Raw genomic sequence first — 55,668 nt, forward strand, 5'->3', positions numbered from 1 at the left:
TAGGTTGAAAGCCCATGACTTTTCTAAACGATATGCGAGCAGCCGTACCGTCAGCAAGTAGTAGTACCGCGTCGCCTCACTGTGCTGGCTGAGGCGATAATTGAGGAACCAAGCCACATGCTTTCGCTTCCACCCCCAGGGTGTGTCTCGATTCCAGCGTTCTGATATTTCAGCTTGGATAGTTTTCGCCTGTCGTAGATGACGCTGCCGTGTGGCATGCGAACCGGTCAGCACGCCAGCCAAGAATGTTTCCATATCGAATGGCTTACTCATGCCATTCCCCCGATGTAGGAAGCGATCACATCGAATCGACCGTGTCCCAGCTCATAGCTGATTTGTCTCCGGGCCTCACGATCTAGGTTCCTATCTGCCTGGCAACATAGGCCGCCGTTGATGGGCGCAGGGTGTTGGGTGATTTGCTCATAGCGCTCACAAGCGTATGCCGCTCGTAGCTCATGGAAGCCTTTGAGGTTATGTGCATGCAGGATCTCCCGCGTTGGGCGGATGATTTGTTGTAGAAGATTGAGGTAGCTTTCGTGTGGCGCAATCAGATTGCGACTACCCTCGGGCGACACCTGCCGTGCAAACCCAAGCGCCTCGCGAACATGATCGTCCACCGTAATCCAACGCGGTGCCGAGGCACCGGCGCGGCCGCCCTTGGTGCCATCCTGAATGTTAATCCTGCCAAGCTCTCTAGCCTCACGACTTAGCCGTGGCAGGTCAGCCAAGATAGCCTCACGCAAGCGCATGCCGGTGGCTCGCGCCAAGAGGACGATTGCAGCGGCTCGTAACTGATGACGACTGCAAAGCGCATCAACGATCTGTTTAACCTGTTCGCGGTCTTGGCCCTGCGGCACCGATTGTCGAACTCCGGTGCGCTGCATTCCCAACGCCTTGCTCGGACTGGGCAATTTCATGCACTGATCACCGCGAAGCGCCGCCATGGTTCTGTTAACGCTGGATAGGCGGTTTTGTGCGGTGCTGATGGCGAGGTCACCGCACTCAACCGCATAGCGCAGATACGCCGCATAGTCCGCCAATACCTTCCGATCAATCTGCCGCGCATCATTGATACCTGGCCCTTGTTCGGAGCGGCACCACTTCACGAATGCCTGCCACCGATCACAGTGTGCCTTCACCGTGCCGTAGTGGCCGCCGCCGAACATGTCTTTCAGCGCCTGCGGCCCTGCGTAGCTCAATTGCCTGCCGTAACCGAAATTGCGGCCATCGCGTTTACCCACCAATGCCATGTCGGCCACCTCATTTTCCGATCTCCGATCCTCGCCCAACGTCATCCCGCCAAGGATGTTGAGTGTTATCAGGGATCAAGGCCCCTGCGACCTGTGGGGAATGTCCTCTACGCGGGACTGGCGGCTCCTTACGTCCGGGAGCAAGGGCGTCTCATGATCTGTCCTCCTAAACACCGTTACCGGTGGGCGGGTGGAGGCAGCACTGGCTGACGAGACCAGCGCCTGAAGATCCTGAGCCGGGTGAACGCAGCAATGCCATGACCGGGGCATGCCTGACTGTCAGTCAGGTGCAGTCCATTCCCTGGTCTGCGGTACCATCATCTGCATGGCTGTTGCTGGTGACATCGGCGATTGTCGCGCCGATTGTCATGAGGGGGACTGGCCGCAAAGCCATATACGATCGGGGCTGCAGAAGTGTGAGCGCCCGTCTCTTCCCGAAGAAAAGAGACGGGTACAAGCAAGTGGCTAAGCGGTTGGTTTGCTATCAACGCTTGCAGCCCGGTTTGGATGGGCCGCGTGAACAATCGGATCATTCAGATTGAAGGCATAGGCTTTACTAAGTTGCGCCAGCCCTAGGCGCCCAATGCAACCAGCACATCATCAACCACAGCCTTGCTCATCTCTTGCAAGTAATGCGAAGCCCAGGCATGCCGGCCTGTATCGCGCTCTTGCGTGGCATCCTCGGCCAGTCGCTTGGCCAGGTGCAACAGATCGGAAACGTGGGCCAACGCCTCGCTGATCGGTACACCGGCATTAACCCGAAATAACGCCTGCTCGCCCTGGCCGGCAAAGGTCGTAAGGCCGGGAGTAGTGAGGGTATGAAGGTCAGGCATGGGCACCTCCGGGGGAGGTGTGGGATGCAGTCTGCATTGTCTAGCTCCTTGACTGATGGGAGCCGCAACCGTCCTTCCTACGGGATTGGGTGGCGGCTGTACGCGGGGTAGGAATACCGGGAGTCAAGGCACCCGGCACACCCGAAGGTGTCCCGCGCACAGCCACCATTGAACGCTAGCGCAGACACAAAAAAAGCGCCTGCACTGGTTGGTTGGCGCTGTCGCACCTTGACTGATTCGGGTTCCTACGCCCGGTCGCTGATTTGGCAGCGACGGGGGAAGGTTAGCCGGGAGGGCGAGCAAGGACAACCGCTGGTGAGTCAAAGCTGTAAAGGGATGTTATTGGATGGACGCTTTGTTACGTATACGTAGCAGGAAAAAACAACCACCCCAAAACAACAAAGCCCTCGCATTTCTGCGAGGGCTTCGTCTTATATGGTGCCGGCACCAGGAGTCGAACCCGGGACCTACTGATTACAAGTCAGTTGCTCTACCAACTGAGCTATACCGGCATAGGGGCGCTATTATAGCGATCGGTTTGGTTCTGTAAACCACTTCCGCTCAATCTTGCGCAAGGCCACGGTTCACGTGGCCTGCAGCCCTTCTACTACCACCCGCGATGCAGGCTTTCGGCCGTCGGTTCGGCCTTGGCGGGGTCGAACAGCATCGGCTTCTGTTCATGGCAGCCACGCTTGCCGCATTTCACGTAGCGATGCGGCTGCGCCGGCAGGCCATTGTCGCCCAGCACCTGCATCTGCGGCATGTCCCAGCCCGCAAGGCTGTCGCCGCGGCTGGCGTGCCCGCCGGCGCAGCCACCCAGCAGCAGGGCAAAGGCCACCAGGGCGATGGTGTTGAAGGTGTTCATGGTCATTTGTGTTTTCCCGATTGCATCATGCGGCCCGCAAGCCGTCAGTCCTTGTTCAATATCCGGTGAATCGTGCCGCCACAACCCTGGTAGCACTGGTCGTACTCGCGCCCGCAATCACTCGACAGGCCCGCGCTGTAGGGGTAGCTCGGGTAATAGCAACTGCGCCGCGCATCCTTCTTGCTCTTGCCCTGCTGGCAGTACTGGTAACTGCGCATCTCGGACTGGTACAGGGCCTGGTTGGCGTTGTCCTGCATGCGTGCCATTTGCCCGCAGTAGTTGCGCTGCTGCGAGCACGCGCTGATGCACTGCATGCCGTGCTGGCTCGGCGGTGGCGAATAGCGATAGGTGTAGCTCGGCCCACAGCCGCCCAGCAGGCCGGCGGCCAGCAGCAGCGCTGCGCGCCAGTGAAAGGTGATGCTCACGAGAGGGTGTTCCTTGTTCAGTCCTCGCTGAATTCCAGCAGGTCTCCCGGCTGGCACTTCAGCGCGCGACACAGCTTCTCCAGGGTCTCGATCTTGAAACCCTTGATCTTGCCGTTCTTCAGCAACGATAAGTTAGCTTCGGTAATGCCAATAATCTCGGCCAGGTCCTTGGAACGGATCTTGTTCCGGGCCATCACGACGTCGAGCCTGATGATTATCGGCATGGGGCTAGGCTAGACATAACAGTTGTGTTCATCGCTGATGGTCTTGGCGTCACGCATGAGGAGGGAGAAGGCACACAGCAATATGCCCTTCATGATCTCGTAAACCGCCGCGGATGATACACCGATCCCCACGCTGAAGCTCCTTTCGCCTGGCGGCAGGTCGATGCAGAAGGCCAGGCCCTGCAAGGTGGCGATCACCGGCCACAGCAACGGCAGGCCGATGCACAGCAGGCCCACCCACCACAGCAGCTTGATGTTGGAGGCCGTCCACGTCTGCCCGCGTGACAGGCGGATGAAGAACAGGCCGGTGAGGTACAGGGCCAGTACCGACAGGCTGGCCGGGATCATGTCCAGGGTGATGACCAGTGCCTGGGCCAGGGCACTGGGCTGGAAGCCCGGCGCCACCAGCAGGGGCATCTGGTCGGCGAAGCTTTGCAGGTAGGCGGCCAGCACGTCGTGCCGGTCGAAAAGCCAGAACCAGGCATTGCAGCCAAATTCGGCCAGCGCCGTACCCCACGCCAGCAACGCCGCAAAGGCACCGATTGCACGCAGACGCGAGCGTGCGTAGGCCACTGTTTTGCTGTTCATGGTTTTTCCTTGGTCTGGTTTGAACGGGGCGGATTATTGAGCAAAAATTATTGCAGTACAATAATTAATTGATGTGAGATGAGGTGGTGTGGCGATTTGACTCGCAGGGGGGGCGGGGTCAGCGTTGCGGCCTTCGCGGGTCAGGCCCGCTCCCACAGGGGTCGCCGCCAACCTTGTGGGAGCGGGCTTGACCCGCGATTGGGCCTTACAGGCTACGCCGGATTTGGTAATTATAATTTACGCGCCTTGCAGCCACCTTTCAGGGGCTTTCACCAAATAACGAATGATCCGCAGCAAAATTCATTAGGCATTCTCTATCGATTTGACTTACACAATGCGCTCAGCTAATTTGTTGTGCATTATGTTGAACACTCAAGCGTTGCCGCTCCTCACCTCCCGCCTGGTTTCCCGTGAACGTCACTGGACCGGCGACCTCTAGCGCCACCCTCCCAAACCCCGGCTTTTTCGCTGACGCCCCCGTCAGCCCCTCGCGTTTTTCGTAATGCCCATGGGAGGGCACCATGCGTTCCTGGATCTATCTGTTCATCGCCATCGTGGCCGAAGTGATCGGTACCACGTCGATGAAATTCGCCGCCGATCATTCGCCGATTCTCGGTCACGCCCTCATGTACGCCATGATCGGCCTGTCCTACGGCTTCCTCGCGCTCGCCGTGAAGCGCGTGCCGCTGGGTGTGGCCTACGCCCTGTGGGAAGGCATCGGCATCGTGCTGATCACCGTGGTCAGCGTCACCTGGCTGGGTGAAAGCATCGGCCTGCTCAAGGCCCTGGGCCTGGGCGTGATGATCGCGGGTATCCTGCTGATCAAGTCCGGTACCCGCAGCGCCCGCCGTGAAACCACCGGGGAGGCCCTGCCATGCTGAGCCTGCAAGTGATCCCCTTTGCCTGGCTGGCACTGGCAATCGTGCTCGAAGTGCTCGCCAACCTGCTGCTCAAGTACTCCGACGGCCTGCGCAAGCGCTGGGTCGCGGCGGCGTCGATCGTCTGCGTGCTGGCTGCCTTCACGGCGCTGGCCCAGGCGGTCAAGGACATCCCCCTGTCGATGGCCTACGCCATCTGGGGCGGCTTCGGCATTCTTGCCACCGTGGCCATGGGCTGGGCCCTGTTCGGCCAGCGCCTGGCCGGCCGCGGCTGGCTTGGCCTGCTGCTTCTGCTGGGCGGCATGGGCCTGCTGAAACTGGCCTGATCGCAGCCCTTAGAGCCATTCGCGAAAATGCTTATGCACAAGCTGCATGCCAACTCGGCGCGTAGTGCATCGCCAGTGGCCAGCCCGTTCGTCTTTGCGCAAATGGCTGTTTTTGCTCAGGTTTAGAAGATGAACAAAAAATGACCAGCTGTCGCCAGCCCTTGTCGGGCGGCTTTTTCAGCGATTCATCAAAATGTTGCGCACAGACTTATCCACAGGTTTGCACGTCAACCGCGCTCTGCCAAAAGCATCAGATTCCGAGGCGTGAGAGGGTAGGGGCAGAAGCTGCCCAGGCGCACCTCGAAGCCCTGTTCGCCCAGGTACAGTGCGCGATCCAACACCAGCCACAGCTCCAATGGGCGGCGGAACAGGTTGCGCACCTGTTCAAGGTTGCGCACCCGGGCCAGTCGCGCCCAGCCAGCCTGTTCCAGTGCCGCCCAGTCGGGCGCACCCGTCACCTGCAGCCCCTTGAGTTCGGCCAGGTCCTGGCAGTACTGCGCGAAGGGCTTGTGCAGCCAGTGGCTGGGCAGCGAAGGGGTGGGCAGGTAGCTGTCGCAGCCGCGAACCTCGCGCTGCAGCAGATCGAAGCCCAGGCGCCGCGCCATCGACGCGTCACGCTGGCGGCGCACGCGGTTGCCGGCGGTGACGGTTTCGCTCAGCGGCAGGCCCAGGTCGTCGACCGACAGGCTCAACGTCGAAGCTTGAGCGGCTGTGGATAACGCTTGGTAGTGCGCTGCGCTGATACGGTTGTAGCAGCACGGCGCAATCGCCAGCTGACGGCAGCCGCCAGCGCTGGCCAGTTGCATCAGGCGCACGTGCAGGTCGCCGCAGGCATGCAGCGCAACGGCGGTGTGCTGGCTGCCCAGCTGGGTGGCAGCATCGGCGGCCATCACGTCCTGCAGGCGATGCTCCGCAGGCAGGTGATGGTGCTGGCTGAGCTGTTCGCCGGCCAACACCAGCGCGGGGTCGTATTCCAGGCAGGTCAGTTGCTGCGCCGGGCCCAGCAGGCGCCGGCCCAGGTGCCCCTTGCCCGCACACCAGTCCAGCCAGTGCGTGGGCTGGCGGGCAAAATCAAGGCGCCCGGCAAAGGCCTCGATCTGCTGCCATTTGCGCCCTGGCACGTCCACGTTCAGGCGCGGGTTGGCAGTGGCCAGCTCGATTGTGGATAACTCGCCCACCGCCGACAGCGCCTGGCACTGCGCGGCCAGCTGTGGATAAGGTGCGGGGGCATGTTCAGGCGGGGTGTCGGCCTCGCTCAGCGGCCGCTGGCGCAGCCAGTGGCTCAGGGCGGGGTGCTCGCGCTCCCACGGCAGGTGCAGCTGGGTAAACGGCCGCGGCCGCCACAGGCCCTGGTGCTCCAGCAAAAAGCTGTTAAGGGCCTGGAAGCGGCTATGCAGTGGCTCGCCCTGCAGTAACTCAGCGGCCCTGGCAGGCATCGACCCGCAACCAGCGCTCGAGCACCTTGAAGCCCTGCACCAGCAGGAACGAGATCAGCAGGTAGAACAGGCCGGCGGCAAAGAAGATCTCCACCGGCAGGTAGGTGCGCGCGATGATCGTGCGTGCCATGCCGGTCAGTTCCAGCAGGGTCACGGTACTGGCCAGGGCGCTGGCCTTGAGCATCAGGATCACTTCGTTGCTGTAGGCCGGCAGGCCGATGCGCGCCGCGCGCGGCAGCATGATGTAGAACAGCGCCTTGGCCCGGGACATGCCCAGCGCCCGCGCCGCCTCGATCTCCCCGCGCGGGATGGCCTGCAGCGCGCCCCGCAGGATCTCGGCGATGTAGGCGGCGGTGTGCAGGGTCATGGTCAGCACGGTGCACCAGAACGGATCGCGCAGGTACGGCCACAGGGCGCTGTTGCGCACGATCTCGAACTGCGCCATGCCGTAGTACACCAGAAACAGCTGCACCAGCAGCGGCGTGCCACGGAAGAAGAAGATGTAGCCATACGGCAGCGCGCGCACATACCAGTGGCGCGAGGAGCGGGCGATGCCCAGCGGGATGGCCAGGATCAGCCCGGCGATGACCGCGATGGCCACCAGCTCCAGGGTCAGGGTCGCGCCCTGGGCCAGGCGTGGCAGCCACTTGATGATCACTTCCCAGTTCATTGGTTGGCCCTCGCGAAGCCGCGTGCGGCGCGTTTTTCCAGGAAGTGCATGCCGATCATCGCAAGGATGGTCAGGCCCAGGTAGATGATTGCCGCCACCATGTAGAAGGTGAACGGCTGCTTGGTGACGGTCACGGCCACCTGTGAGTGGCGCATGATCTCTTCAAGGCCGATCACCGACACCAGCGCGGTGTCCTTCATCAGGATCATGAACAGGTTGCCCAGGCCGGGCAGGGCGATGCGCCACATCTGCGGCAGGATCAGCCGCGAGAAGATCCGCGCCTTGGATAGCCCCAGGGCCAGGCCCGCTTCGCGGTGGCCCTTGGGGATGGCCAGGATCGCGCCACGGAACACTTCGGTGGCATAGGCACCGAAGCACAGGCCCAGAGCGATCACGCCGGCAGAAAAGGCGCTCAGCTCAAGGCCGGGAATATTCAGGAGGTCGCCCAGCTTGCTCATCAGGCTGACGGTGCCGAAGTAGATCAGCAACACCCACAGCAGCTCGGGCACGCCGCGCACCAGGGTCGAGTAGAAACCGCCAAGCCACTGCAGCGGCTTGTACGGCGAGGTCTTGGCCAGGGCGCCGAGCAACCCCAGCACCAGCCCCAGGCACAGGGCCGACAGCGCCAGTTGCACGGTCATCAGGGTGCCAGCCGCCAGGGCCGGACCGAATCCGTAGAGATCAATATTCATGGGCAGGCTTGTTCAGGGACGGGCACCGCCGCAGGGGCGGTGCCGGTCGGGCGAATCAATAGATGCTGAAAGGGAAGTACTTGTCGTTGATCTTCTTGTAGGTGCCGTCGGCAACGATTTCCTTGAGGGCGGCGTTCAGCCTGTCGCGCAGCTGGGTGTCACCCTTGCGCACGGCAATGCCGACCTTGTCGCTCTCGTTGACCGGGTCGCCCTTGAACTCGTAGTTCTTGCCGGCATCGGACTTGAGCCAGTCGTAGTTGGCGTACTTGTCGGCCAGGATGGCGTCCAGGCGGCCGGAGGTCAGGTCCAGGTAGGCGTTTTCCTGGCCGTCGTACAGGTTGACCTTGAAGTCGCCGTCCATGCCGCCGTTGTCGTCCAGCCAGGTTGCGGCCTGGGTGGCGCGCTGGGTGCCGATGGTCTTGCCCTTGAGCGAGGCGCGGTCGGTCTTGAAGTCGACGTTTTTCGGGGCGATGAACTGCTGCTTGTTGGAGTAGTACGGGTCGGTGAAGTCAACGGCCTGCTTGCGCTCGTCGGTGATCGACAGCGACGAGATCAGGAAGTCGAACTTCTTGGCGTTCAGGGCCGGGATGATGCCGTCCCAGTCGGAGGTGACCACTTCGCATTCGACCTTCATCTTGGCGCACAGGGCGTCGCCGATGTCCTTGTCGAAGCCTACGACCTGGCCGCTGGCATCCTTGTTGTTGAAGGGCGGGTAGGCCGCTTCGATGCCCATTTTCAGCTTTTCGGCGGCCATGGCGTTGGCCGAGAACACCAGGGTGGCGGCAGCGGCCAGGAGGAATTTCTTGTAGTTCTGCATGCGTGTTGCTCCGTTAGCGGTTGCTGGACATGAATTGTTTACAACGCGCCGAGTTCGGGTTTTCGAAAACCTGCTGCGGCGATCCTTGCTCTTCCACCAGGCCCTGGTGCAGGAAGATGACTTCACTGGACACCTGCCGGGCGAAGCTCATTTCATGGGTAACCAGTAGCATGGTACGGCCTTCTTCGGCCAGCGCGCGGATCACGTTGAGCACTTCCTGGACCATTTCCGGGTCCAGCGCCGAGGTGGGCTCGTCGAACAGAATGACCTTGGGCTTCATCGCCAGGGTGCGCGCAATGGCGGCACGCTGCTGCTGGCCGCCGGAGAGTTCGGCCGGGTAGCTGTGGCGCTTGTTGTGGATGCCGACCTTGTCCAGCAGCGCCTCGGCGTGCTCGATGGCCTCGGCCTTGCTCTGGCCGAGCACGCGGCGCGGCGCCTCGATGATGTTGTCGAGCACGCTCATGTGCGGCCACAGGTTGAAGTTCTGGAACACGAAGCCGATCTCGCTGCGCAGGCGGTTGATCTGCCTGTTGTCGGCGGCGACCAGTTCGCCGTTCTTGCCGGCCTTGAGCCTGAGCTCTTCACCGGCGACCAGGATCTGGCCTTCGTGGGGGTTTTCCAGCAGGTTGATGCAGCGCAGCAAGGTGGACTTGCCGGAACCGGACGATCCCAGGATCGAAATCACGTCGCCGTCGCGGGCGGTCAGCGAAATGCCCTTGAGAATCTCCTGCGCGCCGTAGCGCTTGTGCAGGTTGCGGATTTCCAGCGCGGGCGTGGCCTGGGCCATGTGCGGTCCTCTTGAGTTCTGGTGCGTGCCTGCTGTTGTCGGCCTTCCTGGCGAGGCGCAACGCTAGCATAGCGCTCGAACGACAGCCAACAACGGCGGGCGGGGCGAAGGGCCTGTGGGCAGGTGGGTGTCGCATCGATGCAGCGGACTGTCGCGCGGATGACCGCGCGCCCCATTTCCACGGGCCGTAGCCGTGATGAAAAAAGGCGCGATGGTGCCAGTTTTGGCCGATGCTGGAAAGCCGTTTTTGACCGGTTGCACAGCATCCGGGGGTTTTGCCGGCCCTGGGCTGCGGCGCAGCCCGGGTCGTTGCTCAACCGAATTTCTTCTGCTTGGAGACGATCTCCGAGGCCTGCACATAGGCGTCCTGGAACTCGTCGCTCTCCAGCCACTGCATCGCTTGGGCCTCTTCGGTGCCGTCCAGCCAGTGGCGGTAGGCGCAGAACACCTTGCAGATGTAATCGGTGGAGTGTTCTTCCTTGTGCCCCTTGAGCACCAGGGCCAGCAGCGGGTCGACCAGGAACACGGCAATCATCGAGGCCAGGCCGGTGTCCTGGGCCTGTTTCATCTTCTCGAACAGCGCGGTGTAGCTGCCCGATTCCATGGCCTTGGTGAACACCTGCTCGACGCTGGCGCTGGCGCTCTCGCCGCTGCTCTTGACCGCCTGGCCGCTGCGTACCATGCGGTTCTCGCGGGCCTTGCTGGCGGCGCGCTTGGCGCGTTTTTGCTGTTTGCTGCTGGAAGCCATTGCGGGTAATCCTTGAAAGAAGGTGATGCGTGGCGCTATTGAACCTCACTCCCTCGGCAAACCCAAGCCTGTGTCGCCGCGTGCAGCAGGGGCGTGCCGCTAGGGCAGCCGCCCGCACAGCGCATTGCCTTCATAGCCGTGCATGATCGGCGCCAGGAACATGAACGGGCCGCAGGCATTGAGGTAGGGGTTCTTGTCGACGCTGTGGGTGGTGTACATCAGCACGCGCTCGTCGCCGAACCTGTCGTGGCCGAACGCGGCTTCGGTGTAGGTCGAGCACACCGGCAGCTTCAGCGGCACGGGCAGCACCACCAGCCACAGGCTGATGCCGCACCATTCCCGGGTGGCTTCGGAACGTTCGGTGCGGGTGATGTGCGGGGTGATATCACGGCCGAGCAACTGGCGGTAGGTGTCAGTCTTTTCGACGCGGGTCTGGGGCGAGGCGGACTTGAAACCGACGCAACCGTTCAGGCACACCAGCGCAAGCGCCGTCATCACAAGCCTTTTCATCCATGAACCCTGGTAGGCGCCGGCCTGGCCGGCGAAGGTGACGACCTGGCGAGCACCAAATCGCAGGCAATAAAAAACCCCAAGGAATCACTTCGCTTGGGGCTTTTCGGTATTAGTGGTGCCCAGAGACGGAATCGAACCGCCGACACGGGGATTTTCAATCCCCTGCTCTACCGACTGAGCTATCTGGGCAACGGGGCGCATTAAAAGCGTTTTTCGGATTTGCGTCAACGACTTTTTGAAAATTTATTAAATTAATTCCGTCGCTTACGAATTTCCGGGGTTATTCGGCAGGCGGCACGTAGCCTTCGGCCTTCTCGTATTCTTCGCCGGAGAAGAACTTGTCCATCTCGCCCTGGAGGTACTTGCGGTCCTCGGCGTTCATCATGTTCAGGCGCTTCTCGTTGATCAGCATGGTCTGTTCCTTCTGCCAGTCGGCCCAGGCCTTCTGCGAGATATGCTCGAAAATGTCCTGGCCCTTGGCGCCGGGATACGGCGGGCGCTCCAGGCCAGGCAGCTCTTCTTTGTATTTGCGGCACATTACGGTGCGGGTCATGACGACTCTCCTGCATTCAATACGTGGGCCGCGCGTTTGAGCAGTTTCTTGACCGGGGCAGCAAGGCCCAGGCGCGGCGGGGTGGCGAGGTTATACCAGAGCCAGTCGGCCTCGGCCACGTGGTCACCCTGGGGGGCCACCGGCACCAGCCAGGGTTGGATCGCCAGCTGGAAGTGGCTGAAGGTGTGGGTCAGGCTGTCCAGCGCCACGGGCTCGCCCAGGTTCACCCCGTGCTGCTCGGCCAGGTGTTGCAGGTCGTCGAGGCTGTCCAGCTCCGGCAGGCTCCACAAACCGCCCCACAGGCCGCTGGACGGGCGCCGGTACAGCAGGATGGCGCCCTCGTTGTTGGCCAGCAGCGGCATCAGTGTGCTGCGCTGGGGCAGGGTCTTGCGCGGCTTGGGGATCGGGTAGCGGATCTCCTGGCCGAGCATGTGCGCCTCGCAGCCGCGCTCCAGCGGGCACAGCAGGCAACTGGGCTTGCTGCGCGTGCACAGGGTGGCGCCCAGGTCCATCATCGCCTGGGTGTAGTGGTTGACCCGGCTGTGGGGGGTAAAGCGCTCGGCGTTGGCCCACAGCGCCTTGGCCACCTTGGGCTCGCCCGGGTAGCCTTCCTGCGCGGTGTAGCGGGCCAGCACGCGCTTGACGTTGCCGTCCAGGATCGGCGCACGCAGGCCCATGCTGATGCTGGCGATTGCCCCGGCAGTGGACAGGCCGATGCCGGGCAGCTCGGTGAGCTTCTCGACATCGCGCGGGAATTGGCCGGCGTACTGCTCCACCACGATCTTCGCGGTCTTCTGCAGGTTGCGCGCGCGGGTGTAGTAGCCCAGCCCGGTCCATAGGTGCAGCACCTCGTCCTCCGGCGCCGCGGCCAGGGCCTCGACGCTGGGCAGGGCTTGCATGAAGCGCCCGAAGTAGTTGAGCACGGTGCTCACCTGGGTCTGTTGCAGCATGATCTCCGACACCCACACCCGGTACGGGGTGATGCCCTGTTGCCAGGGCAGGTCGTGGCGGCCGTTACGGTCGTACCATTCCAGCACGGCGCTGGAAAACTGCTCGGGATTCATCGTTTGAACAGGCCCTTGAGTGCGTCTTTGAGTTCGGGACTGACCTTGTCACCCAGCTTTTCGTTGAGCTTTTCCTGCAGCTTGTTGCCCAGCGCCTTGCCGGCCAGCTTGCCCAGGCCATCCTTGTCCACGCGGCAGGCCTTGGCACCCAGCTCCAGCGGGCCACGGCAGCGCAGCGGGAACTCCAGCCCTACGTAGCGCTCGTTGACCTGGCAGGCCGGGTCGGGCATGTCGCGCTTGTCGCCCTCGACAATCACGCCCACGCGGTAGTCCATGCCCAGCACGCGCAGGTCGAGGTCGCCGTGGCCGTTGACGGTCAGGCCCGGGATGCGCACCTTCAGGTCCGGGTTGCTGGCCACGCCGTTGCGCAGCACCAGGCTGCCCTTGAGTTCCTGGAACGGGGTGTCCTTGCCGCGTGGTTCGCCGCTCAGGGCCTTGCGGTTGAGGGTGGCGATGCCCTGGCACAGCTGCTGCTCGAGGTTGGCATTGACCAGCACACCGTTGTTGATGACGAAGCTGGCGTTGCCATTGAGGGTGTCGATCAGCGCCTTCTGGCTGTTGCCGCTGCCGGTCAGGTTGCTGCTCAGGGTCAGCAGGCCCTTGACCGGCGGGGTGTCGGTCTGGCTCTTGATGAAGTGCTCCACCGGTACGCGGTTGACCTGGGTACTCAGGCCGATCTGCGGTACCGCAGGGCGCACGTCGAGGGTGCCCTTGGTAGCGAAGTCGCCGTTGTAGAGGCCGCCCTGCAGGGTGTCCAGGGTGATCAGGCCGCCCTGGCCACGGGCCTTGAGCACGGCGTTCTGGATAGGCAGCTGTTCAAGGGTGAGCACGCCGAAGCTCAGGTCTGCCTGCAGGTCGAGTACGCGCAGGCGGTCCACCGGCAGCAGCTTGTCGGTGCTCCAGGCGGTCTTGGTGGGTGCGTCCGGCAGCGGTGTGGTGCCGGCTCCTGCCAGCGCGCCGGCTTCGTTCTGCTGCACCTCGGCCTGGCGCGCGGCCTTGGCGCCGGTGGCGGCCTCGCTCTTGGCCGGCAGGTAGCGGTCGGCATTGAACGTGTCGGCTTTTAGCTGCACGCGCAGGGCCTGCTTGGCGAAGTCATCCACCGCCAGGCGGCCGGTGAAGGTGCTGTCGTCGAGCTTCACTGCCAGGTCTTCCAGGGCCAGGCGGGTGGGGCTGCCTTCCAGGCGGCTGACCAGCTCGAACTTGCCCAGGGTGGCGGCATCGGCCATCGGTGGCACTGCCACGCCGACGCTGTCGAGGAACGTGCGCAGGTCGAGCTGGGCGATGGACAGGCCGCCGGTGAGCTTGGGCGTGCTGTTCAGGTCACGCACGTTCAGCTCGCCCAGGGCGCGCAGCTGGTTGGCCGACAGCTTCAGGCCGTTCCATTCGGCGACGTTCGCGGCCATGTCCACCAGCAACTGGCCCTGGGCGGCGAAGGTCATGGTCTTGCCCTGCAGCGGCTCGCCGGAGGCTTCGCCACTGAGCTTCATGTCTTCGAACTGATAGCGCTTGAGCGCACGGTCGAAGCGCAGCTCGCCCTTGAGCTCGGTGCGGGCGCGCAGGGCCGGCTGGCCAGCGCTGAAGAAGGCGGTCATGGTCAGCGGAATGTTGACCCCTTCGTGAACCGCGCCGGTGCTCAGCTGGATGCTCTCGGCGCTGAAACTCTGGCCGCTTTGCGCATCGCTGTACTGCACCTTGGCGTTGTTCACGGTGAGGCTGTCGATGTCCAGCTTGACCGGGCGCTCGGCGGCGGCCGGCTTGGCCGGGGCCTCGCCTGGGGCGGGTGTGCCGGCGCTGCCTTCGGCCGGTGCAGCCGGGGTGGCGGCCGGCAGCGGCTTGCCGATGTCTTCCCAGTTGCCGTGGCCGTGCTCGTCGCGGGCCAGGGTCAGGTTAAGGCCCTCGACGCGCACGTCGCTCATCTGCACTTCACGGCGCAGCAGCGGCAGTACACGCACTGACAGGCCGAGCATCTGCAGGTCGGCGAATGGCACCTTGGGATTGTTGAGCGTGGCGATGCTCGCCTCGTGCAGTTCCAGCCCCAGCCACGGGAACAGGCTCCAGCCGATGTCGCCGTTGAGCGTCAGCTCGACGTGGGCCTTGTCGCGTGCCAGCTGGCGGATCTCGTCTTTGTAGTCGTTGGGATCGAAGAGGTGGGTCAGGGCAAAGCCCAGCGCCACAATGATCAGCAACAACCCGAGTATCACCAGCCCCAGGATTTTGCCGAACGCTTTCATGGGCGAGTCCTTGTAGTCCGATTGTAAAATTCAGCCGCAGAGTATAGCCCCGTGCAGGGCGCGCGGGCGCGGCGCGACCCGGGTTTGGACAGCAACCGGCGGGGCAGTTCCTGACACGGGGGTATCAGTTTTCGCAAAAACCACAGTATCAGCCTAATTTCAGCGAGTGCGGCGAATGGTACTCTCTCGCGCCTCCACGGTCCCGTTGCGGCCGATTGTCGCGTCAAAGGGCCGGTTGCCAGATAAACGACGTGCTGCCCCTGGCAGCCAAAGTCGCAGGCAGCAGGCCTGGTCGGTGGAGCATCCATATCACGAGGGGAACAACAATGAGCAGCACTACGGTGGGCGGCATCGCCAGTACGCCCGGCTTCCTGTCCAAGGAACGCATTGTCGCCAGGGCCGGTTTCAACCGCTGGCTGGTGCCACCGGCGGCCCTGGCCATTCACCTATGCATCGGCATGGCCTATGGCTTTTCGGTGTTCTGGCTGCCGCTGTCGCAGGCCATCGGTATCAGTGCGCCGGTGGCGTGTGCGCCGGAGATGAGCTTCGTGGCGCGCCTGTTCACCGCCGAGTGCGACTGGCCGATCTCGATGCTGAGCTGGATCTACACGCTGTTCTTCGTGTTCCTCGGTTGTTCGGCGGCCATCTGGGGCGGCTGGCTGGAGCATGCCGGGCCGCGCAAGGCCGGGGTGGTCTCGACCCTGTGCTGGTGCGGTGGCCTGCTGATGTCGGCGCTGGGGGTGTACACCCACCAGCTGTGGCTGATGTGGCTGGGCAGTGGTGTGATCGGCGGTATCGGCCTGGGGCTGGGCTACATTTCGCCGGTATCGACGCTGATCAAGTGGTTCCCGGACAAGCGCGGCATGGCCACCGGCATGGCGATCATGGGCTTTGGCGGTGGCGCCATGGTCGGTGCGCCACTGGCGGCGGCGCTGATGAGCCACTTCGCCGGCCCTGACGGGGTGGGCGTGTGGCAGAGCTTCGTGGTGATGGCGCTGATCTACTTCGTGTTCATGCTCGGCGGCGCCCTGGCCTACCGCGTGCCGCCCACCGGCTGGAAGCCCGAAGGCTGGAGCGCGCCGCAGAAAAAGGCCGGCAACGCGATGATCACCCACCGCCACGTGCACGTCAGCGTGGCGTGGAAGACGCCGCAGTTCGCGCTGATCTGGCTGGTGCTGTGCCTTAACGTGTCGGCCGGCATCGGCATTCTGGGCATGGCCTCGCCGCTGCTGCAGGAAGTGTTCGCCGGCAAGCTACTGGGCAACGACCTGAGCTTCAGCCAGCTGGATGCCACGCAACTGGCGCAGATTGCCGCCATTGCCGCGGGCTTCACCGGGTTGCTGAGCCTGTTCAACATCGGCGGGCGTTTCTTCTGGGCCTCGTTCTCCGACTACATCGGGCGCAAGAACACCTATTTTGCCTTCTTCGCCCTGGGCGTGGCGCTGTATGCGCTGATCCCGAACATGGGCCACCTGGGCAACATCGCGCTGTTCGTGGCGGCGTTCTGCATCATCCTGTCGATGTACGGTGGCGGCTTCGCCACGGTGCCGGCGTACCTGGCCGATCTGTTCGGCACGCAGATGGTGGGCGCCATTCACGGTCGCCTGCTGACCGCCTGGGCGGCAGCCGGGGTGCTGGGCCCGGTGCTGATCACCTACCTGCGCGAGTATCAGCTGGAGATGGGCGTGGAGCGGGCGGCGGCGTATGACATGACCCTGTACATCCTGGCCGGGCTGCTGGCGCTGGGCTTTTTGTGCAACGCGCTGGTGCGGCCGGTGGCCGACAAGTACTTCATGACCGATGCGCAACTGGCGGCCGAACAGGCGCTGGGGCACGACAAGGGCGCCAATGGCAGCACCGTGCTGGAGTGGAAGGCCGCGCCGGGCAGCCGGCCGCTGGTGATTGCCGCGTGGCTGGTGGTGGGCATTCCGCTGGCGTGGGGGGTGTGGGTGACCCTGCAGAAGACTGCGGTGCTGTTCCATTAAAGGCATCGCGGGTCAAGCCCGCTCCTACAAGGATCTCTGCTGACCGTGTGGGAGCGGGCTTGACCCGCGATGAGGCCGGTACTGCTGACGCAAATTCCCCGCCAACTGTCTTCTTCGTTCCAAGCCACGCGTATCTAGGCCTATAATGGACACCTTTTTCGCCCAATGATTTTGCGGAGCTGGTGATGGTCGAACGTACGGCTAGCGTCGAGCGCAATACTCTGGAAACCCAGATCAAGGCCTCGATTAACCTGGATGGCAGCGGCAAGGCCCGATTCGATATCGGTGTGCCTTTCCTCGAACACATGCTCGACCAGATCGCCCGACATGGGCTGATCGATCTGGACATCGAGTGCAAGGGCGACCTGCACATCGACGATCACCATACCGTCGAAGACGTCGGTATCACCCTGGGCCAGGCATTCAACCAGGCCATCGGCGACAAGAAGGGCATCCGTCGCTACGGCCATGCCTACGTGCCGCTGGACGAGGCGCTGTCGCGCGTGGTCATCGACTTCTCCGGCCGCCCGGGCCTGGAGATGCACGTGCCCTTCACCCGCGCCACCGTGGGCGGTTTCGACGTCGACCTGTTCCAGGAATTCTTCCAGGGCTTCGTCAACCACGCCAACGTCTCGCTGCACATCGACAACCTGCGCGGGCACAACACCCACCACCAGATCGAGACCGTGTTCAAGGCCTTCGGCCGCGCACTGCGCATGGCCATCGAGCTGGACGAACGCATGGCCGGCCAGATGCCGTCGACCAAGGGCTGCCTGTAATGCAGACGGTAGCCGTTATCGACTACGGCATGGGCAACCTGCACTCGGTGGCCAAGGCCCTGGAGCACGTGGGCGCCGGCAAGGTGCTGATCACCAGCGATGCTGCGGTGATCCGCGAGGCCGACCGCGTGGTGTTCCCGGGTGTGGGCGCGATCCGCGACTGCATGGCCGAGATTCGCCGCCTGGGCTTCGACAGCCTGGTGCGTGAAGTCAGCCAGGACCGCCCCTTCCTCGGCATCTGCGTGGGCATGCAGGCCCTGCTCGACCACAGCGAAGAGAACGACGGCGTCGATTGCATCGGCCTGTTCCCGGGCAATGTGCGCTTCTTCGGCAAGGGCCTGCACGAGGACGGCGAGCACCTTAAGGTGCCGCACATGGGCTGGAACGAAGTGTCCCAGGCCATCGACCACCCGCTGTGGCACGACATCCCCGACCGTGCGCGCTTCTACTTCGTGCACAGCTACTACATCACCGCCGCCAACGCGGCGCAGGTGGCGGGCAGTGGTCACTATGGCGTCGACTTTGCCGCCGCGCTGGCCGACGGCTCGCGCTTTGCCGTGCAGTTCCACCCGGAGAAGAGCCATACCCATGGCCTGCAGCTGCTGCAGAACTTCGCCGGCTGGAATGGTCGCCGGTAATGGGCAAGTCCCGCGCCAAGCGGCCGATCCTCACCCTCGCGCCTGAAGAAGAGCGCGAGGCGCTGGCCAAGCTCAAGCGTTTTCTCGAAGACCGCTTCGAGCTTGAGCTGGGTTCGTTCGAGGTGGCTGAAGTGCTGGAGCTGTTCAGCCAGGAGATTGCACCGCATTACTACAACAGGGCGATTTTCGATGTGCAGGCGCACCTCAAAGAGAGGTTCGAAAGCATTGAAAGCGACTTGTGGTCGCTCGAGAAGAACTGACTTCCCGAGCTCACTGTTTACCGAATAGACAGGTTCCCCAGATGCTGATTATTCCCGCTATCGATCTCAAGGACGGTGCTTGCGTACGTTTGCGCCAAGGCCGCATGGAAGATTCCACGGTATTTTCCGATGACCCGGTGAGCATGGCCGCCAAATGGGTCGACGGTGGCTGCCGCCGCCTGCACCTGGTCGACCTGAACGGTGCCTTCGAAGGCCAGCCGGTCAACGGCGAGGTGGTGACTGCCATTGCCAAGCGCTACCCGAACCTGCCGATCCAGATCGGCGGCGGCATCCGCTCGCTGGAAACCATCGAGCACTACGTCAAGGCCGGCGTCAGCTACGTGATCATCGGCACCAAGGCGGTCAAGCAACCCGAGTTCGTGGCCGAAGCCTGCCGTGCGTTCCCCGGCAAGGTGATCGTGGGCCTGGACGCCAAGGACGGCTTCGTGGCCACCGACGGCTGGGCCGAGGTCAGCTCGGTGCAGGTCATCGACCTGGCCAAGCGTTTCGAGGCCGATGGCGTCTCGGCGATCGTCTACACCGACATCGCCAAGGACGGCATGATGCAAGGCTGCAACGTGCCGTTCACCGCCGCTTTGGCTGCCGCCACCAAGATCCCGGTGATCGCCTCCGGTGGCATCCACAACCTGGGTGACATCAAGGCCCTGCTCGACGCCAGGGCACCGGGGATCATCGGCGCCATCACCGGCCGTGCGATCTACGAAGGCACGCTGGATGTGGCCGAGGCGCAAGCCTTCTGCGACAGCTACAAAGGCTGAGGAGAACGGCATGGCGCTGGCCAAACGCATCATCCCTTGCCTGGACGTCGACAACGGTCGAGTGGTCAAGGGCGTCAAGTTCGAGAACATCCGTGATGCCGGCGACCCGGTGGAAATCGCCCGTCGCTACGATGAGCAGGGTGCCGACGAGATCACCTTCCTCGACATCACTGCCAGCGTCGATGGCCGCGACACCACGTTGCATACCGTCGAGCGCATGGCCAGCCAGGTGTTCATTCCGCTGACCGTGGGCGGTGGCGTGCGCACTGTGCAGGATATCCGCAACCTGCTCAACGCCGGTGCCGACAAGGTCTCGATCAACACCGCAGCGGTGTTCAACCCCGAGTTCGTGGGCGAGGCCGCGCAGCATTTCGGCTCGCAGTGCATCGTGGTTGCCATCGATGCCAAGAAGGTCTCCGGCCCGGGCGAAACCCCGCGCTGGGAGATCTTCACCCACGGTGGGCGCAAGCCTACCGGGCTGGATGCGGTGGAGTGGGCGAAGAAGATGGAAGGCCTGGGCGCGGGCGAGATCCTGCTCACCAGCATGGACCAGGACGGCATGAAGAGCGGCTTCGACCTGGGCGTGACCCGCGCCATCAGCGACGCGCTGGGCATTCCGGTGATCGCCTCCGGTGGTGTGGGCAACCTGCAGCACCTGGCCGACGGCATCCTGGAAGGGCATGCCAGCGCAGTGCTGGCGGCCAGCATCTTCCACTTCGGCGAGTACACAGTGCCTGAAGCCAAGGCCTACATGGCGCAGCGCGGCATCTGCGTGCGCTGAGCGGCCGCATTCGCCGGCAAGGCCGGCTCCTACACTGCAGCGAACCTGTAGGAGCCGGCCTTGCCGGCGAAGCATTTGCTGTTAAGGTAATGCAGGCACATCGCCAGGGAATCGGGTCCATCCTATGTTCACACGCTTGCTCGTCGTGCTCGTCAGCCTCTTCTCCCTCGCTGCCACCGTCCGCGCCGCGGACCCGATGGTGCTGCTCACCGAAAACTTCCCGCCCTACAACATGGCCAGCGACGGCAAGAACTTCGCCCGCGAAGACAAGATCCAGGGCATCGCCGCCGACCTGGTTCGCGAGATGTTCAAACGCGCCGCCATCCCCTACAGCATGACCCTGCGCTTCCCGTGGGAACGCGTGTACCAGCAGGCCCTGAACAGCCCCAATCACGGTGTGTTCGTGATGGCCCGCCAACCCGACCGCGAAAAGCTCTTCAAGTGGGTCGGGCCGCTGGGCCCCGACGACTGGATTCTGCTGGCCCGCCCCGACAGCCCCATCACCCTCGAACACCTCGGCGACGCGCGCGGCTACCGGATCGGTGCCTATAAAGGCGATGCCATCGCCCAGCACCTGAGCAGCAAGGGGCTCAAGCCGATCACCGTGCTGCGCGACCAGGACAACGCGCGCAAGCTGCTCGAAGGCCAGATCGACCTGTGGGCCACCGGCGACCCCGCCGGGCGCTACCTGGCCCGCCAGATCGGCATCACCCAGCTCAAGACCGTGCTGCGCTTCAACGGCGCCCAGCTGTACCTGGCACTCAACCGCCAGGTACCCGATGCGGTGGTGGAAAAGCTCCAGCACAGCCTGGACCAGTTGCGCGACGAAGGCTTCGTCGACGCCACCTTCGCCCGCTACCTGTAAGCGCCTAACTATGTAGTGCCGCGGCCATGCACCGGGCTGCTGTGATGGATCGTCGCTGTGAATTGCACAGCCCGATCACTCATGGAAGGTGTTAGATGCCACTGCATATCCTGCAAGACCTGCCCACCCCCGAACCCGACAATGCCCTCGCCGCCATGGTGGCCGAGCAGTTCGCCAGCCGCCCGACCCTGCGCAGCACCAGCGCCACGCTGCTGGAGCGCTTGCTGCGCGAGTACTTCCCCGGGCTGTCCGCCAATGTGGAGGCGCTGCGTTTGTACGTGCCCGACAGCAGCGCGCAGTTCTATCAGGTACGCCCGCTGGTGGACGCTGCACTGGACAACCTGTGCACCTGGGAGCCGTTGCAGATGCATGCGGGGGGCTTGTCCGGTTTTCTGGGCCAGGCCGACGCGGTGAAACTCAAGCTGCAGGGCCATGCACTTGATGCGGACACCCTGCGCGAAATGATCAAGGTGTTTGCCGACGGCATCGTGGCCGAGTTCCAGCGGGCCCTGATGAACTACTGGCAGGCCAGGGGCAGTGAAGGCGTTCCGCGCCTGAGCTGGCTGGCCAGAACCCTGGCCCAGGCCCTGGTGCCACACGCCGGCGGCAAACAGGCCTGGGCCGGGATGCTGGGCCAGGTGCTGCAATGGCCACGCTGGTCGCTGCGTCAGGCCCAGGGCGAGCAGGCCGTGCGGGTGTACCTGGTGCAACTGCAGCTCGACGCCAGCCTGACCAGCACGCAGATGCTGCTCAGCGATCTGGTGTTGGTCCGCGGCGAGCAGGTGCTGCGTTGTACGCCCGCAGGTCAGGTCAGCGCCCACGCCTCGCTGAAGGCGTTCGGCGAGGCGTTGACCGACGAACTCGAAGGCGCCTATCGGCTGGTCGGGCTGCAGTGGCAGTTGCTGGAGGTCGAAGGCAATCCGTTCAGGGTCCAGGCCGAGGCGTTGCTCGATCAGCAACTGCGCGACGTGCAGGCGCTGCGCCTGGGCGGGCAGTCGGTGACTGAGCTCGAGGGGTTGTTTGCCACGGTGTCCGATGTGGCTGCGCGCCTGGCCGGCAACCGGGCATTCGTGCCGACGCCTGCCGACACCCAGGTGCTTGGCCAGCTGCCGGCATGGCTCAAGCAGGCTTCGGGGGCCGATTACCTGGACTACCGCATGCAATGGCTGAGCATGGCGCTGGCGCACCAGCACAATGCCGGCAAGGCCTATGACCACGGTATCCCGACCCTGCGCGACTATGCCGCCAAGGCGCTAGGCGAGCGCATGGCGGCAGATCAACCGGGCGGGCCGACCTACGACCCCTACAAGCTGGTGCTGACCTTCCAGGTGCCCTATGGCCAGGGTGGCTTCGGCTTCGTCGAGACGGTCAGGCTGCTGCTGGTGGATGCCGCGCTGGAAAACCTGTCCGGCCTGCCCAAGGGCCCGATGAGCATTGCCCATGCCGATGGCGACGAGATCGCCGCATGGCTGAGCGCCGAGTATGTGATGACACTCATCACCGCCGTGGATGTCGGGGCCAACTACCTGGCAGTGATCGAACAGGCCATGCGCACCGATGCACGCCAGGCCGACGAGCGTCGGCAGCTGTTCGCCGACACGCTGCGCGCACAACTGCCATTGCTGGCGCTGGAATACCGGATCAGGGGCGAGCAGGGCTTCACCCGCCAGGGCCTGCGCTGCGTGGACTACGCCATGAGCACCGACCAGACCGACCGGGTCGAGGTGCGCCCGCTGACCTTCCTCAGTGGCGAAGGGGCCAGCCCTGACGAGGTCGACAACATGTTCGTGTTCGCCCTGCCCGGCAGGCCCGAGCGGGTGCTGTACCGACCGCTGTTCGAGCCCCTGCTGCGCGAATTTGCCAGCGAGGCTGCATTGTTCAAGGCCCTCGAGGAGCCCGAGCTGCAAGCCAGCGTGCTGAGCTGGATGGGACGGGACGCCCGGCGCATCTATGCCAATGGCGGCTTTGCCAACCCTCACCTGGGTATCACGGTGGATGAACCGGTGGCTGTGCCGGGGGCGAACGTGCCGCGTCTTGGCGGCGCTGCGCTGACCGGTGACCTGCTGGCGCATTTCTACACCAGTACGGTGGATGCGCTGATCACCCTGGGTGACCGGCAATCGGTATCCAACGCCGAAGATCGCTGGCTGCGCTTCAAGGAGGCGGGCTGGCTGCTGTTCAATATCGCGCTGCCTTACCTGCGTGGGCCGACAGCTGTCGCCGGATGGCTGGTGCAACTGGTCAGCAGCCTGGACAGCGACTTCAAGGCGCTGCGCGAGGGGGATGACACCACGCGCGCCCAGGCCGTGGTCGACCTGCTGTTCAACCTGAGCACGGTGTTCATGCACGGGGCCGGGGAGGTCGGCATGGCGCGCGCGACGCCGATCAAGGTGCAGCCCTCGATGCTGCAGCAAACGTTGCCGGTGCGCGGCGAGCTGCCAATGACCGGCGTGCTGGTACCGGTGCAGCAACCCCTGGGTCCGCAACTGCGCAGTGCCGGTGCGTTGCCGACAGCCATGGACTTCTCCTGGAGCGGCATGCGCAACGAAGCGGCGCCCGAGCTGCGTGCGTTCCTGCGCCCGATGCAGGTCATGCCCGGCCAGGAGCCGACCGGCCTGATCGAGACGGGGGAGCGCCGCGGCCTGGCGCTGATCGACGGGCAAGCGCATGTAAAACTCGATGACCGCTGGTACCGCGTGCTGGAGGTGGAGGGGCGCTTCTGCATCGTCGACCCCCTCGACAGCAGCCGCCGTGGCCCGTGGCTGCGGCGCAGCAGCGAAGGCAGCTGGCAACTGGACCTGCGCCTGGGGCTGCGCGGGGGCGGGCCGAAAAAGCGCATGAGCCTGCAGGAGAAGAAGGCGCAGAACAGGCTGCAGCTTCAGCAGCTCAACGCCACGCTGGAGTCGGCGCAGCAGGATTGCCTCAGGCGCATTGTGGCCATGACCCCCAAGGTCAACGAGCTCAACGCCTTGCTCGACCCGATGTTCAAGGCCCAGCGCGAGTACCAGCTCGATCGCACGGCGACCCGGCTGGTAGCGATGAAGCAGGCACGCACGCGTGCGCAAGTGGCCGAGCAGGCACTCAAGGTCGAGCAGGACGCCTTCATCGAGGTGGCCAAGGACCTGCTGCGCACCACCCTCGAAGCCCGCGAAACCCTGAAACTGGCGGATTTCTACGGCCATATCACTGCGGCCGACTACAGCAAGGCGCTGAACCTGAACTTCAGGATGAACTTCCAGGCGCGCCTGCAGTTGCAGGCCCAGTACCACAGCAAGCAGTTCAAGATCTCGTTGCACGATGCCTGGATCGAGAATGCGTTCCAGGTCACCCTGGGTGATACCGCACAGCCGTTTTCCGCGTTGCTGGAGGCCAACACGCAGAACGAGACGTTCCACCTGCTGGCCCTGGAGCAGGCCGAGGCCTGCAGCGCCCTGGTCGAGGAGGTTCGCCGCGAGCCGGCGGTCAAGGCCACGGCCGACGAGATCATCCGCTATGGCGAGGCCAAGCGTGAAGAGCTCAAGGTGTTCAGCGCCCAGCGCATCCGCACGGCCTACCTGGAAATCCTCGGCTACATGAGCCTGGACACGCGTATCGCGGACGCCACCCAGCGCCCGTTCTACAAGGACTTGCTGCTGGACCCGGACATCGTCGCCGGGGTGCTTTCGCATGAGCAGCTGGGCATCGATGCCCAGGAGTTCACGCCCCAGGAGCGCATCCAGGTGCTGCGCGAGGCCTCGCACTGCTACTCGCGGGCCAAGGCGGTTGCCCAGTATGTGGGCGACCTGTTCGCGCCGGTGCCCGGCAAGGACTATCTGGCGGCGTTCGTGCAGACCCTCGACGAGCTCGATGCCAGCGCCAGGGCAGAACTGGACAGCCTGGTCACGGTGCCGGCCACCAGCACGACGCCCCGGCCGACGCGCAAGCGCAAGGTGATCGTCACGCGTACCCGCCGGGTGGTGGTGGGGCGGGTACGGGCGCCATCGCCCGGCGAGCCGGTGCCGATCGTGGATATCGAGGATGCCAACCACCGCATCGTGGCGTCCTACCGCGAGCACGGCGGCGATGACTGGAACCCGATCAAGACCGTACTGCCCGCCACGCCGGTCGGCCTCAAGCCGCGCAAGGCCCTGCGCAGCGAGGCGCGCCAGGTGCTCGATCAGGTCGCCCCGCTCAAGGCCAAGCAGCAGGGGTTGTCCGGCAGCGGGCATCAACCGGGGGATATCGTGTTCCCGCTGACCATCCTGGCCGATCGGCTGATCCGCGTGGCGGATGACTTCGAGCGCCACAGCGGCCTGCCCGATACCGAGCAGGCCACCGTTGCCCAGCTGCGCCAGGAGGCCCAGGGGCTCAGGGACGCAGCCGATGCCCTGCGCCTGAGCATGTGCAAGGCGCAGAAGCCCACCGCGCGCAACCTGCTGTATCTGTGGGAGCGCAAGCAACTGCACATCGAATTCAAGGCGCCGCGCAAGGCCCTGGCGGCCGGCGACTTCATCGACGAGTACGAAGTGCGTGTGGCGGGCGGCGACAAATGGTACGTGCACCTGCACTATCCTGCCCTGGACACGCCCACGGCAGCGTTCAGCAAGGGCCACATCAAACTGGAGGCGCAACGCACCAAAGGCTATGCCGACCTGCTCGAAGAGGCGAAAACCACCGGCAAGATGGGCGTGATCTGGCGCGCCGACCTCACCCCGGCCTTCATCAAGGGCTGGTTTCCGCTACGCCCCCTGGCGTAGGCGCCTCACTGGCCGCCGGCGCTGGCGCGATAGCGCCCGCCGGCACCGTGGGCCGCCATCGCCTGGTTACTGCGCAGGGCAATCATCTGGTGGATCTCGACCCACTCGATGCCCTGCGCCTTCAGGCGAGGCAGCTCGCGTTCGAGCACCTCCAGGGTTTGCGGGTAGGGGTGGCCGATCAGCACGGCCGAGCCCTGCCGGCGCGCCAGCTCCACGGCGATGCGCAGTTGCCCGGCAATCGCCTCGGGGGTGCGCACGTCATCCAGGAACACATCCCGCGACAGGCTTGCCAGCCCCTGTTCCTGTGCCTTGGCCGCAGCGACCGTGGCGGCGCTGGTGCGGCTGTCGACAAAGAACAGATGGCGGCGCTGCAACTCGCCCATCAGCCAGGCCATGGGCAGCGGCTGTGCAGTCATGCGGCTGCCCATGTGGTTGTTGATGCCGCTGGCATAGGGCACCTTGGCCAGGGCTGCGCCCAGGCGTTGTTCCAGCTCCGGCAGCGGGGTATCCGGGTGCCAGGCGTAGGGGCCGGTGGCCGGGTCCATGGGCATGTGCAGGATCACCGTCTTGCCGGCCTTGTGCGCCTGGCGGGCGAACGCGGTGGCGTGCGGGGTATCGGGCATGATCGCGAGGGTGACCGGGCCGGGCAGGGCCAGGGTGCGCGCATCTCGCGCAGGGCTCTGCCCCAGGTCGTCGATGATCAGCGTGAGGTAGGCCTTGGCCGGTGCCGCGTGTGCGGTACCGGCCAGGCAGAGCAGGGCGAACAGCAGATAGCGCATCACTTGCCGCTGGTGATGCTCAGGCCCTTGAGCAGGTTCAGCGCCTGGCTGAGCTGGAAGTCGTCGTCCTGCGGACGGTCCTTCTTGCTCGCGGCCTTGCCCGAAGGCCGGTCGGCGCCGCCGTTGCCGTTGCCCAGGTGACCTTGCAGGTCGGCTTCCTTGAAGTTGTCGTTGTCCTGCTCGCTGGTGATCTTGGCGCGGCGCACCTCGATGTCCGGCACGATGCCCTGGGCCTGGATCGAGCGGCCGTTGGGGGTGTAGTACAGCGCGGTGGTAATCTTCAGGGCGCGGTCGTTGTTCAGCGGCAGCACGGTCTGCACCGAGCCCTTGCCGAAACTGTCGGTGCCCATCAGCACGCCGCGCTTCTGGTCCTGCAGGGCGCCGGCGACAATCTCGGAGGCCGAGGCGCTGCCGCCGTTGATCAGCACCACCAGCGGCACGCCTTCGCTGGCATCGGCCGGGTCGGCCGAGAAGCGCAGTTCGGAGTTGGCGATGCGGCCCTTGGTGTACACGATCAGGCCCTTGGTCAGGAAGTGGTCGGCCACTTCGACGGCGGCCTGCAGCACACCACCGGGGTTATTGCGCAGGTCCAGCACCAGGCCGCGCAGTTTCTTGCCGTTGTCCTTGCGCAGCTTGGCCAGGGCCTTGCCGACCTCTTCGCCGGTCTTGACCTGGAACTGGGTGATGCGGATATAGCCGTAGCCGTCCTCGAGCAGCTGCGACTTGACGCTCTTGACCTGGATGACCGCGCGGGCCAGGGTCACGTCGAACGGCGTGCCGCCGTCGCGCACCAGGGTCAGGGTGATCTTCTGGCCGATCTTGCCGCGCATCTTGTCGACCGCCTCGGTCATGGTCTGGCCGCGGGTCGGCTGGCCGTCGATCTTGACGATCAGGTCGCCCGCCTCGATGCCGGCACGCGAGGCCGGGGTGTCGTCGATGGGCGATACCACCTTGACGAAGCCGTCCTCCATGCCCACTTCGATGCCCAGGCCGCCGAACTCGCCGCTGGTGCTCTCCTGCAGCTCCTGGAAGTCTTCCGGGCCCAGGTAGGCGGAATGCGGGTCGAGGTTGCTGAGCATGCCCTTGATGGCGTTTTCGAGCAGGGTCTTGTCGTCCACCGGCTCGACATAGGCGGCCTTGATGCGGTCCATCACCTCGGCGAAGGTGCGCAGCTCTTCCAGCGGCAGCGGCGCCTGGGCAGTGACCGTGGTCGGTGCCACCGTGGCTGGCTTGGCAGGCTCGGCCGCGTGGGCCAGTGGCGCGCCGATGACCAGGGCAATGGTCAGGGCCAGCGAGGTAAGGCGAGGCGTATGCAGCATGTCGAACGAACTCCTGATCCTGGTTTTGCCCCCGGGGGAGCGTCGCTGGCACCGGTTGGCGGGGCTAGCGTGAAATGAACGATGTGCCCCTATCCCTGGGCACGGCACCATTGTGTCGGGTCGCTCGGGCGGCCTTGCTGGCGAATCGCGAAGTACAGGGCGGCGGTGTCCTGGCCGCCGCTGTTGCCGACGGTGGAGATCGCCTCGCCCGACTTGACCACGTCGCCGGCATTCTTGAGCAGGCTCTGGTTGTGCCCGTACAGGCTCAGGTAGCCGTTGCCATGGTCGAGAATGACCAGAAGTCCGGCGCCGCGCAACCAGTCGGCGAACACCACGCGCCCGCCATGCACCGCATGTACCTGGCTGCCGGCGGAGGCGCTGATCATCACCCCGTCCCACTTGGCTCGCGAGTCGTCGCCGCGGGTTTCACCAAAACGTGCCAGCAATCGACCATTGACCGGCCATGGAAGTTTGCCCCGTGCTGCAGAAAAAGCGCCGCCGAAGGTGGCGCCGTCGCTGGAAACCAGCGGCCCGGGCACTGCCCTGGGCTTTTTCGGGGTGGCGTCCTGGTTGGCGGCCAGGGCTTCGCGCTGACGCTGCTTCTCGGCTTCCTGGGCGGCCAGCAGGGCGCGCTGACGCGCCTCTTCGGCTTCGCGCGCCTGGCGTGCCAGGGTCTGCTCGATGGTCTTGAGCACCTGGGCGAGGTCGGCCTGGTCCTGTTCGCGGGCGGCCAGCTTCTGGTCGCGTGCCTTGACGTCGCTGTTGAGCTTGGCCAGCACCTGCTGGCGCTCGGCGCGGACCTTTTCCAGGTCCTGGCGCTGGGTTTCGAGGGTGCCTTGCTGGGCCAGCAACTGGGCCTGCTGCAGGGCGATGTCCTTTTCCACATTGGCCAGCTGGCGCAGGGTCTCGTTGAAGCTGCGCAGCTGCTCCAGGCGGGCCTGGCTCAGGTAGTCGTAATAGGTGAGGGTGCGCGCGAACTTCTCGGGGTTCTGCTGGTTGAGCAGCAGCTTGAGGTATTCCTCACGACCGTTCTGGTAGGCCGAACGGGCCTGGATGGCGATCAGGCGTTGCTGTTCAACGCGGGCGCTCTGGAGTTTTTTTTTCTCTTTGTCGAGGCGCTCCAGCTCGCCTTCAGTCTTTTTTAGTTCCTGCTGCAGGGCCTCCACCTGCTTTTGCAGCTTGCCGATTTCGGTTTCGGTGCCGCGCAGGTCTTTCTGCACGCCGGACTTTTCCTGCTGCAACTGGCCAAGCAGCTTTTTCAGCTCGGCAATGTCCTGGCGCGTGGCGTCCAGTTGCTGCTGGGTTTGCGCGCGCTCGTCGGCGAATGCCGGGCCGAACAGGCAGGTCAGGGCTATGAGGATAAGTGCGCGAAGCATGGAGTAGGCGGAACCCAGGATGGAGACTGGCCTAGTATGCCCGCCATGGCGATCAAAAAAAACGACCTTCAAGCGGGATGCGATTCAGCTGCCTGTTTCAAGCTGCACGCCGCAAGAGGCGCAGCGCACGTGGCGCTGGCTCCTGCAGCTTGAACCGTGCAGCGTGGGGCGTGCCGTTCAGACGTCTACGAGAATCGAAGTACCGGTCATTTCGGCCGGTTTTTCCAGGCCCAGCAGCTTGAGCATGGTCGGCGCCACGTCCGCCAGCACGCCGCCTTCACGCACCTTGAGGTTGCGCTTGCCGACATAGATGAACGGCACCGGCTCGGTGGTGTGGGCGGTGTGGGCCTGGCCGGTGCACGCGTCTTCCATCTGCTCGACGTTGCCGTGGTCGGCGGTGATCAGCGCTTCGCCACCCACCTTGTCGAGGGCCTCGACGATGCGGCCCACGCACAGGTCCAGGGCCTCCACGGCCTTGACCGCAGCGTCGAACACGCCGCTGTGGCCGACCATGTCGCCGTTGGCGTAGTTGACCACGATTACGTCATAGCGCTGCTGTTCGATGGCCTCGACGATGCGGTCGGTGACCTCCGGCGCGCTCATTTCCGGCTGCAGGTCGTAGGTGGCGACCTTCGGCGACGGGATCAGGATGCGCTCTTCGCCTTCGAACGGTTCTTCGCGCCCGCCGGAGAAGAAGAAGGTGACGTGGGCGTACTTTTCGGTTTCGGCGATGCGCAGCTGGGTCTTGCCCTTCTTGGCCAGGTACTCGCCCAGTACGTTGTTCAGGCTGCCTGGGGCGAACGCCGCCGGGGCGGCGATCTTGGCCGAGTACTGGGTCAGGCCGATGTAGGCGGCCAGTTTGGGCAGGCGTGCGCGCGGGAACTCGTTGAAGTCCGGCTCGACGAATACCCGCGACAGCTCGCGGGCGCGGTCGGCGCGAAAGTTCATGAAGATCACCGCGTCGCCGTCCTCGACCCTGACGGCCTCGCCCACGCGGGTGGCCTTGACGAACTCGTCGCTCTCGCCGCGTGCATAGGCGGCTTCAAGGCCGGCGGTGGCGGTGCTGGCGCTGAATTCGGCGGTGCTGTCGACGATCAGGTTGTAGGCGGCGCTGACGCGGTCCCAGCGGTTGTCGCGGTCCATCGCGAAGTAACGGCCGATGAGGCTGGCGATGCGGCCCTTGCCCAGGCGGGCGAAGGTGGCGTCGAGCAGTTCGATGGAAGACTGTGCGCTCTTGGGCGGGGTGTCGCGGCCGTCGAGGAAGGCGTGCAGGTAGATCTTCTCGGCGCCACGTTGCGCGGCCAGTTCGGCCATGGCCACCAGGTGGTCCTGGTGGCTGTGCACGCCACCATCGGACAGCAGGCCGAGGATGTGCACGGCCTTGCCGGCACCGGCAGCCTTGTCCACGGCGTCGCACAGCACCGGGTTCTGGAAGAACTCGCCATCCTTGATGGCCTTGGTCACGCGGGTGAAATCCTGGTACACCACGCGCCCGGCACCCAGGTTCATGTGGCCGACTTCGGAGTTGCCCATCTGCCCGTCGGGCAGGCCCACGTCCATGCCCGAGCCCGAGATCAGGCCGTGCGGCTGGGTGGCGCGCAGGCGGTCGTAAACCGGCGTGGTGGCCGAATAGATGGCGTTGTATTCGTGGCTTTCGCTGTGACCGAAACCATCCAGGATGATCAGGACCAAGGGTTTTGGCGTGCTAGTCATCTATCCCACTCGCGCTTTTGTCAGGTGATAAAGACACGCATTTTAGGGCAAATTGGTCAGCAGTGACGAATTAACCTTGCGCGCCCGCCATTGCCGCCCGACGGGTAGCAGCCCGGCAATGAGAATTACTGTCGACAACCAGTGCCGGTGGGCTTTGGCCGGCCTTGGGTGCTGTGTATACTGCCCATCATTTTTAACGGCCCGGAACCCTCTGATGGTTGCTCACCTGATCGAATTCGCGACATCTCACTATCTGCTGGTTGGTATCTTCGTCGTTCTGCTGGTCCTGCTGATCGTCACCGAAGCGCGCAAGGGCGGCCGCAGCCTGAGCAACGGCGAACTGACCGCGCTGGTCAACGCCGACAAGGGCCTGGTCATCGATATCCGTGCCAGCAAGGAGTTCTCCGCCGGGCACATCGTCGGCGCGCTGAACATCCCGCAGGACAAGTTCGCCGCGCGTATCGGCGAGCTGGAAAAGCACAAGGCGACCAAGACCCTGATCGTGGTCGACAACCTGGGCCAGCATGCCGGCGCCGTATGCCGCGACCTGCTCAAGGCCGGCTTCAACGCCGCCAAGCTGTCGGGCGGCGTGTCGAGCTGGAAGGCCGACAACCTGCCGCTGGTGAAGTGACATGAGCAACGTCATCGTCTACTCCAGCGACTACTGCCCTTACTGCTCGCGTGCCAAGCAGCTGCTGTCCAGCAAAGGTGTGGCCTTCGAAGAGATCAAGGTCGATGGCAAGCCCCAGCTGCGCGCAGAGATGAGCCAGAAGGCCGGCCGCACCTCGGTGCCGCAGATCTGGATCGGCAGCACCCACGTCGGCGGTTGCGACGACCTGTTTGCCCTTGAGCGCGCCGGCAAGCTCGACGCGCTGCTCAAGGCCTGAATTCCCTACAAGACCCTGCAAAGAAGGATCTGTCATGACTGAAGAACAGAACAACGGCGCTGCGGCAGCCGACGAAAGCTCCCCGCAATTCTCCCTGCAGCGCATCTATGTGCGTGACCTGTCGTTCGAAGCGCCGAAAAGCCCGGCGATCTTCCGCCAGCAGTGGGAACCGAGCGTCGCGCTGGACCTGAACACCAAGCAGAAAGGCCTGGAAGGCGACTTCCACGAGGTCGTGCTGACCCTGTCGGTCACGGTCAAGAACGGTGAGGAGGTTGCCTTCATCGCCGAAGTTCAGCAGGCGGGTATCTTCCTGATCAAGAACCTCGACCCGGCTTCGATGAGCCACACCCTGGGCGCGTTCTGCCCGAACATCCTATTCCCGTATGCGCGTGAAGCGCTGGACAACCTGGTGACCCGTGGTTCGTTCCCGGCCCTGATGCTGTCGCCGGTGAACTTCGATGCCCTGTACGCGCAAGAGATGCAGCGCATGCAGGAAGCAGGCGAAGCGCCTTCGCTGCAGTAAGCTGACTGCGGTACGTTGAAAGCGCCCTTCGGGGCGCTTTTTTCATGCCTCAGGCAAAACCTTGCTGGCGCCAGGCTTCGTACACCGCCACGGCCACGGTGTTGGACAGGTTCAGGCTGCGGCAGCCTTCACGCATGGGCAGGCGCAGGCGCTGGTCGCTGCCCAGCGGGTCGAGCACCTCGGGCGGCAGGCCACGGCTTTCGGGGCCGAACAGAAAGGCGTCGCCGGGAGCGAAGGCCACGTCGTGAAACGGCCGCGAGCCCTTGGTGGTGAAGGCGAACAGGCGCGGGTTGCCCAGGCTCTCGAGGCAGCTGGGCAGGTCGCTGTGGCGCTTGAGGGTGGCGTACTCGTGGTAATCCAGGCCCGCACGGCGCAGGCGCTTGTCGTCCAGTTCGAAGCCGATCGGGTCGATCAGGTGCAGCTGGCAGCCGCTGTTGGCGCACAGCCGTATAATGTTGCCGGTATTCGGTGGAATTTCCGGTTGAAAAAGGATGACGTGAAACATGCACGGCTCCGAGCATAAAGATGACGAGCATTCTACCCCCGAACCGGACCCGCGTTCGAAACTGTGGCCGCGGGTGCTGTTCTCCATGGCCCTGTTCGGCATGCTGGTGGGCCTGATGATCGGCCGCCTCACCGCGCCTGAACCACGGGTACTGGAGCGGGTGGAGGTGGTGGTCGATGGCCTGAACCTGTGGTTCAACGAAGAGCCGCAACTGCATGGCGAGGAGGTCGAGGGCACGCTGGCGTTGGTGTTCCAGGCCAGTGGGCGGAGCCAGAAGGGTCAGTTGCAGTTGGCGGGCAAGCCCGTGAGCTGGCGCCTGCAGAACAGCGACCAGGGCCTGTTGCTGAGCCTGGTGGCGGCCCGGCCGCTGCGCGGCGACTGGGCCGGCGAGCCGGTGCAGGGCCGCTGGAGGGTGCAGGTGAAACTGCACGAATAAAAGAGGGGATTCCCCGGCCTGCCTGTACCAAGGTCCCCAAAACTGGGTGGTGCTTAGGTATATGCAGGGGGTGTGCCAAGTTGGCCTGGGGCAATGGAACCTGGGGTTTTGCTGGGTTTGATGCGGTTGTGAGGGGTGTTTTTGCCTTCAGGCGGTGCAGCGGGGGCAGGCATGGTGCAGCAATGGGGCAAGCCGTTCGCCGGCAAGGCCGGCTCCTACAGGTACGGCGGCGTTTGTAGGAACCGGCCTTGCCGGCGAAGAGGCCCCTGAGTCAGGCCTCGTCGTCGCCCTCGTCGTCCCCGCCGTCGACCTTCATGCCCAGTTCCTTGATCTTGCGCGTCAGGGTGTTGCGCCCCCAGCCCAGCAGCACCGCTGCATCGCGCCGCCGCCCGGCGGTGTGCTTGAGCGCCGTCTCGATCATGATCCGCTCGAAACTCGGCACTGCGCTGTCCAGCAGGTTCGACTGGCCACGGCTCAGCGCCTGGTCGGCCCACTGGCGCAGCGCCTGCTCCCAGTTGGTCACCGGCGCTGCGTCCTGCGGCAGGTTCAGCAGCTCCGGCGGCAAGTCGCCGATATGCACCTCGCGCCCCGAGGCCATCACCGTGATCCAGCGGCAGGTGTTCTCCAGCTGGCGCACGTTGCCCGGCCACGGCAGGTTGCGCATGAACTCCTCGGTCTCCGGCTTGAGCAGCTTGGGCTCCACCGACAGCTCCTGCGCCGCACGCCCCAGAAAGTGCCGGGCCAGGGTCGGGATGTCTTCGCGGCGGTCGGCCAGGCGCGGGATGTGGATGCGGATCACGTTCAGGCGGTGGAACAGGTCTTCACGGAACTTGCCGGCCTGCACCAGGGTTTCCAGGTTCTGGTGGGTGGCGGCAATGATGCGCACGTCCACCTTCACCGGCACATGCCCGCCCACCCGGTAGAACTCGCCATCGGCCAGCACGCGCAGCAGGCGGGTCTGGGTGTCGGCCGGCATGTCGCCGATCTCGTCGAGAAACAGCGTGCCGCCGTCGGCCTGCTCGAAACGCCCGCGGCGCAGGTTGGCCGCGCCGGTGAACGCGCCCTTTTCATGACCGAACAGCTCGGACTCCATCAGGTCCTTGGGGATCGCCGCCATGTTCAGCGCGATGAACGACGAGGCGGCGCGCGGGCTGTGACGGTGCAGGGCGTGGGCCACCAACTCCTTGCCGGTGCCCGATTCGCCGTTGATCAGCACGGTGATGTTGGAATGGCTGAGCCGGCCGATGGCGCGAAACACCTCCTGCATGGCCGGCGCTTCGCCGATGATTTCCGGGGTGCGGGTCAGCGCCTGGGGCTCGGCCATGCCCTGCTGTTCCTGGGCGTGCTGGTTGGCGCGCTTGACCAGCGACACTGCCTCGTCCACGTCGAATGGCTTGGGCAGGTACTCGAACGCGCCGCCCTGGTACGAGGCCACGGCGCTGTCCAGGTCCGAGTGCGCGGTCATGATGATCACCGGCAGACGCGGGTGCTGCTCGCGGATCTGCGCCAGCAGGTCCAGGCCGCTGGCACCGGGCATGCGAATGTCGGAGATGATCACGTCCGGCTGCTGGCGGGCCAGGCGGCTCATGACCCCATCGGCACTGTCGAAGCTCTGGGTGGTCATGCCTTCCTGTTGCAGGGCTTTTTCCAGGACCCAACGGATGGAGCGGTCGTCGTCGACGATCCAGACGGTTTCGCTTCGGCTCATGAAGAAGTGGCTCCTTGTTCCAGCGGCAGGAAGATCGAGAAGGTGGTGTGGCCAGGGTGGCTGTCACATTCGATCAGGCCCTGGTGCTGGCTGATGATGTTCTGGGTGATGGCCAGGCCCAGCCCGGTACCGTCCGGGCGACCGCTGACCATGGGATAGAAGAGGGTGTCCTGCAGTTCCGCGGGTATACCCGGGCCGTTGTCGATGATTTCGATGCGCGCCACCAGGCGGTGGCGGGTGTGGCCGATGGTGAACTGGCGCATGGCGCGGCTGCGCAGGGTGATGCGGCCCAGGCGCAGTTCGTTCTGCCCGCTGATGGCCTGCATGGCGTTGCGCACGATGTTGAGCACGGCCTGGATCATCTGCTCGCGGTCCACCAGCACGTCGGGCAGGCTCGGGTCGTAGTCGCGCACCAGGGTGATGCCGCCCTGGCTTTCGGCCTCCACCAGGCTGCACACGCGCTCGAGCACTTCGTGGATGTTGGTCATGGCCAGCGACGGCAGTTTGTTGGAGCCGAGCATGCGGTCGACCAGGTTACGCAGGCGGTCGGCCTCTTCGATGATGACGTTGGTGTAGTCCTTGAGGCCGTTGTCGGGCAGTTCGCGGGCCAGCAGCTGCGCGGCGCCACGGATGCCGCCCAGCGGGTTCTTGATTTCGTGGGCCATGCCGCGCACCAGCATCTTGGTGGTTTCCTGCTTGGACAGCTGCGCCTCTTCCTTGGTGATGCGCAGCAGGCGGTCGCGCGGGTGCACTTCGAGCAGCAGCAGGGTGCGGCCGTGGTTGAGGATCGGGGTGACGGCGTAGTCGACGGTCAGGGTCTGGCCGGTGAGGGCGGTGAGCATGGCTTCGCGCTTGGTGAACGGGTGCGCGTGCTCCACGGCCTGGCGCAGCGAGTTGAGCGCTTCGGTCGATTCGGTGAACAGCTCGCTGATGAACTGCCCGTGGCTGCGCTGGCCGCTGATGGCCAGGAGCATTTCCGCTGCCGGGTTCATGTACTCCAGGCGCAATTCGGCATTGAGCAGAATGGTGGCAGTGGTCAGGTTGTCCAGTAGCAGTCGGTGCAGTGCATCGCTGATGGTCATGGGGCGTCGTTGACCTCTTTTGGCACAGTACCGCCCTGATCGGGGCCAGGGTGGCGCGCGCTGGTAATCGGCTGATGCCAGGAAAATGCAAGAACCAAACCAAGGCTCCGAAAAGAAGCGCAATTCCCTGAAACCGAGCCTTGGCTGCGCAAAAAATGACTGGGTTAACAGGTTGCAGGCTGTTTTTGAACCAAAATGGGCTGTTGGTGCAGGGGTAGCGCTGCCTTGTGCACCATTGTAGAGCACTGCTGACTTCATCGCGGGTCAAGCCCGCTCCCACTGGTTTGTGGCAGCGGGCTTGACCCGCGATGAAGTCAGCGCAAAAAAAAGGCCTCCCGAATGGGAGGCCTCTCTCGTTACGCCGCGTGAGCGAGCGTCACTGGCTTAGCAGCTGTAGTACAGCTCGTATTCCAGTGGGTGTACGAAGGTGCGCACCTTGATTTCTTCTTCGCTTTTCAGGGCGATGTAGGCATCGATGAACTCGTCGGAGAACACGCCGCCCTTGGTCAGGAACGCACGGCCCTTGTCCAGCTCTTCCAGGGCTTCCTTCAGGCTGCCACAGACCTGCGGGATCTCTTTGGCCTCTTCAGGCGGCAGGTCGTACAGGTTCTTGTCGGCGGCATCGCCTGGGTGGATCTTGTTCTGGATGCCGTCCAGGCCGGCCATCAGCAGCGCAGCGAAGGCCAGGTACGGGTTGGCCGCCGGGTCCGGGAAGCGCGCTTCGATACGGCGGGCCTTGGGGCTCGACACGTAAGGAATGCGGATCGAGGCAGAACGGTTGCGTGCCGAGTAGGCCAGCATGACCGGGGCTTCGAAGCCCGGGACCAGACGCTTGTAGGAGTTGGTCGACGGGTTGGTGAAGCCGTTCAGGGCCTTGCCGTGCTTGATGATGCCGCCGATGAAGTACAGGGCGGTATCGGACAGGCCGGCATAGCCTTCGCCGGCGAAGGTGTTCTTGCCGTCTTTCCAGATCGACATGTGCACGTGCATGCCCGAGCCGTTGTCGCCGTACAGCGGTTTTGGCATGAAGGTAGCGGTGCGGCCATAGGCGTCGGCAACGTTGTGCACGACGTATTTCAGGGTCTGAACTTCGTCAGCTTTTTTCACCAGGGTGTTGAACTTGACGCCGATTTCGTTCTGACCGGCAGTCGCCACTTCGTGGTGGTGCACTTCGACGACCTGGCCCATTTCTTCCAGTGCGTTGCACATGGCAGTACGGATCTCGTGGTCGTGGTCGAACGGCGGAACCGGGAAGTAGCCGCCCTTGACGCCTGGACGGTGGCCCTTGTTGCCACCTTCCACGTCCTGGTCGGACATCCACGAGCCCTGCTCGGAGTAGATCTTGAACATCGAGCCCGAAATGTCGGACTTGAACTTCACTTCGTCGAAGATGAAGAACTCAGGCTCAGGGCCTGCGAATACGGTGTCGCCGATGCCGGTGGAGCGCAGGAACTCTTCGGCCTGCTTGGCGATGGCGCGCGGGTCGCGGTCGTAGCCTTGCATGGTCGACGGTTCGATGATGTCGCAGACCAGGATCAGGGTCGGCTCTTCGGTGAACGGGTCGAGCACGGCGGTGGAGTCGTCCGGCATCAGGATCATGTCGGAGGCTTCGATGCCTTTCCAGCCAGCGATGGAGGAACCGTCGAACATCTTGCCGGCTTCGAAGAAGTCGTCTTCCAGCGCGTCACGGGCTGGCATGGTGACGTGGTGCTGGGTGCCCTTGGTGTCAGTGAAGCGCAGATCAATCCATTTAACGTCATGATCTTTGATGAGTTGAACCGACTTCGACATGGTGTCCTCCGGGTGGGGTAGAGCGTGCCTGTGCAGCCCTTGTAATTTGGGTGATGCCGGGCGCGAATAGTCGGCCAAGGCAACCTGCCTCACAAGGGAGCAAATTGCATGCCAGTGCCCCGAGTTGGGTTTTTCGCCCCATTCTCACGCGTTTACGGGTGCCAACGGCGCTTCAGGGGTTTTTCCTGCACTCTTAGGAGGCGTTTTTTCGTTTGAGTGACCCAAAATGGTGCGCGTGAAACCTTCTGTACAAAAGTTGCTCAAAGCTTGAGCGAATTCCGCTATAATCCGCGCCCCTTCTTTTTCGGCTGGCCACGCGCGCGCTGTTTTCATGAAACTAATCGTCAAAGTCTTTCCAGAGATCACCATCAAGAGCCGCCCGGTTCGAAAGCGCTTCATCCGTCAACTGGGCCGCAACATCCGCACCGTGCTCAAGGACCTGGATCCTGCGCTCGCGGTCGATGGTGTCTGGGACAATCTGGAGGTGGTCACCCGCCTGGACGACGAGAAGGTGCTGCGCGAAATGACCGAGCGCCTGAGCTGCATGCCGGGCATCGCGCATTTCCTCCAGGTCGATGAGTACCCGCTGGGCGACTTCGACGATATCGTCGCCAAGTGCAAGACGCATTTCGGCCACCTGCTGGCCGGCAAGCACTTTGCCGTGCGCTGCAAGCGCGGCGGCCACCATGATTTCAGCTCGATGGACGTTGACCGCTATGTCGGCAGCCAGCTGCGCCAGCAGTGCGGCGCCGCCGGCATCGACCTGCGCAACCCCGAAGTGGAAGTGCGCATCGAGATCCGCGACAAGCGCCTGTACGTGATCCACAACCAGCACAAGGGCATCGGCGGCTACCCGCTGGGCGCGCTGGAGCAGACCCTGGTGCTGATGTCCGGCGGCTTCGACTCCACCGTGGCGGCCTACCAGATGATGCGCCGCGGCCTGATGACCCACTTCTGCTTCTTCAACCTGGGCGGCCGTGCCCACGAGCTGGGCGTGATGGAAGTCGCGCACTACCTGTGGAAGAAGTACGGCAGCAGCCAGCGCGTGCTGTTCGTCAGCGTGCCGTTCGAAGAGGTGGTGGGCGAGATCCTCGGCAAGGTCGACAACAGCTACATGGGCGTGACCCTCAAGCGCATGATGCTGCGCGCCGCCACCAACATCGCCGACCGCCTGCAGATCGACGCGCTGGTCACCGGCGAGGCGATTTCCCAGGTGTCCAGCCAGACATTGCCCAACCTGGCGGTGATCGACTCGGCCACCGAGAAGCTGGTGCTGCGCCCGCTGCTGGCCAGCCACAAGCAGGACATCATCGACCAGGCCAATGAAATCGGCACCGCCGAGTTCGCCAAGCACATGCCAGAGTACTGCGGCGTGATCTCGGTGAACCCGACCACCTGTGCCAAGCGTCACCGCGTCGACCATGAAGAGAAGCAGTTCGACATGGCCGTGCTCGAGCGCGCCCTGGAACGCGCCCGCCTGGTGTCCATCGACCACGTGATCGATGAACTGGGCCAGGATATCCAGATCGAAGAAGTCAGCCAGGCGCTGGCCGGGCAGGTGGTGATCGACATTCGTCACCCCGACGCCCAGGAAGACCAGCCTCTGGAACTGGACGGCATCGAGGTCAAGGCCTTGCCGTTCTACGCCCTCAACAGTCGCTTCAAGGAGCTGGACCCCACGCGCCAGTACTTGCTGTATTGCGACAAGGGAGTGATGAGTCGCCTGCATGCCCACCATCTACTGAGTGAGGGGCATGCCAATGTGCGCGTTTATCGTCCGACATAAGATGCCGGGGTTGTATGGCGGCAGTATCCGCCATCGCCCTCCCGACCGACGAGCCCGTTGAGCGCCGTTCATTCACATTCGCCGCCTAGACTGGGCGGCAACCCGAATCCTCTGATCGAGATACACAAGTGATCGAAAATCTACGCAACATCGCCATCATCGCCCACGTTGACCATGGCAAGACCACCCTGGTAGACAAACTGCTGCGTCAGTCCGGCACCCTGGAGCGCAACGAGCTCAACGACGAGCGCGTGATGGACTCCAACGACCAGGAAAAAGAGCGCGGCATTACCATTCTGGCGAAAAACACCGCCATCAACTGGAACGGCTACCACATCAACATCGTGGATACCCCGGGCCACGCCGACTTCGGTGGTGAAGTAGAGCGCGTGATGTCGATGGTCGACTCCGTGCTGCTGCTGGTAGACGCCCAGGACGGCCCTATGCCGCAAACCCGTTTCGTGACCAAGAAGGCTTTCGAAGCCGGCCTGCGTCCGATCGTGGTGATCAACAAGGTCGACCGTCCGGGCGCGCGTCCTGACTGGGTTCTGGACCAGATCTTCGACCTGTTCGACAACCTGGGTGCCACCGACGAACAGCTGGACTTCAAGGTCGTCTACGCCTCGGCCCTGAACGGCATTGCCGGTCTGGACCACACCGAAATGGCCGAAGACATGACCCCGCTGTACCAGTCGATCGTCGACAACGTGCCAGCGCCAAGCGTCGACCGCGACGGTCCGTTCCAGATGCAGATCTCGGCACTGGACTACAACAGCTTCCTGGGCGTGATCGGTGTTGGCCGCATCGCCCGTGGTCGCGTCAAGCCGAACACCCCGGTTGTGGCCATCGACGTTGACGGCAAGCGCCGCAACGGTCGTATCCTCAAGCTGATGGGTCACCACGGCCTGCACCGCGTCGACGTCGAAGAAGCCCAGGCTGGCGACATCGTCTGCATCAGCGGTTTCGACGAGCTGTTCATCTCCGACACCCTGTGCTCCCCGGACGCAGTCGAGGCGATGAAGCCGCTGACCGTCGACGAGCCGACCGTTTCGATGACCTTCCAGGTCAACGACTCGCCGTTCTGCGGTAAGGAAGGCAAGTTCGTCACCAGCCGCAACATCAAGGAGCGTCTGGACAAGGAGCTGCTGTACAACGTTGCACTGCGCGTTGAAGAAGGCGACTCGGCCGACAAGTTCAAGGTATCGGGCCGTGGTGAGCTGCACCTGTCGGTACTGATCGAAACCATGCGTCGCGAAGGCTTCGAAATGGGTGTTGGTCGTCCGGAAGTGATCATCCGCGAAATCGACGGTGCCAAGCACGAGCCGTTCGAGAACGTCACCATCGACATCCCTGAAGATTCGCAGGGCAAGGTCATGGAAGAAATGGGCCTGCGTAAAGGCGACCTGACCAACATGGTGCCGGATGGCAAGGGCCGTGTACGTCTGGAATACAACATTCCAGCCCGTGGTCTGATCGGTTTCCGCAACCAGTTCCTGACCCTGACCAACGGTGCAGGCATCCTGACCTCGATCTTCGATCGCTACGCGCCAATGAAGTCCGGCCACATGTCCGGCCGTCAGAACGGCGTACTGGTATCGGTAGAGACCGGCAAGGCGCTGACCTACTCGCTGGAAACCCTGCAGGCGCGCGGCAAGCTGTTCGTCGAGCACGGCCAGGAGATCTACAACGGTCAGATCGTCGGTCTGAACAGCCGTGACAACGACCTGGGCGTCAACCCTACCAAGGGCAAGAAGCTCGACAACATGCGTGCTTCGGGCAAAGACGAAACCATCGCTCTGGTGCCACCTGTTCGCTTCACCCTGGAACAGGCCCTGGAATTCATCCAGGACGACGAGCTGTGCGAAGTCACGCCCAAGTCGATCCGTCTGCGCAAGAAGATCCTGGACGAAGGCGAGCGTACCCGCGCTGCCAAGAAAGCCAAGAACTGAGTTAGCTCAGGCTGAATGAAAACGCCCCCGGTCGAAAGGCCGGGGGCGTTTTTGTTTGTGCAAGGCCTGAAACTTGCGCTGGCCGAATCGCGGGTCAAGCCCGCTCCCACAGGTAAATGCACAACCTTGTGGGAGCGGGCTTGACCCGCGATGCTTTTCAGCGGGCCACGGGCTTTGGCTTGTACGCGCAGTACCCCGGCCGCGGGCCGATCCTTGGGTGGTTGCGGCAGGTGTCGGGGCGCTTGTCGTAAATGGTGCAGAACCGCGTCTTGCGGTCCAGGTACAGGCAATCGTCGTTGCTCATGCGCTGCAAGGTGAAGATCCCGGACTTCTGGTTGAAGCGCTCGACGATCCCATCCTTCTGCAGGCGCTTGGCGATGTTCTTGGGCGGCTCGCCCCGTTCGAATTCGTCCACCACGCCAATGCGGATCAGATCCGTGAGCTTGACCTCCACCGGCAAGGTGCAGCAACTGGACATGCAGCCCCCGCACATGTGGCTGGAATACCTCTGCCAGGTATCCAGGCGGTCGAGTTCGGCGGCGGCAATCAGGGTCGGTTTCATCAGGTTCGGTTTTTCAGATGGTCGGGTGGGCGCGCGATCATACCGGAGTTGGTCAAAATGTGAACAACCATTTGCCGGGTTCGTGCCAACCCGGTACCGCTTTTGCACAGAAACAAACGAACCCGCGCTACCGCGCCCGGTCGAACCGTCTAGGCTGAGAAATCCCCATCCGCATTCGTCAACTTGCCCGAGGACGTCGTATGTCTCAGGAACCACTCGCACGTGACGCACAGGTGGCTGCCTTTCGCACCGCTGTACTGGAAAAACTGACCTATGCCGTCGGCAAGGACCCCGAGCACGCCTTCGACCACGACTGGTTCGAGGCCATTGCCCTGGCCGCCCGCGACCACATGGTCGACCACTGGATGGACCACACGCGGCAGATCTACCGCAAGAGCCAGAAGCGCGTCTATTACCTCTCCCTCGAATTTCTCATCGGCCGCCTGCTGTACGACAGCCTGAGCAACCTCGGCCTGCTGGACATCGCCCGTGAAGCAATGACCGGGCTGGACGTGGACCTGGAGCGCATCCGCCTGCTCGAACCCGATGCGGCACTGGGCAACGGCGGCCTCGGGCGCCTGGCGGCGTGCTTCATGGAGAGCATGTCGACCCTGGGCATCGCCGCCCACGGCTACGGTATCCGCTATGAGCACGGGCTGTTTCGCCAGGCCGTGGTCGACGGCTGGCAGCAGGAGCAGACCGAAAACTGGCTGGATTTCGGCAACCCCTGGGAGTTCGAGCGTGCCGAGGTGATCTACCCGATCAGTTTCGGCGGCAGCGTCGAGACCCGGCACGACGAATCCGGCCAGCCGCGCCAGGTGTGGTGGCCGGCCGAAACGGTGCGCGCGGTGGCCTACGACACGCCCGTGGTGGGCTGGCGTGGTGCCAGCGTCAATACCCTGCGCCTGTGGCGCGCACGGGCCCTGGAAGAGCTGCACCTGGAGCGTTTCAATGCCGGCGACCACCTGGGCGCGGTAGCCGAAGTGGCCCGTGCCGAGAGCATCTCGCGGGTACTGTACCCGGCCGACAGCACCGAGGCCGGCCAGGAGCTGCGCCTGCGCCAGGAGTACTTCTTCGTCTCGGCCTCGCTGCAGGACCTGCTGCGCCGCCACCTGAACATGAACCCCACGCTGCTCAACCTGCACGAAAAGGCCGCCATCCAGCTCAACGACACCCACCCCTCGATTGCCGTGGCCGAGCTGATGCGCCTGCTGGTGGACCAGCACGAACTGCCGTGGGACACCGCCTGGCAGCTCACCGTCGACACCCTGGCCTACACCAACCACACCCTGCTGCCCGAGGCGCTGGAGACCTGGTCGGTGGGGCTGATGGAGCGCATGCTGCCGCGCCACATGCAGATCATCTACCTGATCAACGCCTTTCATATCGACGCGCTGCGGGCCAAGGGCATCCATGACTTCGACGTGCTGCGCGCGGTGTCGCTGATCGAGGAGGACAACGGCCGGCGGGTGCGCATGGGCAACCTGGCGTTCCTCGGGTCGCACAGCGTCAACGGCGTGTCGGGGCTGCACACCAAGCTGATGCGCAGCACCGTGTTCGCCGAACTGCACAAGCTCTACCCCGAGCGGATCAACAACAAGACCAACGGCATCACCTTCCGCCGCTGGCTGTACCAGGCCAACCCGCCGCTCACCCGCATGCTGGTGGAGGCGCTGGGGCCCCAGGTGCTGGACGAACCCGAGAAGCACCTGCGGCGCCTCGAACCGTTCGCCGACAAGCCGGCGTTTCGCAAGGCCTTCGCCCAGCAGCGCCTGCACAGCAAGAAGGCCCTGGCCAACCTGATCCAGGAGCGCCTGGGCATCACGGTCGACCCCGAGGCGATGTTCGATGTGCAGGTCAAGCGCATCCACGAATACAAGCGCCAGTTGCTCAACCTGCTGCATACCGTGGCGCTGTACCAGGCGATCCGCGCCGAGCCGGGCACGCACTGGGCGCCGCGGGTGAAGATCTTCGCCGGCAAGGCCGCCGCCAGCTATCACCAGGCCAAGCTGATCATCAAGCTGGCCAACGACATCGCCAGGGTGGTCAACAACGACCCGACCGTGCGCGGGCTGCTCAAGGTGGTGTTCCTGCCCAACTACAACGTGAGCCTGGCCGAGAGCATCATCCCGGCGGCGGACCTGTCCGAGCAGATCTCCACCGCCGGCTACGAGGCCTCGGGCACCAGCAACATGAAGTTCGGCCTCAATGGCGCGCTGACCATCGGCACCCTGGACGGCGCCAACGTCGAGATGTGCGAGCAGGTGGGGGCCGAGCACATGTTCATCTTCGGCCTGACCTCCCAGCAGGTGGAGGCGCGCAAGCGCAGCGGCGATTTCGGTGCCAGCTCCGCCATCGGCGCCTCGTACCGGCTCAACGACGTGCTCCAGGCGATCCGCGGCGGGGTGTTCTCGCCGGACGACCCGGCGCGCTACGTGGGGCTGATCGATTCACTGGTGCCGTATGACCGCTTCCTGGTGTGCGCCGACTTCGATGCCTACTGGGAGGCCCAGCGCCGCGTCGAGGAGCTGTGGCACGACCCCCAGCAGTGGTGGCGCTCGGCCGTGCTCAATACCGCGCGCATGGGCTGGTTCTCGTCGGACCGCACCATTCGCGAATACGCCGGGGAGATCTGGAACGCGCTGGAGTAGGCGCCTGGCATCGGGCCCGGGGGCGTGAACCTTCGGCCCGATGTGTCGTCTGATCGGGCGAGCATGTCCTATTGCTCGCTAGCGCTTCACTCTCCCTGTAAACTGCGTGGGTTTTTTCTACCCCATCCTCCGGAGCCTTACATGTCCCGCGTTACCCTGAGTCGCTATCTGATTGAGCAGACCCGCAGCAACAGCACCCCTGCCGATCTGCGCTTCCTTATCGAAGTGGTGGCGCGTGCGTGCAAGGAAATCAGCCACAACGTGTCCAAGGGCGCCCTGGGCGGCGTGCTGGGCAGCATGGGCACTGAAAACGTGCAGGGCGAAGTCCAGAAGAAACTGGACGTGATTTCCAACGACATCCTGCTCGAAGCCAACGAGTGGGGCGGCCACCTGGCCGGCATGGCGTCCGAAGAGATGGACAATGCCTACCAGATCCCGGGCAAGTACCCGAAGGGTGCCTACCTGCTGGTATTCGACCCGCTGGACGGTTCGTCGAACATCGACGTCAACGTCTCGGTCGGCACCATCTTCTCGGTACTGCGCTGCCCCAACGAGTACCTGAGCCAGAACGAAAGCCTCAACGAACAGGCCTTCCTGCAGCCGGGCACCAAGCAGGTGGCCGCCGGTTACGCGATCTACGGCCCGCAGACCATGCTGATCCTGACCCTGGGCAACGGCGTCAAGGGCTTCACCCTGGACCGCGAGCTGGGCAGTTTCGTGCTGACCCACGAGAACATCCAGGTGCCGGAAACCACCGCCGAGTTCGCCATCAACATGTCCAACCAGCGCCACTGGGAAGCCCCGGTGACCCGCTATGTGGGCGAACTGCTGGCTGGCGAGACCGGCCCGCTGAAAAAGAACTACAACATGCGCTGGATCGCCTCGATGGTTGCCGACGTGCACCGCATCCTGACCCGTGGCGGCCTGTTCATGTACCCGCGCGATGCGCGCGAGCCATCCAAGCCGGGCAAGCTGCGCCTGATGTACGAAGCCAACCCGATGTCGTTCATCATCGAACAGGCCGGCGGTGCTTCCACCGACGGTCGCCAGCGCATCCTCGACATCCAGCCCGAGAGCCTGCACCAGCGTGTGGCGGTGTTCCTGGGTTCGAAGCAGGAAGTCGAGCGCGTCACCGGTTATCACCAGGAGTAAATCATGCTCGCACCTTGGCAGCCGTTGCTGGAGTGGTGGTTCGGCTGGGGCACCAGCCCCCAGGCCGTGGCTGACGAGAAGAGTACGCTGTGGTTCGGCAAGCACCACGACGACGAGGCGCGCGAGCGCTTCGGCGAGCTGGCCGCGCAGGCGCTGGCCGGCGAGCTGGACGAATGGCTGGCAAGCCCCCAGGGCTGGCTGGGCCTGGTGCTGCTGCTGGACCAGCTGCCCCGCATGATCCACCGCGACACGCAGCACGCCTTCGATGGCGACCGGCGTGCGCAGGTGCTGGTGATGCAGGGCCTGGACAAGGCCTGGGACTACCAGCTGCTGCCGATCCAGCGGGTGTTCATCCTGCTGGTGCTGGAGCATGCCGAGGTGCTGGATTGGCAGAACATCAGCATCGAGCGCTATCAGTTGCTGCTGGATGCGCAGCCGGACAGTGACCGGCGCCTGTTCGAAGGTTTCCTGGACTATGCCGAGCAGCACCAGCGGGTGATTGCGCGGTTCGGCCGCTTCCCGCACCGCAACCTGGTGCTGGGGCGCCCGAGCACCGATGAAGAGATGGACTTTCTGCTGGAGCCGGGCTCGCGGTTCTGAGCTGAACCCAATCGCGGGTCAAGCCCGCTCCCACTAGGACTATCGCTGTCCTTGTGGGAGCGGGCTTGACCCGCGATTGTTTCACCCTAGATCCTGAAGCTGCCCACCAGCTGCTTCAACCTGTCCACCTGGCTCTGCAGGTCATTGCAGGCCCGCAGCGTCGCCTGCAAATTCTCCACCCCTTCCTGATTCAGCGTATTGATCTCGGTGATGTCGACATTGATCGATTCCACCACGGCCGTCTGCTCTTCGGTGGCGGTGGCCACCGACTGGTTCATCCCGTCGATTTCGCCAATGCGCACGGTCACGCTGCCCAGGCGCTCGCCGGCCTGGTTGGCAATGCCCACGCTGTGCTCGCTCTGGCGCTGACTCTCGGTCATGGTGCCCACTGCCACCTGTGCGCCGGCCTGCAACTGCTCGATGATCTTCTGCACCTGTTGCGCCGAGTCCTGGGTACGGTGGGCCAGGTTGCGCACCTCGTCGGCCACCACCGCAAACCCGCGACCGGCCTCGCCGGCACGTGCCGCCTCGATGGCCGCGTTCAGTGCCAGCAGGTTGGTCTGCTGGGAAATGCCGCTGATCACCTCGAGAATCTGGCCGATGTTCACCGTATTGGCGTTGAGCGTCTCGATATGGGTGCTGGCGTCGCTGATCTTGCTCGACAGCTGGTTCATCACCGCAATGGTCTGGTCGACCACCTGCTGGCCGTCCTCGGCCAGGTTGCGTGCTTCGCTGGAGTGCTGTGAGGCAAGGGCGGCGTTGTGGGCGATCTCATGGGCGGCGGCGCCCAGCTGGTTGATCGCCGCCGCCACGCTGCTGGTGCGGCCCGACTGCTGGTCGGCATTGTGGATCGACGCGTTCGAGGCGCTGACCACGCGCAGGGCCACTTCATTGACCCGACCGGTGGCCGAGGACACTTCGCTGATCGAGTTGTGGATACGTTCCACGAAGCGGTTGAACGAGGAGCCCAGCGCGCCGAACTCGTCATGGGCATGAATGCGCAGGCGCCGGGTCAGGTCGCCTTCGCCTTCGGCGATATCGTGCATGGCGCGGCCCATCACATGCAGCGGCTCCATCAGGACGCGGATCAGCACGCCGAGCAAGGCGATGATGATCAGCACGGCGATGGCCGTGGCCACGATGGCCGAGGTCCGAAACTCGCCGAGCATGGCAAAGGCGTAGTCCTGGTCGACCACCATCGCCACGTACCAGTCGGCCGAAGGCACGCCGTTGACGCGGGTGAAGCTGATGAACTGCCGGCGCCCGTCCTGCTCGACTTCCTTGAGGCCGCTACCCGGCTGCGGCGTGCCCTGCGGGTAGGCATCGGCCAGGCGCTTGAGGGTCAGCGAGCTGTCCGGGTGGATCAGGATCTTGCCCTCGGCATTGACGATGAACGCCAGGCCGTGGCCGTCGAAGTTCAGCGAGTTGATGATGCTGCTGATGGTGTCCAGGTCGGTGTCGGCACCGCTGACACCGATCAGGCGGCCAGCCTGCTGCACCGGGGTGGCAATGGTGATCACCAGCTTGCCCGAGGAGGCCGAGACGTAGGGTTCGGTAACGATGCTGCGCCCGGCCTCGCTGGCGCCCTTGTACCAGCCGCGTACCCGCGGGTCGTAGTCGGCGGCGCGGTTGCCCGTGGGCACCGATTGCATGCTGCCGTCCTGGCCGCCGAAGTAGGTCAGGGTGAAGTTGCTGGCATACACCGGCAACGCCATCAGCCGGTCCAGGCTCGGCTTGCCGGGGCCATCCACGGCCACCTGCTGGGCAAACGAATGCTGCAGCTGGATGCGGCTCTGCAGCCAGGTCTGGATGTTGCTGGTGGTAAGGCTGCCGAGCTCCTGCATCGTGGCCTCGGTGTTGCTGCGCAGCGACTGGCGCTGGCGGTAATCGTTGAACAGGATGAAACAGGTAAACGCCACCGCGACCACAAGGGCGGCGGCCAGCAGGATCTTGTGGCTGAACTTCAGGTTTTTGGTCATTGCGAGGTCTGTCTGCACAAGGCGGTCAACGGGGAGGGCGCGGCGAAACGTCGCAGCGCCCTCCTGTGTCGTCCGCGCCGGGCAAAAAATGAGGCGGATGTGCGACTAGTCGACAAATGGCAACGATAACCGTGCAGGTAAATGGGGTTGCCGGGAACCGGATAGGGGTTTTTGCTTCTAAGCTCGAGTCAGGCCCCGTGCTTGCACCCTCATGTTCAGGAGTGACCCCATGTCGTTGCGTTCCCTCGCCCTGTTGTCGTTGTGCGTGTTGCTGGCCGCATGCAGCAAGATCAACCAGGAAAACTATTCCAAGCTCCAGGCCGGCATGCCCAAGGCCGAGGTCGAGCGACTGCTGGGCAGCCCCACCGAGTGTTCCGGCGCGCTGGGCATGACCAGTTGTACCTGGGGCGACCAGAAAGCCTTCATCAGCGTGCAGTACGCCGCCGACAAGGTGCTGATGTACTCGGGGCAGGGTCTCAAATGAAACGCCTGCCCCTGCTGTTGAGCCTGTGCGCCGGCCTGCTGCTGACCGGTTGTGCGCATTCGCGCGACGACGGGCCGTTGCCGCCCAAGACCGTCGACAGCGTCGACCTCAAGCGTTACCAGGGCAAGTGGTTCGAACTGGCGCGGCTGCCGATGTTCTTCCAGCGCAATTGCGCGCAGAGCGAAGCGCATTACAACCTCAAGCCGGACGGCACGGTGGGCGTGCTCAACCGCTGCATCACGCTCGAGGGCGAGTGGGAGGAGGCCAGTGGTACGGCGACGCCACAGGTGCAGGGCAAGACCGACAAGCTGTGGGTGGAGTTCGACAACTGGTTCTCGCGGTTGCTGCCGGGGGTGACGAAGGGCGATTACTGGGTGCTGTACGTGGACAAGGACTACCAGACGGCACTGGTGGGCAACCCGGACCGCAAGTACCTGTGGATACTGTCGCGCACGCCGACGATTCCGGCGCTGGAGCGCGAGAGCCTGCTGGCGCGGGCGCGTCAGCAGGGGTATGACACCACGCGGCTGATCTGGCGGGTTTCGGACAGGGACATCGCGCACAGTCAGTGAGGGCCTCTTCGCGGGCCAAGCCCGCTCCCACAGGATCAGCATAAACCCTGTGGGAGCGGGCTTGACCCGCGATAATCACGGCGTGGTTCTGGCTCAGCCCAGCAAGTTGCGCAGCACCCCGGCAAACGCCCGCGCACTCTGTTCTTCACCTGCATGCCGACCCTGCTTGACCACCCAATTGCCATTGACCATCACATCGCGCACCTGCCGGTCGCCGCCGGCAAACAGCCAGCGATTGAGAACACCGTCCCCGCTCGCCGTAGCGATGTACGGATCGGCCCCATCCAGCACGATCCAGTCGGCCCGCCTGCCCACCGCCAGTTCGCCAACCGGCTGCCCCAGCGCCTGCGCACCACCGGCCAGGGCCGCATCGAACAGGGTGCGCCCCACCATCGGCTGATCGGCCCCATGCAACCGGTTGCGCCGCTGGTCGCGCAGGCGTTGGCCATATTCGAGCCAGCGCAATTCCTCCACCACGCTCAGCGACACATGGCTGTCCGAGCCGATGCCCATGCGCCCGCCCTGGGCCAGGTAGTCGACGGCAGGGAAGATGCCGTCGCCCAGGTTGGCCTCGGTGGTCAGGCACAGGCCGGCCACCGCCTTGCTGCGCGCCATGGCGCTGACTTCGCCGGGCTCGGCGTGGGTGGCGTGCACCAGGCACCAGCGCTGGTCGACATCGACGTTTTCATACAGCCACTGCAACGGCCGGCGGCCACTCCAGGCCAGGCAGTCGTCGACTTCCTTCTGCTGTTCGGCAATGTGGATATGCACCGGGCAGGCCTTGTCACCGGCAGCCATGACCTGGGCGATCTGCTGCGGGGTGACCGCGCGCAGGGAGTGAAAGCACAGCCCCAGGCGCTGCGCTGGTTGCTGGGCGAGCAGCGGCGCCAGTTGCGTGTGCAGGTGCAGGTACTGCTCGGTGCCGTTGATGAAGCGACGTTGCCCGTCATTGGGCGCCTGCCCGCCGAAACCCGAGTGGCTGTACAGCACCGGCAGCAAGGTCAGGCCGATGCCGGTGTCGGCGGCGGCCTGGCTGATGCGCAGCGACAGTTCGGCCGGGTCGGCATAGGCCTTGCCCTGGGCGTCATGGTGCACGTAATGGAATTCGGCCACCGAGGTGTAGCCGGCCTTGAGCATCTCGATGTACAGCTGGCGCGCGATGATGCCCAGGTGCTCGGGGCTGATCCGGCCCACCAGCCGGTACATCAGCTCGCGCCAGGTCCAGAAGCTGTCGTTGGGGTTGCCGGCCACTTCCGCCAGGCCGGCCATGGCGCGCTGGAAGGCGTGCGAGTGCAGGTTCGGCATGCCCGGCAGCAACGGCCCGGCCAGGCGCTCGGCGCCATCGGCCGAGGCGCCTGGCTGTACGCTATTCAACAGGCCGTCGGGGCCTGCCTCGATTCGCACGTTTTCTGCCCAGCCTGTAGGCAACAAAGCACGTTCGGCAAAGAACACGGACATCGGTACGCCACCCTTTTCTGGTTATTTGTATATACATATACAGACGTTTGCCTGCCCGGTAAACTGCGGCACTCTACCGGTCATACTCATCACCAAGGATTTTTGCCGTGTCGACACCTCCTGTCTCCGCGTTGGTTGCCCACATGGGCGAGGGCCCGGCGCCGCTGTATGCGCGGGTCAAGCAGATGATCGCCCAGCAGATCCAGAACGGCAGCTGGCCGCCGCATCACCGCGTACCGTCCGAGAGCGAACTGGTCACCGAGCTGGGCTTCAGCCGCATGACCATCAACCGCGCCTTGCGCGAGCTGACCGCCGAAGGCCTGCTGGTGCGCATGCAGGGCGTCGGCACCTTCGTCGCCGAGCCCAAGAGCCGCTCGGCGCTGTTCGAGGTCAACAACATCGCCGACGAGATCGCCGCGCGCGGCCACCAGCACAGCTGCAAGGTGATCACCCTGACCGAAGAGGCGGCAGGCTCTGAGCGGGCGCTGGCGCTGGACATGCGCGAAGGGCAGCGGGTGTTCCATTCGCTGATCGTGCACTACGAAAACGGCATCCCGGTGCAGATCGAGGACCGCTTCGTCAACGCCCAGGTCGCCCCGGACTACCTCAAGCAGGACTTCACCCGCCAGACCCCCTACGCCTACCTGTCCCAGGTGGCGCCGCTGACCGAAGGCGAGCACGTGGTCGAGGCGATCCTGGCCGAACCCGAGGAATGCCGCCTGCTGCAGATCGAGCCGGGCGAGCCGTGCCTGCTGATCCGCCGGCGCACCTGGTCGGGTCGCCAGCCGGTCACGGCGGCGCGCCTGATTCACCCCGGTTCCCGTCACCGCCTGGAAGGACGCTTCAGCAAATGAGTTCGTTGACCCTGTTACGTGCCGCCGACTACCCGCGCATGCCGTGGAAGAACGGCGGCGGCAGTACCGAAGAGATCACCCGCGATGGCGGGGCCGGCCTGGAGGGCTTTGGCTGGCGCCTGTCGATTGCCGACATCGCCGAGTCGGGCGGGTTCTCCAGCTTTGCCGGGTATCAGCGCGTGATCAGCGTGCTGCAGGGCGATGGCATGCGCCTGATGGTGGATGGCCAGGCCAGCCGCGAGCTGCTGGCATTCGATGCCTTCGCCTTCAGCGGCGAAAGTGCAGTGAGCTGCAACCTGCTGGGCGGGCCGATTCGCGACTTCAACCTGATCTATGCGCCGCAGCGGTTTGCCGCGCGGTTGCAGTGGCTGTTGGGTGACAGCCGGGTGTACAGCTCGGCCCAGACGCTGCTGGTGTTCGCGGCGCACGAGCGGGTGCGGGTCAAGGTCGCAGGGCATGCCGAGCAGTCGCTGGGTCGCTATGACTGCCTGCGGCTGGACGGCAATCACGGGTTGCTGGAATTCGAGGTCAGTGGGCAGATCTGCCTGATCGAGCTGACCGAACGTTAAGGGCTTCGCCAGCAAGGCTGGCTCCTGCAGGTTCCATTCTTTTTTTGCGTGTGGGAGCCGGCCTTGCCGGCGAAGCGGACGACACTGTTTTTTGGTTGCCTGTACTTGTACATACAAGTAAATATATGTTTGTATTGCATCCATGGCAGTGCCATCCCGAATTCGCCTTTCGCTCGAGGAGCCCTTACGTGACGAACAAGCACAATAAATTCCGTGACGTCGAAATTCGCGCCCCGCGCGGCACCCAGCTCACCGCCAAGAGCTGGCTGACCGAAGCGCCGCTGCGCATGCTGATGAACAACCTCGACCCGCAAGTTGCCGAGAACCCCAAGGAGCTGGTGGTGTACGGCGGCATCGGCCGCGCCGCGCGCAACTGGGAGTGCTACGACAAGATCGTCGAGAGCCTCACCCACCTGAATGACGACGAGACCCTGCTGGTGCAATCCGGCAAGCCGGTCGGCGTGTTCAAGACCCACAGCAACGCCCCGCGCGTACTGATCGCCAACTCCAACCTGGTGCCGCACTGGGCCAACTGGGAACATTTCAACGAACTCGATGCCAAGGGCCTGGCCATGTACGGCCAGATGACCGCCGGCAGCTGGATCTACATCGGCAGCCAGGGCATCGTGCAGGGCACCTACGAAACCTTCGTCGAAGCCGGCCGCCAGCACTACAACGGCAGCCTCAAGGGCAAGTGGGTGCTCACCGCGGGCCTGGGCGGCATGGGCGGCGCGCAGCCACTGGCCGCGACCCTGGCCGGCGCCTGCTCGCTGAACATCGAATGCCAGCAGAGCCGCATCGACTTCCGCCTGAGCAGCCGCTACGTGGATGAACAGGCCACCGACCTGGACGACGCCCTGGCGCGCATCGCCAGATACACGGGCGAAGGCAAGGCCATCTCCATCGCCCTGCTGGGCAATGCCGCCGAAATCCTGCCCGAGCTGGTCAAGCGCGGCGTGCGCCCCGACATGGTCACCGACCAGACCAGCGCCCACGACCCGCTCAATGGCTACCTGCCGGCCGGCTGGACCTGGGAGCAGTACCGCGACCGCGCGCAGACCGAACCGGCGGCGGTGGTCAAGGCTGCCAGGCAGTCGATGGCCGTGCACGTGCAGGCCATGCTCGACTTCCAGAAGCAGGGCATCCCGACCTTCGACTACGGCAACAACATTCGTCAGATGGCCAAGGAAGAGGGCGTGACCAACGCCTTCGACTTCCCCGGCTTCGTACCTGCCTATATCCGCCCGCTGTTCTGCCGCGGCGTGGGCCCGTTCCGCTGGGCCGCGCTGTCGGGCGACGCCCAGGACATCTACAAGACCGACGCCAAGGTCAAGGAGCTGATCCCCGACGACGCGCACCTGCACAACTGGCTGGACATGGCCCGCGAGCGCATCAGCTTCCAGGGCCTGCCGGCACGTATCTGCTGGGTCGGCCTGGGCCTGCGCGCCAAGCTGGGCCTGGCGTTCAACGAAATGGTGCGCAGCGGCGAGCTGTCGGCACCGATCGTGATCGGCCGCGACCACCTGGACTCCGGCTCCGTCTCCAGCCCCAACCGTGAAACCGAAGCCATGCAGGACGGCTCCGACGCCGTGTCCGACTGGCCTCTGCTCAATGCCCTGCTCAACACCGCCAGCGGCGCGACCTGGGTCTCGCTGCACCACGGCGGCGGGGTGGGCATGGGCTTCTCGCAGCACTCGGGCATGGTCATCGTGTGCGACGGCACCGACGAAGCCGCCGAGCGTATTGCCCGCGTCCTGCACAACGACCCGGCCACCGGCGTGATGCGCCATGCCGATGCCGGTTATCAGATCGCCATCGACTGTGCGAAAGAGCAGGGCCTGAACCTGCCGATGATCACGCGCTGAGCGGCGCCCTGGTCGATACTGAATTCATGACGGGCGTGAACGCCTTTCGAGACGGAGCAATAACGTGACCCAACTGACCCTGAAGCCTGGCACCCTGACCTTGGCTCAGCTGCGTGCGATCTACCAGCAACCGCTGACCCTGCAACTGGACGCCAGCGCCGACCAGCAGATCGTAGACAGCGTGGCCTGCGTCGAGCAGATCCTTGCCGAGGACCGCACCGCCTACGGCATCAACACCGGTTTCGGCCTGCTGGCCTCGACCCGCATCGCCAGCCACGACCTGGAGAACCTGCAGCGCTCGCTGGTGCTGTCCCACGCCGCCGGCGTCGGCGCGCCGCTGGACGACGCCCTGGTGCGCCTGATCATGGTGCTCAAGGTCAACAGCCTGAGCCGTGGTTTTTCCGGCATCCGGCGCAAGGTGATCGACGCGCTGATCGCCCTGATCAACGCCGAGGTCTACCCGCACATTCCACTCAAGGGCTCGGTGGGCGCCTCCGGCGACCTCGCACCGCTGGCGCACATGTCGCTGGTGCTGCTGGGCGAAGGCAAGGCCCGCCACAAGGGCCAATGGCTGCCGGCCACAGAAGCGCTGGCGGTGGCCGGCCTCGAGCCGCTGACCCTGGCCGCCAAGGAGGGCCTGGCCCTGCTCAACGGCACCCAGGCGTCCACTGCCTATGCGCTGCGCGGGCTGTTCGAAGGCGAAGACCTGTTCGCTGCCGCCGTCGCCTGCGGCAGCCTCACCGTCGAAGCGGTGCTGGGCTCGCGCTCGCCCTTCGATGACCGCATTCATCAGGCCCGCGGCCAGCGTGGCCAGATCGACTCGGCCGCCTGCTACCGCGACCTGCTGGGCGACGGCAGCGAAGTGTCGGCCTCGCACCAGAACTGCGGCAAGGTGCAGGACCCGTACTCCCTGCGTTGCCAGCCACAGGTGATGGGCGCCTGTCTGACCCAGTTGCGCCAGGCCGCCGAGGTACTGGTGGTGGAGGCCAACGCGGTGTCCGACAACCCGCTGGTATTCGCCAAGGAGGGTGACGTGATCTCCGGTGGCAACTTCCACGCCGAGCCGGTGGCCATGGCCGCCGACAACATGGCCCTGGCCATCGCCGAAATCGGTTCGCTGAGCGAGCGGCGCATCTCGCTGATGATGGACAAGCACATGTCGCAGTTGCCGCCGTTCCTGGTGGCCAATGGCGGGGTCAACTCCGGCTTCATGATCGCCCAGGTCACCGCCGCCGCGCTGGCCAGCGAGAACAAGGCGCTGGCGCACCCGCACAGCGTCGACAGCATTCCCACCTCGGCCAACCAGGAAGACCACGTGTCGATGGCCCCGGCCGCCGGCAAGCGC

Annotated in this window: 53 protein-coding genes and 2 tRNA genes (2 of these 55 only partly in view); 25 read left to right on the forward strand and 30 right to left on the reverse strand. The window is 64.3% G+C overall.

Annotation, left to right across the window (positions count from 1 at the left end):
- The 8 genes from DN387_RS06730 to DN387_RS06765 form a co-directional block, all read right to left on the reverse strand.
- A protein-coding gene (locus tag DN387_RS06730) for a hypothetical protein (protein WP_082405762.1) crosses the window boundary here: on the reverse strand, positions 1-273 show its 5' portion. It extends 3 nt beyond the left edge of the window; the window shows 273 of its 276 coding nt (coding positions 1-273); it begins with the start codon at positions 271-273; its stop codon lies beyond the left edge, outside the window.
- Complete coding sequence (locus tag DN387_RS06735; RefSeq protein WP_054915802.1) at positions 270-1,250, reverse strand: integrase domain-containing protein; 981 nt, start codon at positions 1,248-1,250, stop codon at positions 270-272. Before DN387_RS06735 ends, DN387_RS06730 begins: the two co-directional genes overlap by 4 nt.
- A 572-nt stretch (positions 1,251-1,822) precedes the next feature.
- Positions 1,823-2,083 carry a DUF3077 domain-containing protein gene (locus tag DN387_RS06740; RefSeq protein ID WP_054915797.1) on the reverse strand — a complete coding sequence of 87 codons (261 nt, stop codon included), beginning with the start codon at positions 2,081-2,083 and terminating at the stop codon, positions 1,823-1,825.
- A 436-nt stretch (positions 2,084-2,519) separates the two neighbouring features.
- Positions 2,520-2,595, reverse strand: a tRNA-Thr gene (locus DN387_RS06745).
- 95 nt (positions 2,596-2,690) lie between these two features.
- Positions 2,691-2,954, reverse strand: a complete 264-nt coding sequence (locus tag DN387_RS06750) for a hypothetical protein (protein WP_054915796.1) — start codon at positions 2,952-2,954, stop codon at positions 2,691-2,693.
- A gap of 38 nt (positions 2,955-2,992) precedes the next feature.
- Entirely contained in the window at positions 2,993-3,373 is a 381-nt protein-coding gene (locus tag DN387_RS06755; RefSeq protein ID WP_054915795.1) for a hypothetical protein, read from the reverse strand.
- 17 nt (positions 3,374-3,390) lie between these two features.
- Positions 3,391-3,597 (reverse strand): helix-turn-helix transcriptional regulator, encoded by a 207-nt coding sequence (locus DN387_RS06760; RefSeq protein WP_043862225.1) that lies wholly within the window; start codon positions 3,595-3,597, stop codon positions 3,391-3,393.
- A 9-nt stretch (positions 3,598-3,606) separates the two neighbouring features.
- Complete coding sequence (locus DN387_RS06765) at positions 3,607-4,185, reverse strand: hypothetical protein (protein ID WP_054915794.1); 579 nt, start codon at positions 4,183-4,185, stop codon at positions 3,607-3,609.
- Positions 4,186-4,706: 521 nt separating this feature from the next.
- Between DN387_RS06765 and DN387_RS06770 the strand changes: the two genes are divergently transcribed.
- Together DN387_RS06770 and mdtI are read left to right on the forward strand one after the other, a co-directional pair.
- Entirely contained in the window at positions 4,707-5,066 is a 360-nt protein-coding gene (locus DN387_RS06770) for a multidrug/spermidine efflux SMR transporter subunit MdtJ (RefSeq protein WP_043862223.1), read from the forward strand.
- Positions 5,060-5,389 carry a multidrug/spermidine efflux SMR transporter subunit MdtI gene (mdtI, locus tag DN387_RS06775; RefSeq protein WP_043862222.1) on the forward strand — a complete coding sequence of 110 codons (330 nt, stop codon included), beginning with the start codon at positions 5,060-5,062 and terminating at the stop codon, positions 5,387-5,389. The genes DN387_RS06770 and mdtI overlap by 7 nt, the downstream gene beginning before the upstream one ends.
- A gap of 227 nt (positions 5,390-5,616) precedes the next feature.
- Here mdtI and DN387_RS06780 read toward each other — a convergent pair whose 3' ends face one another.
- The 11 genes from DN387_RS06780 to DN387_RS06830 form a co-directional block, all read right to left on the reverse strand.
- Positions 5,617-6,825, reverse strand: coding sequence for a methyltransferase (locus tag DN387_RS06780; RefSeq protein ID WP_054915793.1), 1,209 nt, complete (start codon positions 6,823-6,825; stop codon positions 5,617-5,619).
- Positions 6,806-7,495 (reverse strand): ABC transporter permease, encoded by a 690-nt coding sequence (locus tag DN387_RS06785; protein ID WP_043862220.1) that lies wholly within the window; start codon positions 7,493-7,495, stop codon positions 6,806-6,808. Before DN387_RS06785 ends, DN387_RS06780 begins: the two co-directional genes overlap by 20 nt.
- On the reverse strand, positions 7,492-8,187 hold the full coding sequence (locus tag DN387_RS06790; RefSeq protein WP_054915792.1) for an ABC transporter permease: 696 nt from the start codon (positions 8,185-8,187) through the stop codon (positions 7,492-7,494). Before DN387_RS06790 ends, DN387_RS06785 begins: the two co-directional genes overlap by 4 nt.
- Positions 8,188-8,242: 55 nt before the next feature.
- Positions 8,243-9,004, reverse strand: a complete 762-nt coding sequence (locus DN387_RS06795) for an ABC transporter substrate-binding protein (RefSeq protein ID WP_043862218.1) — start codon at positions 9,002-9,004, stop codon at positions 8,243-8,245.
- Between the two features lie 13 nt (positions 9,005-9,017).
- Positions 9,018-9,791 carry an ABC transporter ATP-binding protein gene (locus tag DN387_RS06800; protein ID WP_054915791.1) on the reverse strand — a complete coding sequence of 258 codons (774 nt, stop codon included), beginning with the start codon at positions 9,789-9,791 and terminating at the stop codon, positions 9,018-9,020.
- A gap of 313 nt (positions 9,792-10,104) precedes the next feature.
- Complete coding sequence (locus DN387_RS06805; protein WP_043862216.1) at positions 10,105-10,539, reverse strand: hypothetical protein; 435 nt, start codon at positions 10,537-10,539, stop codon at positions 10,105-10,107.
- Positions 10,540-10,638: 99 nt separating this feature from the next.
- Entirely contained in the window at positions 10,639-11,049 is a 411-nt protein-coding gene (locus DN387_RS06810; protein ID WP_054915790.1) for a hypothetical protein, read from the reverse strand.
- Between the two features lie 116 nt (positions 11,050-11,165).
- A tRNA-Phe gene (locus DN387_RS06815) sits at positions 11,166-11,241 on the reverse strand.
- A 91-nt stretch (positions 11,242-11,332) separates the two neighbouring features.
- A complete protein-coding gene (locus tag DN387_RS06820) occupies positions 11,333-11,605 on the reverse strand; it encodes an oxidative damage protection protein (RefSeq protein ID WP_043862214.1) in 273 nt (90 codons plus the stop codon).
- A complete protein-coding gene (gene mutY / locus DN387_RS06825; RefSeq protein WP_043862213.1) occupies positions 11,602-12,669 on the reverse strand; it encodes an A/G-specific adenine glycosylase in 1,068 nt (355 codons plus the stop codon). Before mutY ends, DN387_RS06820 begins: the two co-directional genes overlap by 4 nt.
- Positions 12,666-14,900 carry an AsmA family protein gene (locus DN387_RS06830; protein ID WP_054915789.1) on the reverse strand — a complete coding sequence of 745 codons (2,235 nt, stop codon included), beginning with the start codon at positions 14,898-14,900 and terminating at the stop codon, positions 12,666-12,668. The genes mutY and DN387_RS06830 overlap by 4 nt, the downstream gene beginning before the upstream one ends.
- A 326-nt stretch (positions 14,901-15,226) precedes the next feature.
- Between DN387_RS06830 and DN387_RS06835 the strand changes: the two genes are divergently transcribed.
- The 8 genes from DN387_RS06835 (at position 15,227) to DN387_RS06870 (ending at position 25,723) form a co-directional block, all read left to right on the forward strand.
- Positions 15,227-16,885: an OFA family MFS transporter gene (locus tag DN387_RS06835; RefSeq protein ID WP_054915788.1), complete on the forward strand. Its 1,659-nt coding sequence runs from the start codon at positions 15,227-15,229 to the stop codon at positions 16,883-16,885.
- 185 nt (positions 16,886-17,070) lie between these two features.
- Positions 17,071-17,664 carry an imidazoleglycerol-phosphate dehydratase HisB gene (gene hisB, locus DN387_RS06840; protein ID WP_043862210.1) on the forward strand — a complete coding sequence of 198 codons (594 nt, stop codon included), beginning with the start codon at positions 17,071-17,073 and terminating at the stop codon, positions 17,662-17,664.
- Positions 17,664-18,302, forward strand: a complete 639-nt coding sequence (hisH, locus tag DN387_RS06845) for an imidazole glycerol phosphate synthase subunit HisH (protein ID WP_054915787.1) — start codon at positions 17,664-17,666, stop codon at positions 18,300-18,302. Before hisB ends, hisH begins: the two co-directional genes overlap by 1 nt.
- Positions 18,302-18,562, forward strand: coding sequence for a DUF2164 domain-containing protein (locus DN387_RS06850; RefSeq protein ID WP_043862208.1), 261 nt, complete (start codon positions 18,302-18,304; stop codon positions 18,560-18,562). Before hisH ends, DN387_RS06850 begins: the two co-directional genes overlap by 1 nt.
- A gap of 41 nt (positions 18,563-18,603) precedes the next feature.
- Positions 18,604-19,341 carry a 1-(5-phosphoribosyl)-5-[(5-phosphoribosylamino)methylideneamino]imidazole-4-carboxamide isomerase gene (gene hisA / locus DN387_RS06855; RefSeq protein ID WP_043862207.1) on the forward strand — a complete coding sequence of 246 codons (738 nt, stop codon included), beginning with the start codon at positions 18,604-18,606 and terminating at the stop codon, positions 19,339-19,341.
- A 10-nt stretch (positions 19,342-19,351) separates the two neighbouring features.
- Complete coding sequence (gene hisF, locus DN387_RS06860) at positions 19,352-20,122, forward strand: imidazole glycerol phosphate synthase subunit HisF (protein WP_043862206.1); 771 nt, start codon at positions 19,352-19,354, stop codon at positions 20,120-20,122.
- A gap of 124 nt (positions 20,123-20,246) precedes the next feature.
- Positions 20,247-20,987, forward strand: coding sequence for an ABC transporter substrate-binding protein (locus DN387_RS06865; RefSeq protein WP_054915786.1), 741 nt, complete (start codon positions 20,247-20,249; stop codon positions 20,985-20,987).
- Positions 20,988-21,082: 95 nt separating this feature from the next.
- Entirely contained in the window at positions 21,083-25,723 is a 4,641-nt protein-coding gene (locus tag DN387_RS06870; protein WP_054915785.1) for a hypothetical protein, read from the forward strand.
- A gap of 5 nt (positions 25,724-25,728) precedes the next feature.
- On the opposite strand, the gene DN387_RS06875 is transcribed toward DN387_RS06870, so the two are convergent.
- From DN387_RS06875 to gpmI, 4 genes are all read right to left on the reverse strand, one after another.
- The gene (locus DN387_RS06875) at positions 25,729-26,502 is read right to left on the reverse strand and encodes a divergent polysaccharide deacetylase family protein (RefSeq protein ID WP_043862203.1); all 774 of its coding nucleotides are present in this window, start codon (positions 26,500-26,502) and stop codon (positions 25,729-25,731) included.
- A complete protein-coding gene (locus DN387_RS06880; RefSeq protein WP_043862202.1) occupies positions 26,502-27,821 on the reverse strand; it encodes a S41 family peptidase in 1,320 nt (439 codons plus the stop codon). The genes DN387_RS06875 and DN387_RS06880 overlap by 1 nt, the downstream gene beginning before the upstream one ends.
- An 89-nt stretch (positions 27,822-27,910) precedes the next feature.
- Positions 27,911-29,197 (reverse strand): murein hydrolase activator EnvC, encoded by a 1,287-nt coding sequence (locus DN387_RS06885; protein WP_043862201.1) that lies wholly within the window; start codon positions 29,195-29,197, stop codon positions 27,911-27,913.
- A 177-nt stretch (positions 29,198-29,374) separates the two neighbouring features.
- Positions 29,375-30,910, reverse strand: coding sequence for a 2,3-bisphosphoglycerate-independent phosphoglycerate mutase (gene gpmI, locus DN387_RS06890; protein ID WP_043862200.1), 1,536 nt, complete (start codon positions 30,908-30,910; stop codon positions 29,375-29,377).
- A gap of 214 nt (positions 30,911-31,124) precedes the next feature.
- Here gpmI and DN387_RS06895 point away from each other — a divergent pair, with 214 nt between their 5' ends.
- Genes DN387_RS06895 through secB form a run of 3 tightly spaced genes read left to right on the forward strand, consistent with a single transcriptional unit; the run spans position 31,125 to position 32,320 of the window.
- Positions 31,125-31,541, forward strand: coding sequence for a rhodanese-like domain-containing protein (locus tag DN387_RS06895; protein WP_043862199.1), 417 nt, complete (start codon positions 31,125-31,127; stop codon positions 31,539-31,541).
- 1 nt (position 31,542) lies between these two features.
- Positions 31,543-31,797 carry a glutaredoxin 3 gene (grxC, locus tag DN387_RS06900; protein ID WP_043862198.1) on the forward strand — a complete coding sequence of 85 codons (255 nt, stop codon included), beginning with the start codon at positions 31,543-31,545 and terminating at the stop codon, positions 31,795-31,797.
- Between the two features lie 34 nt (positions 31,798-31,831).
- Complete coding sequence (secB, locus tag DN387_RS06905) at positions 31,832-32,320, forward strand: protein-export chaperone SecB (RefSeq protein WP_043862197.1); 489 nt, start codon at positions 31,832-31,834, stop codon at positions 32,318-32,320.
- A 49-nt stretch (positions 32,321-32,369) separates the two neighbouring features.
- Here secB and DN387_RS06910 read toward each other — a convergent pair whose 3' ends face one another.
- The gene (locus DN387_RS06910; RefSeq protein WP_043862196.1) at positions 32,370-32,825 is read right to left on the reverse strand and encodes a tRNA (cytidine(34)-2'-O)-methyltransferase; all 456 of its coding nucleotides are present in this window, start codon (positions 32,823-32,825) and stop codon (positions 32,370-32,372) included.
- On the opposite strand from DN387_RS06910, the gene DN387_RS06915 reads away from it, so the two are divergent.
- On the forward strand, positions 32,824-33,261 hold the full coding sequence (locus tag DN387_RS06915) for a hypothetical protein (RefSeq protein ID WP_054915784.1): 438 nt from the start codon (positions 32,824-32,826) through the stop codon (positions 33,259-33,261). The genes DN387_RS06910 and DN387_RS06915 overlap by 2 nt on opposite strands.
- Before the next feature lie 271 nt (positions 33,262-33,532).
- Here the strand turns inward: DN387_RS06915 and ntrC are convergent, their stop codons facing one another.
- From ntrC to glnA, 3 genes are all read right to left on the reverse strand, one after another.
- Positions 33,533-34,969, reverse strand: a complete 1,437-nt coding sequence (gene ntrC / locus DN387_RS06920; RefSeq protein ID WP_054915783.1) for a nitrogen regulation protein NR(I) — start codon at positions 34,967-34,969, stop codon at positions 33,533-33,535.
- Entirely contained in the window at positions 34,966-36,051 is a 1,086-nt protein-coding gene (gene glnL / locus DN387_RS06925) for a nitrogen regulation protein NR(II) (protein ID WP_043862193.1), read from the reverse strand. The genes ntrC and glnL overlap by 4 nt, the downstream gene beginning before the upstream one ends.
- A 384-nt stretch (positions 36,052-36,435) precedes the next feature.
- Entirely contained in the window at positions 36,436-37,842 is a 1,407-nt protein-coding gene (glnA, locus tag DN387_RS06930; protein WP_043862192.1) for a glutamate--ammonia ligase, read from the reverse strand.
- 331 nt (positions 37,843-38,173) lie between these two features.
- Here glnA and thiI point away from each other — a divergent pair, with 331 nt between their 5' ends.
- Both thiI and typA read left to right on the forward strand, forming a co-directional pair.
- Entirely contained in the window at positions 38,174-39,628 is a 1,455-nt protein-coding gene (thiI, locus tag DN387_RS06935; protein ID WP_043862191.1) for a tRNA uracil 4-sulfurtransferase ThiI, read from the forward strand.
- 128 nt (positions 39,629-39,756) lie between these two features.
- Positions 39,757-41,577: a translational GTPase TypA gene (gene typA / locus DN387_RS06940; RefSeq protein ID WP_043862190.1), complete on the forward strand. Its 1,821-nt coding sequence runs from the start codon at positions 39,757-39,759 to the stop codon at positions 41,575-41,577.
- Positions 41,578-41,734: 157 nt separating this feature from the next.
- Here the strand turns inward: typA and DN387_RS06945 are convergent, their stop codons facing one another.
- Positions 41,735-42,139, reverse strand: a complete 405-nt coding sequence (locus DN387_RS06945; protein WP_043862189.1) for a YkgJ family cysteine cluster protein — start codon at positions 42,137-42,139, stop codon at positions 41,735-41,737.
- Positions 42,140-42,339: 200 nt separating this feature from the next.
- On the opposite strand from DN387_RS06945, the gene DN387_RS06950 reads away from it, so the two are divergent.
- The 3 genes from DN387_RS06950 to DN387_RS06960 all read left to right on the forward strand — a co-directional run bounded on the left by DN387_RS06950 (position 42,340) and on the right by DN387_RS06960 (position 46,542).
- Positions 42,340-44,790: a glycogen/starch/alpha-glucan phosphorylase gene (locus DN387_RS06950; protein ID WP_054915782.1), complete on the forward strand. Its 2,451-nt coding sequence runs from the start codon at positions 42,340-42,342 to the stop codon at positions 44,788-44,790.
- 141 nt (positions 44,791-44,931) lie between these two features.
- Positions 44,932-45,942, forward strand: a complete 1,011-nt coding sequence (locus DN387_RS06955) for a class 1 fructose-bisphosphatase (protein WP_043862187.1) — start codon at positions 44,932-44,934, stop codon at positions 45,940-45,942.
- 3 nt (positions 45,943-45,945) lie between these two features.
- A complete protein-coding gene (locus tag DN387_RS06960) occupies positions 45,946-46,542 on the forward strand; it encodes a DUF924 family protein (protein WP_043862186.1) in 597 nt (198 codons plus the stop codon).
- An 86-nt stretch (positions 46,543-46,628) separates the two neighbouring features.
- Here DN387_RS06960 and DN387_RS06965 read toward each other — a convergent pair whose 3' ends face one another.
- Complete coding sequence (locus DN387_RS06965) at positions 46,629-48,521, reverse strand: methyl-accepting chemotaxis protein (RefSeq protein WP_043862185.1); 1,893 nt, start codon at positions 48,519-48,521, stop codon at positions 46,629-46,631.
- A 229-nt stretch (positions 48,522-48,750) separates the two neighbouring features.
- Between DN387_RS06965 and bamE the strand changes: the two genes are divergently transcribed.
- On the forward strand, positions 48,751-49,005 hold the full coding sequence (bamE, locus tag DN387_RS06970; protein ID WP_043862184.1) for an outer membrane protein assembly factor BamE: 255 nt from the start codon (positions 48,751-48,753) through the stop codon (positions 49,003-49,005).
- On the forward strand, positions 49,002-49,577 hold the full coding sequence (locus DN387_RS06975; RefSeq protein WP_043862183.1) for a lipocalin family protein: 576 nt from the start codon (positions 49,002-49,004) through the stop codon (positions 49,575-49,577). The genes bamE and DN387_RS06975 overlap by 4 nt, the downstream gene beginning before the upstream one ends.
- A gap of 93 nt (positions 49,578-49,670) precedes the next feature.
- On the opposite strand, the gene DN387_RS06980 is transcribed toward DN387_RS06975, so the two are convergent.
- Entirely contained in the window at positions 49,671-51,035 is a 1,365-nt protein-coding gene (locus DN387_RS06980; protein WP_054915781.1) for a formimidoylglutamate deiminase, read from the reverse strand.
- A gap of 143 nt (positions 51,036-51,178) precedes the next feature.
- Between DN387_RS06980 and hutC the strand changes: the two genes are divergently transcribed.
- The 4 genes from hutC to hutH form a co-directional block, all read left to right on the forward strand.
- A complete protein-coding gene (gene hutC, locus DN387_RS06985) occupies positions 51,179-51,889 on the forward strand; it encodes a histidine utilization repressor (RefSeq protein WP_162484873.1) in 711 nt (236 codons plus the stop codon).
- Positions 51,886-52,458 (forward strand): HutD family protein, encoded by a 573-nt coding sequence (locus tag DN387_RS06990; RefSeq protein ID WP_054915780.1) that lies wholly within the window; start codon positions 51,886-51,888, stop codon positions 52,456-52,458. Before hutC ends, DN387_RS06990 begins: the two co-directional genes overlap by 4 nt.
- A 188-nt stretch (positions 52,459-52,646) precedes the next feature.
- Complete coding sequence (gene hutU, locus DN387_RS06995; protein WP_043862179.1) at positions 52,647-54,323, forward strand: urocanate hydratase; 1,677 nt, start codon at positions 52,647-52,649, stop codon at positions 54,321-54,323.
- Between the two features lie 64 nt (positions 54,324-54,387).
- On the forward strand, positions 54,388-55,668 hold the 5' portion of the coding sequence (gene hutH, locus DN387_RS07000) for a histidine ammonia-lyase (RefSeq protein WP_054915779.1). Its footprint extends 252 nt past the window's final position; only the first 1,281 of its 1,533 coding nucleotides appear in the window; the start codon lies at positions 54,388-54,390; its stop codon lies beyond the right edge, outside the window.

The sequence above is a fragment of the Pseudomonas sp. FBF18 genome, from assembly GCF_024261405.1.
GTDB classification, from domain to species: Bacteria; Pseudomonadota; Gammaproteobacteria; order Pseudomonadales; family Pseudomonadaceae; genus Aquipseudomonas; species Aquipseudomonas palmensis.

What these genes read in the sequence shown, in the direction of transcription:
- DN387_RS06735 (WP_054915802.1), bottom strand. Translation starts at nt 1,250, where the DNA reads ATGGCATTGGTGGGTAAACGCGATGGCCGCAATTTCGGTTACGGCAGG.
- DN387_RS06740 (WP_054915797.1), bottom strand. Translation starts at nt 2,083, where the DNA reads ATGCCTGACCTTCATACCCTCACTACTCCCGGCCTTACGACCTTTGCC.
- DN387_RS06750 (WP_054915796.1), bottom strand. Translation starts at nt 2,954, where the DNA reads ATGACCATGAACACCTTCAACACCATCGCCCTGGTGGCCTTTGCCCTG.
- DN387_RS06760 (WP_043862225.1), bottom strand. Translation starts at nt 3,597, where the DNA reads ATGCCGATAATCATCAGGCTCGACGTCGTGATGGCCCGGAACAAGATC.
- DN387_RS06765 (WP_054915794.1), bottom strand. Translation starts at nt 4,185, where the DNA reads ATGAACAGCAAAACAGTGGCCTACGCACGCTCGCGTCTGCGTGCAATC.
- DN387_RS06770 (WP_043862223.1), top strand. Translation starts at nt 4,707, where the DNA reads ATGCGTTCCTGGATCTATCTGTTCATCGCCATCGTGGCCGAAGTGATC.
- mdtI (WP_043862222.1), top strand. Translation starts at nt 5,060, where the DNA reads ATGCTGAGCCTGCAAGTGATCCCCTTTGCCTGGCTGGCACTGGCAATC.
- DN387_RS06780 (WP_054915793.1), bottom strand. Translation starts at nt 6,825, where the DNA reads ATGCCTGCCAGGGCCGCTGAGTTACTGCAGGGCGAGCCACTGCATAGC.
- DN387_RS06785 (WP_043862220.1), bottom strand. Translation starts at nt 7,495, where the DNA reads ATGAACTGGGAAGTGATCATCAAGTGGCTGCCACGCCTGGCCCAGGGC.
- DN387_RS06790 (WP_054915792.1), bottom strand. Translation starts at nt 8,187, where the DNA reads ATGAATATTGATCTCTACGGATTCGGTCCGGCCCTGGCGGCTGGCACC.
- DN387_RS06795 (WP_043862218.1), bottom strand. Translation starts at nt 9,004, where the DNA reads ATGCAGAACTACAAGAAATTCCTCCTGGCCGCTGCCGCCACCCTGGTG.
- DN387_RS06800 (WP_054915791.1), bottom strand. Translation starts at nt 9,791, where the DNA reads ATGGCCCAGGCCACGCCCGCGCTGGAAATCCGCAACCTGCACAAGCGC.
- DN387_RS06805 (WP_043862216.1), bottom strand. Translation starts at nt 10,539, where the DNA reads ATGGCTTCCAGCAGCAAACAGCAAAAACGCGCCAAGCGCGCCGCCAGC.
- DN387_RS06810 (WP_054915790.1), bottom strand. Translation starts at nt 11,049, where the DNA reads ATGAAAAGGCTTGTGATGACGGCGCTTGCGCTGGTGTGCCTGAACGGT.
- DN387_RS06820 (WP_043862214.1), bottom strand. Translation starts at nt 11,605, where the DNA reads ATGACCCGCACCGTAATGTGCCGCAAATACAAAGAAGAGCTGCCTGGC.
- mutY (WP_043862213.1), bottom strand. Translation starts at nt 12,669, where the DNA reads ATGAATCCCGAGCAGTTTTCCAGCGCCGTGCTGGAATGGTACGACCGT.
- DN387_RS06830 (WP_054915789.1), bottom strand. Translation starts at nt 14,900, where the DNA reads ATGAAAGCGTTCGGCAAAATCCTGGGGCTGGTGATACTCGGGTTGTTG.
- DN387_RS06835 (WP_054915788.1), top strand. Translation starts at nt 15,227, where the DNA reads ATGAGCAGCACTACGGTGGGCGGCATCGCCAGTACGCCCGGCTTCCTG.
- hisB (WP_043862210.1), top strand. Translation starts at nt 17,071, where the DNA reads ATGGTCGAACGTACGGCTAGCGTCGAGCGCAATACTCTGGAAACCCAG.
- hisH (WP_054915787.1), top strand. Translation starts at nt 17,664, where the DNA reads ATGCAGACGGTAGCCGTTATCGACTACGGCATGGGCAACCTGCACTCG.
- DN387_RS06850 (WP_043862208.1), top strand. Translation starts at nt 18,302, where the DNA reads ATGGGCAAGTCCCGCGCCAAGCGGCCGATCCTCACCCTCGCGCCTGAA.
- hisA (WP_043862207.1), top strand. Translation starts at nt 18,604, where the DNA reads ATGCTGATTATTCCCGCTATCGATCTCAAGGACGGTGCTTGCGTACGT.
- hisF (WP_043862206.1), top strand. Translation starts at nt 19,352, where the DNA reads ATGGCGCTGGCCAAACGCATCATCCCTTGCCTGGACGTCGACAACGGT.
- DN387_RS06865 (WP_054915786.1), top strand. Translation starts at nt 20,247, where the DNA reads ATGTTCACACGCTTGCTCGTCGTGCTCGTCAGCCTCTTCTCCCTCGCT.
- DN387_RS06870 (WP_054915785.1), top strand. Translation starts at nt 21,083, where the DNA reads ATGCCACTGCATATCCTGCAAGACCTGCCCACCCCCGAACCCGACAAT.
- DN387_RS06875 (WP_043862203.1), bottom strand. Translation starts at nt 26,502, where the DNA reads ATGCGCTATCTGCTGTTCGCCCTGCTCTGCCTGGCCGGTACCGCACAC.
- DN387_RS06880 (WP_043862202.1), bottom strand. Translation starts at nt 27,821, where the DNA reads ATGCTGCATACGCCTCGCCTTACCTCGCTGGCCCTGACCATTGCCCTG.
- DN387_RS06885 (WP_043862201.1), bottom strand. Translation starts at nt 29,197, where the DNA reads ATGCTTCGCGCACTTATCCTCATAGCCCTGACCTGCCTGTTCGGCCCG.
- gpmI (WP_043862200.1), bottom strand. Translation starts at nt 30,910, where the DNA reads ATGACTAGCACGCCAAAACCCTTGGTCCTGATCATCCTGGATGGTTTC.
- DN387_RS06895 (WP_043862199.1), top strand. Translation starts at nt 31,125, where the DNA reads ATGGTTGCTCACCTGATCGAATTCGCGACATCTCACTATCTGCTGGTT.
- grxC (WP_043862198.1), top strand. Translation starts at nt 31,543, where the DNA reads ATGAGCAACGTCATCGTCTACTCCAGCGACTACTGCCCTTACTGCTCG.
- secB (WP_043862197.1), top strand. Translation starts at nt 31,832, where the DNA reads ATGACTGAAGAACAGAACAACGGCGCTGCGGCAGCCGACGAAAGCTCC.
- DN387_RS06915 (WP_054915784.1), top strand. Translation starts at nt 32,824, where the DNA reads ATGCACGGCTCCGAGCATAAAGATGACGAGCATTCTACCCCCGAACCG.
- DN387_RS06910 (WP_043862196.1), bottom strand. Translation starts at nt 32,825, where the DNA reads ATGTTTCACGTCATCCTTTTTCAACCGGAAATTCCACCGAATACCGGC.
- ntrC (WP_054915783.1), bottom strand. Translation starts at nt 34,969, where the DNA reads ATGAGCCGAAGCGAAACCGTCTGGATCGTCGACGACGACCGCTCCATC.
- glnL (WP_043862193.1), bottom strand. Translation starts at nt 36,051, where the DNA reads ATGACCATCAGCGATGCACTGCACCGACTGCTACTGGACAACCTGACC.
- glnA (WP_043862192.1), bottom strand. Translation starts at nt 37,842, where the DNA reads ATGTCGAAGTCGGTTCAACTCATCAAAGATCATGACGTTAAATGGATT.
- thiI (WP_043862191.1), top strand. Translation starts at nt 38,174, where the DNA reads ATGAAACTAATCGTCAAAGTCTTTCCAGAGATCACCATCAAGAGCCGC.
- DN387_RS06945 (WP_043862189.1), bottom strand. Translation starts at nt 42,139, where the DNA reads ATGAAACCGACCCTGATTGCCGCCGCCGAACTCGACCGCCTGGATACC.
- DN387_RS06950 (WP_054915782.1), top strand. Translation starts at nt 42,340, where the DNA reads ATGTCTCAGGAACCACTCGCACGTGACGCACAGGTGGCTGCCTTTCGC.
- DN387_RS06955 (WP_043862187.1), top strand. Translation starts at nt 44,932, where the DNA reads ATGTCCCGCGTTACCCTGAGTCGCTATCTGATTGAGCAGACCCGCAGC.
- DN387_RS06960 (WP_043862186.1), top strand. Translation starts at nt 45,946, where the DNA reads ATGCTCGCACCTTGGCAGCCGTTGCTGGAGTGGTGGTTCGGCTGGGGC.
- DN387_RS06965 (WP_043862185.1), bottom strand. Translation starts at nt 48,521, where the DNA reads ATGACCAAAAACCTGAAGTTCAGCCACAAGATCCTGCTGGCCGCCGCC.
- bamE (WP_043862184.1), top strand. Translation starts at nt 48,751, where the DNA reads ATGTCGTTGCGTTCCCTCGCCCTGTTGTCGTTGTGCGTGTTGCTGGCC.
- DN387_RS06975 (WP_043862183.1), top strand. Translation starts at nt 49,002, where the DNA reads ATGAAACGCCTGCCCCTGCTGTTGAGCCTGTGCGCCGGCCTGCTGCTG.
- DN387_RS06980 (WP_054915781.1), bottom strand. Translation starts at nt 51,035, where the DNA reads ATGTCCGTGTTCTTTGCCGAACGTGCTTTGTTGCCTACAGGCTGGGCA.
- hutC (WP_162484873.1), top strand. Translation starts at nt 51,179, where the DNA reads ATGGGCGAGGGCCCGGCGCCGCTGTATGCGCGGGTCAAGCAGATGATC.
- DN387_RS06990 (WP_054915780.1), top strand. Translation starts at nt 51,886, where the DNA reads ATGAGTTCGTTGACCCTGTTACGTGCCGCCGACTACCCGCGCATGCCG.